Here is a 57462-nt window from a genome sequence, read left to right as displayed (position 1 = left end):
GCGGGCGTCGTCGGACAGGGCGTGGTGCTCGGCCGCGTCCAGGGTCAGCCGGGGTGCGTTGCCGGCGATCTCCAGCCCGGTGACCTTGATGTACGAGGCTCCGAGGACGTTGATGCCGTCCCAGCTGGTGACCGGGCGCAGCACCGGCTTGCTGCCGGGGTACGCCTGGTAGGTGATCGGCTGCGTGGCCGTTCCGGACCGGGTGATGAGCAGCAGGCTGCGGCCTTCGGCCGTTTCGTTGTACGTGCCGCCCATGATCGACACGGTGTCTCCGGGGAGGGTGCGGTCGGCGGCCTTCTGCAGTGTCCTCAGTGGGGAGCCCGGTGAGGTGCCCGCGTTGTCGTCCGATCCCGAGGGGCTCACGTAGTACGTGGTGGTGGCTGCCTCGGCGGGGCCGGCGGTGACGTACAGCCCCAGGGGCGTGATGAGCACGCCGAGGAATGCGGCTCTGCCGATGAGTCGGGTTCGGTTCACGGGAGGGGAGCGCCTTTCGCTACGGATGCGGTGGGAGGAATACGCCGTGCCCGGCCCTTCGGGAGCCCGGGATCGTGCGACGCGGCGTCGTCCAGGAATGCGTCGACCGTAGTGCCGTCTCGGGCCGCGTCGGCGCCGACCGGGCGGTGGGGGTGTGCTCCGTGGCCGTGCGGTGCGTCGCGATGCCGGTGCTGAACAGCATTTATATCCGTGTGTTCACAATGCGGGGAGGCCTATTCAGACCGAATCGCGATCAATGGGGTCGGTCGTGCGCGTCTGAGATGCTCCGGCCCTGCGGGCCCGCGCGGGGCCCGCCCGGCGGCGTGGCCCGTGCAGCCCTGGTCCCTCACCCCGGCCGGCGGCGGACGCGTCGGGATCTGCGGTCTGGCGCCGTCGTCCCGTCGGGCGACCGGTCGGCCGATCCCGCCCGCCCGAAGTCGATCCGGTGTCCGCCTCGAAAATGTGTTACGCCCGCGCCCCCTCCCCGGGTCTGCTCCGACGAAGCCCGGCGCAGGCCGGCCCGAAGCGAGGAGACACGATGGCCGCACCGAACCCCCGGCGTCCCGCGCCCGCACGCCACGTCCTGAGCGCGCCACGCTCCGAGCATGCGCTCGACTGGGGTGATCTGACGGCCTTTCGGGCGGTCGCCGAAGAACTCAGCTTCACGCGGGCGGCAGCGCGGCTGCGACTGTCCCAGCCCGCGCTGTCCCAGCGGGTGCGCCGGCTGGAGAAGGAGCTCGGAGCTCGGCTGCTGCAGCGCACGACCAGGACGGTGGCGCTGACTGCGGCCGGCCGGGCCCTGGTCGGCTGGGTGGTGAGCACCGAGAACGCCTGGGCCGAAGTGCGCCACGAGGTGGCCTTCCTCGCCGGCCGGCCGGGCCCTGCGCGAACGGCGGCCCCCGCTCCGACCGCCGTTCGCGCGACCGTAGGGTGAGGCCCGTCGCTGCCGGACCCCCGCACTTCCCGCCCCCCGCACCGACCGGCAAACACCTGGACCCCAGAGAGACAACGGCCGTGAAATCCCTCGACGACCCGCCCACCACGTCGGCACTGGCCCTGGCAGCCCAGCAGGGTGACCAGGCCGCACTCGACCGCCTGCTGCGGTCCTGTCTGCCCCTGGTGTACCACCTGGCGGTCCGCGCACTGGCCCCCGACGACGCGGACGACGTCGTGCAGGAGACCATGATCCGCGCGGTGGCCGGGCTGCCGGGACTGCGCAAGCCCGATCGGTTCCGGTCATGGCTGGTGTCGATCACCATCCAGGAGACCCGTCGGCGCGGCACCAGGCTGAGCGAGCAGCGCCGGCGATTCACCGAGCTCGACCCCGACCGGTGCGCCCCGGCCGTCGCGGCCTCCGAGGAGCAGGCCGTCGAGGGCATCCACCTGAGCGACGAGCGTCGCCGGTTCGTCCGCGCGGCCACCTGGCTGGACGCCAGGGACCGGGAACTGCTCGACCTGTGGTGGCTGGTGCAGGCGGGTGTGCTGGAGCGGGCCGAACTCGCTCCGGCGCTGGGAGTGTCGGCCGGACATGCCCGCGTCCGGATGCAACGGCTCAGGAGCAGGGTGGACGCGGCACGGCGGATCGAGGAGGCGATCGAGGCGGCCGGCCGCGACGGGGGCTGTCCGACGCTCGGCGGCATGGTGCGCTCGTGGGACGGCGGGCGTTCCTCGGTGTGGCGCAAGCGGTTCACCAGGCATGTGGACGACTGCGGGCAGTGCCGTTCCCACGCGGCCGGTCTCCTGCCCCCGGAACGGCTGCTGGCCGCCCTGCCGCTGCTCGTCCCGCCGGCGCACCTGACGAGCGGGCCGGGTGCCACCGCCGTCGCGGCGGCGGCGCACCTCCCTGGGCCGGGCCTGCCGCACGGCGGCCTGCGCGGCCTCCGTCACCTCCTGAGCGTCGAGTCGGGCAGGTCCGCGGCTCTCGCCGCGGTCGCGGCGGTCGTGGCCGTCGGCGTCGTCACCGTCGTGCTGACGCACCCCTCCGGGCACCCGCGCACCACCCCCTCGACCGTTCCGCGTCCCGTGGCCCCGACGACCGCCCCGGGGGTGACCAGCTCGCCGGAACCTAGCGCCTCCACGGTCCCACCGAGCCCGGCCGCCCCGTCCGCACCACCGTCCGCACCGTCGCCGGCGGGCGTGGGAGCAGGCAGCGGCGGGCCGTCATGGACGTCCGCCCAGATGCCACCGACACAGGGAGGCCGTTACCTGTACGTCTCGGCGACCGGCGACGACCGGGCCGCCGGCACCTCCCGCGCGACGGCCGTCCGCACCCTGCAGCAGGCCGCCGCTCTGACCAGGCCGGGTGACACCGTTCTCGTCGAGGGCGGCCGGTACAGCGCCCCCGGGAAGCCCAACGTGCTGAACATCGACACGTCGGGGACCCCGTCGCACTGGATCACCTACGCCGCCTACCCGGGCACCCGCCCGGTGGTGCTCGCCACCGGCTGGCAGGGCATCCACGTGCACGCCTCGTACGTCACGGTCTCCGGCTTCACCGTCCGCGGCAACTCCCCGGATCTGACGCCCGCCCAGCGTGAGGAGGCCGAGCACGGCAACACGAGCGACCCGGCCGTCAACGGAAACTGCATCGCGGTGGACGAGCAGAAGAACGCCGACCCGCCCCGGCGGCCGCACCACGTCCAGGTCTGGGGCAACACCGTCACCGACTGCCCGCTGAACGGCATCTCCGCCCATCTGGCCGACTACGTCACCGTCTCCTACAACATCGTCGCCCGCAACGCCTGGTACTCCCCCTACGGCGGCAGCGGCATCTCCTTGCACGGCAGTTGGAACTCCGACGGCGCCACCGGGGCCACCAAGATGGTCGTCGAGGGCAACGTCGTGCACGACAACAAGAACACCGTTCCCAGTGCCGTCAGCGGCTTCACCAAGATCACCGACGGCCACGGCATCATCGTCGACTCCTCCGAGAACCAGGCGTTCCGGGGAGCCCCCCTGTACCAGACGGCCTACACCGGCCGGACCCTCATCGGGAACAACGTCAGCTACGGCAACGGCGGTGCCGGAGTGGCCGTCTTCGACAGCGGCAACGTCGACATCGTCAACAACACGCTCTACCGCAACGCCCGGAGCGCCGAACTGCGTTACGAACTGGCCCTGATCCAGGCCCACGACATCACGGTGGTGAACACCGTCGCGGTCCCGGCCCCCGGTGAGGTGGCCGTGCACGTCCCGGCCTCCGCCGTGCGGGTCCGGCTCACGGCCAACCTGTTCTGCGGCCCGGCGGAGAGCGGCGGCGCGGGCGGCGGCGGGGCCCCCGACCCACGCTTCGTCGACCCGGGCGGTGCCGACTTCCACCTGTCGCCCGGCAGCCCCGCGATCGACGCCGGCTCCGCCGAAGCGGCCCCCGCGGACGACGCCGACCGCCTTCCCCGGGACGCCCGGCCGGACCTCGGCGCCTACGAGCACCGTTGACCCCGGTGTTCCGGCCTGCCCGGAGCCGCCGCGAGCGCCGGCTGCCGTCCGGGTGTCGGTGCCGCCAGGCGGCCGGCTGCCACCCGGACGCCGGCGCGGGCCGGCGGTCTGCGGGTGGCTCGACGTCGAGGCCATCGCCCGAACCGCCCCCACCGCCGAGGCGAGCTGGTGAGCCACCCCAGTGCGGTCCCCGGGACGGGGGCGCTTCACCAGAAGACCGTCACCCGTCCCCGGCGCCGCCGGCCTTCCCGGGCACTGCGACGCCTGCGTCCTGACCGGCCACCAGAGCGCCCACCCGGACCCGCCGCCAGGCCACCCGCCTCGCCCGCGCAGCCGCCGTCCTCGCCGGGCGGATACGCAGGGCCGGGGAACAGGTCCGGTCGTGCGCTTCCCCTGGCAGCGGCCAACGGCGGAGCAGACACACCCCTAAGGCCACGTGTTCGCCGCCGGTGACGGGATTCTCCTCCACCAGTTCAAGCGTCCCGCCGTTCGGTGGGAACGCCGCCTGGACCTGCACGACGCCTTCGTGTCGGTCGGGTGCTCACTCGTCTACTGGAGGATGCTCAAGAAGTCGCCGTCCTCCTGATCCGGGTCTCAAGTCTGTGGCCGGTCGGGCATTCTCACGCCGCCACCGGGCAGTGAACTGATGAAGGAGCTGTCCCGCAGACCGATGACCCATCCGAAGGCATCGGAAGAGACAGGGACGTCCACCTCGATCCGGTTCGAACCGGTGTGAAGTCGCAGGACGTTGCCGATGATCACCTCTCCGATGCTGTTCCCACGCATCGAGTGGATGTCCCAGCCGTCGCCCACACGGTTGATCCCGTTGTCCATGCCCTAAGCCTACGGACCCCGGCTGCCGCGCAACCACACAAGATCGTGTTACCAGCTCCATGGACCCACGGCCCCTCGCGCGAACCGCAGGAAACCTCGCGGGGGGTCCCGTCCCATCCGGTGTGCCCGCTTCCCGTACAGGCCCCCGTGACCAGTGGTGAGGCCGGTCAGGCCGGAGTGCTCGCGACGCCCGCGAGCTGTCTCTCCTGCCAGCCGTCGTCCCTGCGATGGCCGCCGCCTCACGGGGGAGAGGCCGGCGCGGCCGGGGCCGGGGGTACCGTAGCGCGCTGACCAGCGGTTCTCACCGGTCTTGCGCGAGTTTGTACAGTTCGGCGAACAGGCCGGCCGCATCCAGGCCCTGGAGCCGCCCGCGGACGCCGCACGCGGTTTGGGGGACGCCGGAAGCGGCTGAGTCAGGCAAGGCCAGGCGACCGGCAGGGCCGTCACCCCCTCGCCGGACGCGCGACCGACGGCGAGAGGCGCGGCAGGCGGTCGCCGTTCATCACGGTGCCCGCCTGCTTGAGGTGGCGCACGGTGACCGTGACCTCGTGCTGGCGGATCGCGGTGATCGGGGCCAGGCGCTCGGTGATGTAGCGGTACAGGTCGGCGGTGTCGCGGCAGGTGACGGCGACGACGAGGCTGGCCGGGCCGGACACGGCGCCGACGAAGCCGACCTCCGGGTGCAGGGCGATCTCGCTGCCGACCCGGTGGATGTCGGCCGGGGCGACGGTGAGCCAGAGCGTCGCGGCCGTGCGGAACCCGATCAGGGCGTAGGCGACCTCGACGTCGACGAAGAGCATCCCGCGCTCCAGGAGCGCCTCGACCCGCCGGGCGACCGCGCTCTCGTTGCGCCCGGTGGCGGCGGCCAGCGCTGCGTAGGAGATGCGACCGTCGGCGGCGAGCGGTGCTAGGAGCGCGTCGTCGTCGGGGGTGAGGCCGGGCTCGTCGGCGGTTCGGCGCACGGGGACGTGGCGGCGCGAGCGGGCGCCGAGCGCGGCGATCTCCTGGGCGTCCAGGCGCGCGTCGAAGCCCTGCCACTCTTGCAGGCCGGTCTCGGCGAAGACGTGCAGCAGCGAGGCGGTCGAGACGTCGGTGACCTGGCTCAGGCGCGGGAGGTTCTTCAGGACGAGCTCGTCGCGGTCGCGCGGGTCGTCGGCCCGCAGCGCGCACATCACCTCGGTCCCGGCCGCGGCGAGCGTGACCCACGAGACGTCGGGCCGGCGGGCGAGCGCGCTGCCGATCGGCTCCGCGGCGCCCGGGGCCGTGCGGATGCGGACGAACAGGCTCTCGCGCGACGCGCGCGGGTCGGGGAGGACGACGACGCGCAGGATGCCGGCCTCGCGCAGGCGCCGGTAGCGGCGGGCGACCGTCTGCTCCGAGGAGCCGAGCGCCTGGGCGATGCGCCGGAACGAGGCGCGCCCGTCGAACTGGAGGGCGCTCATGATCCGGCGGTCCAGCGCGTCGGGGGTGGTGGTTTCCGTCTCTGCAGGCATGATTGTGGCGGGATTCTACACGAAACGCCGATTCGCTGGGTCGCGACCGGGGGTGCGCAAGACCATCGGCGCATGACTTCTTCCGCTTCTCCCACCACTGTCGCGCCCGGGCACGGACGCTGGGCACCGCTGCTGGCGGTCTGCCTGGGCACGTTCATGCTGCTCCTGGACGTCTCGATCGTGAACGTCGCGCTGCCCGACATGGCGACCGCGCTGGACGCCTCGTTCACCGGCCTGCAGTGGGTGGTCGACGCCTACGCGCTCGCCCTCGCCGCGCTCCTGCTCCTCGTCGGCTCGATCGCCGACGCCGTCGGTCGTCGCCGCACCTACCTCGTCGGCCTCGCGGTGTTCGTCGCCGCGTCGCTGGTCTGCGGCATCGCGCCGTCCGTCGGGCTGCTGGTCGCCGCGCGGTTCGTGCAGGGCGCGGGCGCCGCGGCGATGCTCGCAACGACCATCGCCCTGCTCAACACGGCCTACCACGGCCGTGATCTCGGCACCGCCTTCGGCATCTGGGGTGCGACCTCGGGTGCCGCGGTCGCCGCCGGCCCGATCATGGGCGGCCTGCTCACCCAGGGCCTCCCCTGGCGCTGGATCTTCTTCGTCAACATCCCGATCGGTCTGGCGACGATCGTCATGGCCCGGCGCACGCTCAGCGAGTCGCGCCTGCCGCAGCGCCCGCGGATCGACTGGGCCGGCGGCGGCGCCTTCACCCTGGCCGCGGCCGCGCTGACCTTCGCTCTGGTGCGGGTCGCCGAGGAGGGCTGGGGCTCCGGGCAGACGCTCGGGGCGCTGGCCGTCTGCGTCGCCGCGCTGGGCGCGTTCGTCGCCGTCGAGCGGCGCGTGGCCGAGCCGATGCTCGACCTGGCCATGCTGCGCCGCCGCTCGTTCGTGCTGGTGCTGATCGCCGCGGCGCTGCTCTCGATCTCCGCCTTCGCCGGCCTGATCTACGTGTCGATCTGGCTGCAGACCGTGCTCGACCTCGGCGCGATCTCGGCCGGTCTCGTGACGCTGCCGCTGAGCGGGATCGCCTTCTTCGTGGCCGGCGGCCTGGGTCGCATGCTGCACGGCGCGTCGCCCCGCTGGACGGTCGGCGGCGGCCTGGCGATCATCGGCGTCGGCGATCTGCTCATGCTCGGCCTCGACGGCAGCTCCGGATGGGCCGCGGTCCTGCCCGGGCTGGCCGTGATCGGGGTCGGGGCCGGCATCGCGATCCCGACGGTCGTCGCCGCGGCGATGGCCGCGGTCCCGCGCGAGCGCGGCGGGATGGCTGCCGGCGCGGTGAACACGGGACGTCAGCTGGGGTTCGCGGCGGGCATCGGCATGCTGGGCAGCATCTTCAGCGCTCGGGTCGACGCCCTCCTGCCGGGCGGCGCGGAGATCGCGCACGCCGTGACCAGCGGCGGGTCCGCCGCGGTCCTGGCGGCCGCCCCGGCCGGCTCACGGGCGACCCTCGACGCGGCGATCCATTCGGCCGTCGGCGGCGCGCTGGGCACGACCTTCCTCGTGGCCGGTGTGCTGGGCGTGATCGGCGGGGCAGTGGTGGCGCTGCTGCTGCGCGAGCCGGCGGCGGAGCGCGCCGCGGAGCCTGTGGGAGAGGGGGTGGGCGCGCGGGCGTAGGCGGGATGGGGCGGCGGGCGGCTCGGCCGCAGGTGTGGGAGCGGCTCCAGGACGGTCCGGCAGCGCTGGTCGGCGGTGCGGAACACGGGGCGATCCGTCCGGGTCGGACGCACGATGTCACGGCAGTACGCCCGCGGGGATCGAGAAGCAGGTGTGGCTGCACCCGAACGTGAAGGCCGAAGTCGATTCCGGCTGTGCCGGCCTGGCTCGTGACCTCCCGGGCCAGGCCGGAGCCCCGCCGTGGAAGCCGGCGGCGGATGCCGGGCCGTTCGAGCGCAACTTCCACGACCATGCGCGCTGCCGCCGATCCCAACGGCGGATCGCGGTCGAGCATGCCAACGCAGAGGCCGAGGAGTGGCGGTCGCTGCAGCGCCGGACCGGCATCCCTGAGCCGGACCGCCAGGCCAGTACGTCCCAAGCCCTGTCGTGCGGCTGCTCGTAAGCTTGCGCCATGACTGGCACGCCTCACGGCCCCGCTCCCGCCGGGAAGCAGATGCTTTCCGAGCAGGTCCACGCACATCTGCGGGGCGCGATCATGCGCGGGGACTTCGCCCCTGGTGAGGCCCTCAAACCGCAGGACCTCGCCAGGGATCAGGGCGTGAGCCTGGCCGTCACGCGCGAGGCGCTCGTGCGGCTGGTCGGCGAGGGGCTCGCCGACCGGCTGCCCAACCGCGGGTTCGCGGTCCCGTCCTTCTCCGACCACCGCTGGCAGGAGATCGCGGAAGCCCGCCGGACCATCGAACCGGTCGTCCTGCGGATGTCCGTCGAGCGGGGCGACATCGACTGGGAGTCCCGGGTGCGGGCCGCCCACCACCGCCTGGCCCGCACCCCGGCGTACGCGCCCGCGGAGGGCGAGCACTACACCGCCGCCTGGGCCGAGGCCCACCGGGTCTTCCACCGCACCCTGTTGGAGGCGTGCGGCAACCGCGCACTGCTGGAGACCTTCGACCGGCTGTGGACCGCGAGCGAACTGGCCCGCCGCTGGTCGGCGCACCGCACCCCCGACCGGGACGGCGTCGAGGAACACCGCGGGCTGGAGGAGGCGGCACTGGCCCGCGACGCCGACACCGCGGCCGCGCTCCTGGTGCGGCACCTCACCCTGACCGCGGCCGCCCTGGCCGACGAGCCGGGTCAGGCCACCTGACGACCTGCTGCATGAGTGCGGTGGCGGTGCGACGGCTCGATCTCCGGCCGCGACCGGGGTGGTGGCCGTACGATCGGTCAGCCGCCGGACCTGGACTCCGGCTTGGACGCCGAACCGGGCTCGGACGCCTCCTCCGCCGCCTCCTGGAAGCTGACGACGGCACCGCCGTACGACCTCGCCCAGTCCGTCAGGACGGCGATCGGCTCGACGAGGGTCAGGCCGAGTTCGGTCAGGGTGTACTCGACCCGCGGGGGCGCTTCGGGGTAGGCGCGGCGCTCGACCAGCCCGTAGCCCTGGAGCCTGCGCAGCGTCTGGGTGAGCACCTTGCGCGAGATTCCGCCGACAAGATCGACGAGTTCGCCGTGCCGGCACGGCCCGCGGCTGAGCGCGAACAGGACGACCACCGCCCACTTGTTGGTGATGATCTCGATGGCCAGCCGGGCGGGGCAGTCGGCGAGGAAGACGCTTCCCGGTGAGTCGTCCATGCGCCGAAGGTTACCAAGAGGTTCCTGTCGGCTCACTAGCGTCATTTCCATGAGTCCACAGCGCACGAAGAACTACGTCCTCGTCCACGGAGCCTGGCACAGCGGGCGGGTCTGGGACCGGGTGGTCCCCCTGCTGACCCGGGCCGGGCACCGGGTGCTGGCCCCCTCGCTGACCGGTCACGGCGAGAAGGCGCACCTGCTCGGTCCGGACGTCGGCCTGGACACCCATGTCGCCGACGTCGTCGCCGTTCTGGTGGAGAACCATCTCACCGACGTGATACTGGTCGGGCACAGCTACGCCGGGATGGTCGTCTCCGCCGTGGCCGGCCAAGTCCCCGACCGGATCGCGGGGTTGGTCTACCTCGATGCGATGGTCCCGGCCGACGGCGAGACCGTGCTCGACGTCATGCCCCTGACCGGTCACCTGATCGAGGCAGCCGCCGCCTCCGGCACGCCCTGGCGCATCCCGCCGCTGCCGGAGCAACCGGCGCCCGTCGGCCTGTTCGGGGTGACCGACCCGGCGGACACGGAGTGGCTGCGCACGATGCTCACGGACGAGTCGGTCCGCTGCTTCCAGCAGCCGGTCCGGCTCGACAACCCGGCCACGGACGCGATTCCCCGGACGCACATCCACTGCGTCGGCAGCACGCCGCCGGGCGTCACCCGCCGCCCCGTTCCCCCGGTGCAGCCCAACGGCGAGCCGTCGCGGGTGTGGGAGTTGCCGAGCGGCCATGACTGCATGGTCACCGCGCCGAAGGAACTCACCGAGCTGCTGCTGAAGGCCGGTTGACCGCCCCGCCCGCCCCGTCCGTCACGGCGAGCCGGTCGGGGCGCGAGCCCGGTGCGGCCGGGGACGGCCGGGGTCGGTGGATCCCGGGGCGGGCCGGACCGCGGCCTGCCGCCCGGACGGGGCGGCAGGCCGGACCTCGGAGCCGGAGAGCCCGGCCGGGTGGCTACGGGACGAGGACGAGCCGCTCGGTGGAGGAGCTGGTCCAGGCCTGGGCGATCCCGGCGAGTGGCACCGCCCGAGCCTGGACGTCGAGTTCGCCCTCGGTCACCGCTGCGGCGAGCTCGGGAAGTTCGGCGATGAAGTCCCGGGGCGGGACCGAGCCGATGCCGCTGCCCAGGATGTGCAGCCGAGCCGCGCGCAGCGCGGCGGACGGGATCGGAGCGGTCTCGCCGGCGATGGATCCGATCTGGATCCAGGTCAGCGGGGCCGAGCGATCGGCGCGGGCCGTGAGGAGCGGGAGCATGGCCTCGGCCGTGGGCGTTCCCCACACGAAGTCCAGGACGACGTCGACGTCGGCGGCGGCTGTGATCTCGTCGAAGGTGATCACCTGGTCCGCGCCGAGCGCGGGCAGGGCCTTCAGGCGGGTGGTGTCGCGGCCGGCGGCGACGACCCGGGCCGCGCCGAACCGCTTGGCGATCTGGACGGCCATCCTTCCGGCACTGCCGGTGGCGCCCAGGACGAGGACGTGTTGGCCCTCCTGGAAGGCGAAGCGGCGGCGCAGCGCGACCCAGGCGGACATGCCCGGGTTCATCGCCGCCGCGATCCGGACCGGGTCGGAGCCCTCCGGCAGGAGCACGCTCCTGCGCACGTCGATCACGGTGCGGTCGGCGAAGGTGCCGAGCACCGTGTCGTCCAGGACGGCGTAGCGAAGGCGGCCCGTCGCATCGCGGACGACGCCGTCCACGCCGGGAACGAGCGGGAAGGAACCGGTGCTGGAGTAGTGCGAGCGGTTCGCCTTGGCCCGGGTCAGGTGGTGCAGGCCCGCGGCGAGGACCTGCACCACCATCTCGTGCTCGCCGGTGGCAACCGGATCGGGGTGCTCGGCGTAGACCGGCGGGGTGTCGTGCGACATGAGGACGGCAGCATGCATGGGGGCTCCTTGGGCATTTGGTTTGCATCACCAATTAATTCCAGGGTTGTTGGTGATGCAAACAATGTCAAGTAGGGTTGCCTGCATGACCCCCGAGGATTCCGAAGACGTCCTGTTGGACGGACTCGTCCGCAGCGCCTTCCAGATCATGGGCGTGCTCACCCGCATCGGTGCCGAGCACGACCTCTCGCTCACCCAGCTGCGGGTGCTCGGGATCCTCCGCGACCGGCGTCCCCGCATGAGCGACCTGGCGGCGTTCCTGGGGCTCGACAAGTCGACCCTGTCCGGCCTCATCGGCCGCGCTGAACGGCGGGGGCTCCTGGCTCGCGCCGCCAATCCGGAGGACAGGCGCGTGGTTGACGTCCTGATCACGGACGCCGGCCGCGAGCTCACCGGGAAGCTGTATCAGGAGGTCCGGAGCGCCCTGGCGCCGGCGACCGGCCGGCTCGACGACCAACAGCGCCGGCTGCTGGCCGAGTTGCTCGAACCCGTCCTCACCCCGCCGTTGGCCTTCACGCCACGCCCCGACGTCCAGCGCTGAGTTGGCGTCCGGCGCCGGGTTCAGGTCGGGCGCGGAGACGCCTCCGCGCGGCGCCTTGGCCTGTTGCCGGATCGCGGGCAGGGCACGCGAAGCGCCGGCGGGCCGGGGCGATCGGGCGTGTTCCAGTCCTCCCGCCGCCTGCCCCGGCGCGAGCCTCGGGTGCGACGGTACGGATGCCTGCGCGGGAGGTGCGGGCCCTGCTGCCAGGCCTGGCGTTTCGGTGGGGGAGCACTAACATGAGCAGTCCTCGTGTTTTGTGCTCTCATCGATCGCCATCGTGAGCAGGGAGTCAGACCCATGCCGAACCGACTCGACCTCCCGTCCGACTTCCGCTGGGGCGTGTCCACCGCCTCCTACCAGATCGAGGGGGCCGTCGAGGAGGACGGCCGCGGCCCCTCGATCTGGGACACGTTCGCCGCCCGCGCCGGCGCCGTCCGTGGCGGCCACACGGGTGCCGTGGCCTGCGACCACTACCACCGGTACCCGGAGGACGTCGCCCTGATGAAGGGCCTCGGACTGGACGGCTACCGGTTCTCGATCGCCTGGCCCCGGATCCGGCCCACCGGCTCCGGCCCGGCCAACCCCGCCGGCCTCGCCTTCTACGACCGCCTGGTGGACGGGCTGCTGGAGGCCGGGATCACCCCGTTGCCCACCCTGTTCCACTGGGACCTCCCGCAGGCCCTGGAGGACACCGACGGCTGGCTGAACCGCGACACCGCCTACCGCTTCGCCGAGTACACGGCCCTGGTCGCCGACCGGCTCGGCGACCGCGTCCCCGCCTGGATCACCCTCAACGAGCCCTTCGTGCACATGGTCTACGGCTACGCCATGGGTATCCACGCCCCCGGCCGCGCCCTGATGCTCGACGCCCTGCCCGCCGCCCATCACCAGCTGCTGGGCCACGGACTGGCGGCGGCCGTGCTGCGCGAGCGCGGGCTCGACGTGATGATCGCGAACAACCTCACCCCGGTCCGCCCGGTGAGCTCCTCGGAAGCCGACCAGGCTGCCGCCACCGCCTACGACGCCCTGCACAACCGCCTGTTCACCGACCCGATCCTGCTCGGGCACTACCCCGACCTGTCGGCCTTCGGCGTCGGACCCGACCTCGGCGGCAGCGTCCGCGACGGTGACCTCAAGCTCATCGCCGGCCCGGGCCTGGACGCCCTCGGCGTCAACTACTACAACCCCACCCGCATCGCCGCCCCCACCGACCCCGGCCTCCCCTTCGCCGAAGCCCCGATCGAGGGCGTCCCCCGCACCGCCTTCGACTGGCCCGTCGTTCCCGACGGCCTGCGCGAACTCCTCACCGGCCTCCGTGACCGCTACGGCGCCGCCCTCCCACCCGTCACCATCACCGAGAACGGCTGCTCCGTCGCCGACGAACCCGTCGCCGACGGCACCGTCTCCGACCCGGACCGGATCGCCTACCTCGCCGGCCACCTCGACGCCCTGGCCGCCGCCGTAGCCGAAGGCGTCGACGTCCGCGGCTACTTCACCTGGTCACTGCTGGACAACTTCGAGTGGGCGCAGGGGTTCAGTCAGCGTTTCGGCCTGGTCCATGTTGACTTCGAGACGCAGCGGCGCACGCCGAAGGCGTCGTATGAGTGGTATCGCGATCTGATTGCGGCGCACCGGGGTCGGTCCGATGGTAGGAGGCGTTCCGGATCGGTCAACTCAGGCCTCTGAGTGGCAGATTGGCGGCAATATCGGATGGCTCTGGAGGCTCCGCCTATAATGACAGGGTGTTCGACGGGCCGAGGGCTACCACCAGCGCTTCGGCCTCGTGCACGTCGATTTCGGGACGCAGCGGCGCACGCCGAAGGCGTCGTACGCTTGGTACCGGGACATGATCGCGGCGCATCGGGCGCGGCGAGCGGGGTAGACCGTCGAGGTAGGACCGGGTGCGAGGGGGTCCCGCCCCCGTGGGTGTCGGGAGCGGGACGCGGTGCGGGCTCAGGGCTCACGGGGGTGGCGGGCCGTGTCACCTCACGGCCGGCGGCTCAGTACCAGAGGTCGGGGCTGAGCTGGTAGTCGTAGCCGCTGCCGGGCTGCCAGTAGAAGCGGGCCTCGGCCTTGTAGTCGTGGCCCGGGGTCGGGTTGGTGAGGGTGTAGGTGTAGGAGTACTGGCCGGAGCGGCAGGGGAACGAGGTGGCGAGCGCCTGGCCGCCGGTGGTGTAGTCCCAGATGATGATCTGCTCGGTACAGTTGTTGCTGGCGAAGTTGGTGGTCACCTGCGCCGACACCTGGCCGCCGCCGGCGCTGATGCAGGTCTGCTTCCAGCCCGGGCCGCCGCAGCCGCCGCCAATCGCTGCCGAAGCCGCCCCGGCGCCGGTCAGGGCGATCCCGCCGGCGAGCGCGGTGGTGGCCAGGCCGAGGACGGTCCGGACATGATTGCGGCGCATCGGGTCCAGCACGAGAGCCGGGGGCCGGTGCCTGGATGAGCAGTACCCTTTTACCTCGCAGTCGAGTTCGCCATCGGCATCGGAGCGACCGGCACGGGCGTCGACCGCTTGGAGAAGCAGGGATGGGCCGTCCGGCAGCCCGGACCTGGCCGAACCGCCGGTCCTCACGGCCGGCCCTGACCGACGACGGCACGCTGCTCGTCGACGCGGCGGAGGGAACATTCGCCGCGGGACTGGCCGAACTGATCGTGGCACGAACGACAGTGACTCGGCGTCGGCCGCCGCCCTCGCCTTTGTGGAGTCGCTCGGCACTCGAACGCAACCAGATGGGCACGCCCACAGGCCGTGCCGGACGCCGAACCAGGGCGCGGCGGTGGACGTGGTCTCCGAGGGCGTCTCGATCATGCTTCTCCTGTTCACCGGACACTTCACTCCGTCGAGGTCACCATCTCGTTCCGTGCCAGGGCTCGTCGGACAGTTCCCGCCGGGCGCGCGACGTCGGGAGTGCGGCTGCCGTGCAGGCCGGGGCGGGGAGACGGCTCACCTGCTCGGCGGAACGGCTTCGCCCAGGTCGTCGAGGCGGACTTCCCGGAGGAGGCCCCAGCTGAACTCCGCGGTGCACGGGCGCGGCCGCCCGGTCGCGTCGGGAGCGGTGAAATCGAGTTCCCATCGGGTCGGCGCACTGCCTTCATGTGGCATGGCCGGCGGGAAGGCCGCTGCGACGTCCGCGACGACGCAGCTCCACGGGGTCAAGTCTGCGAGGAGCCGCGGCGTCGGCGTCGATAACCCGGGCGCGCGGACCAGCCACTCGTTCAGCGGCGCGGTCGGTCCGCCGGCCGGTCCGAGCAGGATCTCGAAGCGCAGACCGGTGCGGAGCGGGAGTGCCCAGTGCTGGGCCGCGCAGTCGAGGTCGCCGAGGCGGCGGGGGATGACCGCCTCGGGCGGACCGAGGGCCGCCGCGTAGCGGCGGGCGCCGTGCGGGAGGCGGCTCGAACGGATCAGCGCTTGCCGGCGCTTGTTCGCCTCCCGCAGGTCGGAGCGGGTGGCTCCCAGCCGGCGTACGGCCTGCCCCACCAGATCCGGGTGGAAGTCGGCCATCCGGCGGAGCAGCACCAGCTGGAACTCGGTGGTCGCGAAGTCATTGGTCGCCATGACTGCGGGTCAGGGCTCGGCGATCGACGAATACTCGGTGTCGGGCAGCTGGCACGCCGGGCACAGTTCGTGGCGGCCGTCCGGGGTGATCACGGTTCCCCAACTGCGGCAGTCCGCGCAGTCGCGGGCCTGATCGATGTTCGCACGAGGTGCCGGAGTATTCGGGTGGGCTCCGTGAGTCATGGGTGATGTTCCTCGGTAGAGCGGTATCACGTGGGCCGATCGTGTCGTGATGTGGAGGGCGATCGGCGTGCGATGGGTTGCACCGGGTGGCGCCGATCCGGCTTCCCGCGGTCGGCCGGCGACGGCGGGGGTGTCCTGGGCCCGGCCGGTGCTGGCAGGCGACGGGGGACTCCTCCCGGGCCGGCACCGAACACACTGTGCCTCGCGCGGTTGCCGGGCGGAGCCAGCCGGGTCGGTCGCCCGGATCCGGTTCCGCCGGAGGGGTGGGACGTCGGCGTCCCGAATCCCAGTGTGCACGAAATCCGCAGCGATTCCCCCTCACCCATCGCGTAGCGAGAGCTCAACGGCTGCCCCGAATGCCATCTGACCTGGTCAAATGGAAAGTTCTCGGAAAACTCGGAATCCGTCGCGACAGTGCCGGCCGGACGGCCGTGAACGCCGAACGGACCGCCCGGGCGTCGTGCTCAGGCGGTCCGTTCAGGGCCGGGTGCGGGTGCGGGTGCTGGCCGGCCGCGGTTGGCCGGCGGACGGCGGGGGTGCCTGGGCCCGGCCGGTGAGGGCCTGGAGGATCGCGTCCACGCTCTGCTTGGCGTCCCCGAAGAGCATGCTGCTGTTCTCGCGGAAGAACAGCGGGTTCTGCACCCCGGCGTAGCCGGACGCCATCGAGCGCTTGAAGACGATCATCTGCTCTGCCTCCCACACCCGCAGCACCGGCATCCCGGCGACGGGGCTGGACGGATCGTCCATGGCGGCCGGGTGGACGGTGTCGTCGGCGCCGATGACCAGGACGACGGAGGTCTCGGTGAAGTCGTCGTTGATCTCGTCACCGGCCGCACCGCCGGCACGGGGTACCGCCACACGGTCGCCGCCATCGACGCCGTGGGGAAGGCGGGCACCCGGTCCGCTGCGGTCACCGTGACCACCGTCACCGGAGGCGGTGGCGGTGGCGGCACCGACTGCCCGGCCGCCCGGAGCTCCGGCAGGTCCTACGTGCCCGGCGACACGGTCGCACACGCGGGGAACGAGTACACCGCCACCTGCTACTCCACCGGCGTCGTGCCGAACGCCCGTGCTCCTGGGCCGTCTGGCGCGACGGCGGCACCTGCTGAAGGGGTGCCTCGCCGCGGGGCCGCCGCTCGGGGCGAGATGGTCCAGGGCGACAGGGGGGTGAACCTGAGCGCGTCGCCGGATCGGGCGGCCTTTGGGCGGTGGGAGCCGGGCGGCGGGTGACTCCATGGAGGCGGCGATCAGGTTGTCGGTGGTGACGAGGGCGGCGGATAGGGTCGGACACGGACGGGGTGCGCTGCCCCGTCGGCCAGAACGATCGAAGGGAGCTCCGCCATGGCGACCGCAGCCGCCTCCGCCCCCGCCGTCGGACCGTCGCTCGGCCGCTTCGGCCTCGGCACCGCCGCCGTCGGCCGGCCCGGCTACATCACGCTCGGTCGTGACCTCGACCTGCCGTCCGAGCGGAGCGTCGAGGCGCTGCGAGCGCGCACGCGCGCGCTGCTCGACGCCGCCTATGCCGCCGGGGTTCGGTACTTCGACACGGCTCGGTCGTACGGCCGGGCCGAGGAGTTCGTCGGCAGCTGGTTGGCCGCCCGGCCTGAGGCGGCGGCCGACGTGGTGGTGGGGAGCAAGTGGGGTTACACCTACACCGCCGACTGGCAGGCCTCGGGCGTGCCCGTGCACGAGGTCAAGGAGCATTCGACGGCGGTGTTCGACCGGCAGATCCGGGAGAGCCGAGCCTTGCTGGGTCCGCGGCTGGACGTCTACCTGGTGCACTCCGTCACACCGGACAGCCCGGTCTTGACCGACCGCTCGCTGCACGCGCGGCTGGCCGAGCTGGCCGCAGAGGGCGTCCGAGTGGGCCTGTCCACCAGCGGCCCGGCGCAGGGCGAGACCGTCCGGGCGGCGCTGGATGTGCAGGTGGCGGGCCGTCCGCTGTTCGAAGCCGTCCAGTCGACCTGGAACCTGCTGGAGCCGTCCGCCGGACCGGCGCTGGCCGAGGCCCGTGAGGCCGGCATGCTGGTGGTGGTGAAGGAGGGCATGGCCAACGGCCGCCTCGCTGACCGCAACGCCACCGGCCCCGACACGACAGTACTGCGCGCTCTCGCCGCCAGGACCGGCGAGTCCTGTGACGCCATCGCGTTGGCCGCGGTCGCGGCCCAGCCCTGGGCGGACATCGTGCTCTCCGGCGCGGCCACCCCGGCACAGTTGGCTTCGAACCTCACCGCTGCACGGCTCGACCTCGCGCCAGGTGAGCTCGCCCGCCTGGCGGCGCTCGCCGAGCCCGCCGAGCTCTACTGGAGGAACCGCGCCTCGCTGCCGTGGGCGTGAGGTGATCGTGCGTCGAAGGAGCCCGGGGTCGCCGCCACGCGAAGGTGGCGGCCCGGCGGCGGTTCCACGGCCCGGGCCCTGTTTGCCGCCCTGGTCGTTGCTGCGAGGTTCCTGCCGGCCAGGGCCGGTACCGCCGGCGCGAACTGTCCTGATTGAAGGGCACCCTGTACCGGGACACCGCCGCCCGAGCGGCTTGCCGTGGCTTTGCGCCGCCTCGGTGCATAGGGGCGGACCGTACTCCTGATCACCGCCTGCTGTCTGCGGCGCGCCTGGCCGGGCTCACCATCGTCCGTCTGCCCGGCCGCGCTCGGCTGTACGACCGCCGGCCGGGCCGGCGCCCGATGTCCGGCGGGGTCCTGGAATTCGGGATCTCCTCGACGGGGGTAGAGCCCACCGGCTTTGCGGCACTTCGGCTGCCCCCGGCCGGAGTTGGTGTGCCGGTCGGCTCCGGCGCCTACAGCCGGCGGAACACGGAGCTCAGGGTCTCGATCTCCTGCGCGGAGAGCTGGTCGGTGAGGTGGCGGCGTACCGCGGCGTCCAGGCCGGGCTGTACGTCGGTGATGGCCGCGCGTCCGGTGTCGGTGAGGGTGACGGTGACGCCGCCGGCGCGTTCGCGGGCGACGAGTCCGCGGTTGCCCATGCGGGTGAGCTGGTGGGAGATGCGGGTGCGGTCCCAGCCGAGGGACGCGGCGAGCTCGCTCTGGCGCAGGCTGCCGCCCGCCTTGTTGAGGTTGGCGAGGATCGCCAGGTCCGGTTCGGACAGGCCCGCCGCCTCGGCGGTGTCCGCGATCACGCGGGCCCGGACGACCTCGTGGGCGCGCTTGAAGGCGCTCCAGAAGTCGACCGGTTCGTACGCGGCGTCGGTCTTGGCCCCGTCCGGCGCGGCGGCCCCTCCGTCGGATGTTGACATATCAACGCGCCTCTTCTTAGTGTTGAGATGTCAACGCTAACAGGTGGCCGCGCCCTCGGCAGCCCCCTGTCGGCGGCGTTCACCCTTCTCGCCCCGCAGGAGAAACCGTGCAAACCCGACCCCTGGGAACCGGTGGCCCGCAGGTCCTCCCCCTCGCACTGGGCTGCGCCGGCATGTCCGACCACACCGCGCCCGCCGACGAGGCCGACGCCATCGCCACGATCCGCACGGCCCTCGACGCCGGCGTCACTCTCCTCGACACCGCCGACTTCTACGGCATGGGCCACAACGAGGACCTCGTCCGCCGCGCCCTGCGCGCCGGCGATCGCGAGAAGGCACTGCTGAGCGTCAAGTTCGGCGGTCTGCGCGGCCCCGACGGATCCTTCGTCGGCATCGAGGGCCGTCCCGCCCACGTGAAGAACGCGCTCGCCTACTCGCTGCGCCGCCTGGACACCGACCACATCGACATCTACCGCCCCGCCCGGCTCGCCCCCGACACCCCGGTCGAGGACACGATCGGCGCGATCTCCGAGCTGGTCCGGGCCGGGTACGTGCGGCACGTCGGGCTCTCCGAGGTGGGGCCCGAGACCATCCGCCGTGCCCACGCCGTGCACCCGATCTGCGATGTGCAGATCGAATACTCCCTGTTCAGCCGTGACCCCGAGGCCAACGGCATCCTGGACACCTGCCGCGAGCTGGGGATCGGCGTCACCGCCTACGGGATCCTCGCGCACGGCCTGCTCACCGGCACCTACCGACACCCCGCCGGAGACGACCCGCGCGCCCACTGGCTGCCCCGGTTCCACCCCGACAACCTCGCCACGAACCTCGCCCTCGTCGAACGGCTGCGGCCGCTGGCCGACGCGCGCGGCATCAGCGTCGCGCAACTCGCCACCGCCTGGGTCATCGCGCAGAGCCCTGAACGCGGCACCGTCGTGGCCGTCCTGGGCACCCGCCGACCCCACCGCATCGAGGAGGCCCTGTCCGCGGCCGACGTCGCCCTGTCGGACGCGGACCTCCGCACGATCGACGAGGCCGTCCCGGCCGATGCGGTGGCCGGCACCCGCTACGCCGCACCCCTCATGGCTCTGCTGGACAGCGAGCGCGGCCCGAGCCCGGCCGTCGGCGCACGGAACTGACCGCCGGCGGCCGGCCGGACTTCGCGGCCTCCAGCGGCCTGGTCCGCGCCGGCACGCACCGTGAAGCCTGGCCGGCGGTCACGGCACCTGCGACACCACCGTGTGCTTCACACCCGTCCGCGGCATCACCCGCCGACCCGCACGCACCGATCCCGCCCACCGGGTGCGGATCTCCTGGGCCCGTCCACACACAGAGAACAGGCTGCGCATCGTGAACACATCTGAGTCACCGCTGGCCGAGCTGGTCCGGTCCGAGAAGCCGATCGGAGTGGGGATCATCGGACTCGGGGCGCACGGCAGCTGGGCCGAGCGCTCTCACCTGCCGGCCCTGCGCGCCGTCCCGGGTTACGAGTTGAAGGCCTTGAGCACGAGTTCGAAACAGTCGGCGGAGCGCTCCGGGCAGCGGCACGGTGTCTCTCGAACCTTCGGGACGGCGGCCGAACTGGCCGCCTGCGAAGAGGTGGACCTCGTGGTCGTGGCGGTGAAGGTGCCGCACCACCGGGAGCTGGTCCGGACGGCGCTGAGCGCCGGCAAGAGCGTGCTGTGCGAGTGGCCGCTGGGCAACGGGCTCGCGGAGGCCGAGGACATGGCGCGGCAGGCGTGCGGCCGCGCCGTGCCGACCGTCGTCGGACTGCAGGCGCGGTCGCATCCGGCCCTCGCCCACGTGCGGGATCTCGTGGCCGACGGCTACGTGGGGGAGGTGCTGTCCACGACGGTCGTCGGCTCCGGCGGTGCCTGGGGCGCTACCGTCCGGCCCGGCGATCACTACGTGCTCGACGCCGCCAACGGTGCGACACTGCTGACGATTCCCTTCAGCCACACCCTCGACGGACTCGCGTCCGTCCTGGGCGAGCCCGAGGGCCTGCGGATCCACCTCGCGTCGCGGCGTACGTCGGCCGTGGACACCGGGAGCGGACTGCCCGTGCCGATGACCGCAGCGGACCAGGTGGTGGCCTCCGGGCGGCTGCCGGGCGGCGGGGTGGTCACCTTCCACTACCGCGGAGGCATGTCCCGGGGCACCAACTTCCGCTGGGAGATCAACGGCACCGAGGGCGACCTCGTCCTCACCGCCCCGACCGGCCATCTCCAGCTCAGCCCGGTCACCCTCGAAGGCGGCCGCGGAACGTCCCCCGGACTCGCTCCCCTGGCTGTGCCGGAATCCTACGTTCGCGTCCCGCACCTGGACCCCCGCGCCGACGCGCCGTTCTACGCGGTCGCCCACGCCTACCAGCAGTTCCTGGACGACCTGCGCGAGGGCACCACGGCGGTACCCGATTTCGCGCACGGGGCCGCCCGGCACCGCAGCATCGAATCCGCCCTGGCGACAGCCTGACCGGACGTGCCGCCCCGGCCCGCCCTCCGGTGGACTGCCGCAGGAAGCCGAAGCATCGCGCGGTCGGCGGACTTCATCGGTGCCTTTCGGTCGAGGGGGCTGGTGAACCGGGCGGCCCCGGTGGTCCGCAACTGACGCTTCCCAAGGAGCGAGAGGAGTGCCGTCGTGGTGCCTCGGTCCGTACCGCGAGGAAGTCCACGAAGACGGGGAACCCCGGCCGGCGTGGGCCGGGGTTCCCCGAAGCGGTGAGTGTCGGTCAGCGGGCCGAGCCGTCCGCGCCGTGAACCGCTCGTTCAGGCGCGGGCGGGCCGCACCCGGTCCGGGTCACCGTTGAGCGGGCGGGTCAGTGCTGCAGGGTGAGGACGCCCGGCCGGTAGGGCAGTTGGTCGTAGGGGCCGCTCGCGGTGGGGGACTTGCCCTGGTAGAGGAACTGCAGGTTGCAGGGGTCGATGGTCATGGTCTGGTCGGGATTGTTGCGGACGAGGTCGCCGTGGCTGATGTCGTTGGTCCAGCCGGCACCGCTGTTGGCCTTGCCCGCGAAGGGGTTGCTCTCGCCGGCGGCCTGCGGGGTCCAGGAACCGCTCAGGCTGGAGGCCGTGAACGAGCGGAAGTAGCGCCCGTTCGCACCCTGGGCCTCAACGATCATGAGGTACTGGTTCTGGTCCTTGACCTTGTAGACCTGCGGAGCCTCGAAGAGGTTGGCCACCGAGTCGCTCATGACCGTCGTGTACGACGAGCCGAAGCTGCCCGGGAAGTTCCCGATCGGCATGCTCGCCCGGTAGATGTTGCCGTTGTCGCCGGCGAAGAACAGGTACATGTTCTGGCCGTCGGCGATCAGGGTCTGGTCGATCGGACCGGTACCGGAGTTGGGGATGCTTCCGGTGAACAGCGGTTGCGGCGAGGACCAGCCGTTGGGGTTGGTCGGGTCGCTCGACGTGCGGTAGATGAAGGGCCACGCACCCCACTGGTACGCCAGTACCCAGATGTTCTTGGGTGCGAAGTAGAACAGCGTGGGCGCCACCGCGGCCTGGCTCATCCCGGTCTGGCCGGCCGACGCCATGTCCGACCAGTTCGTGAAGGGACTGAACATCATCGAGCCGTACGACGATCCCGACACGTTCGACGCGTAGACCAGGTGCTTGCCGTTGTACACCACGTCGGTGAAGTCCTTCACCGACGCCCACCCGTTCGCCGGCTGCGCCAACGCACCCGTCGACGTCCACCGGTACGTCGACGGAAGGGCGCAGGTGCCGCCCGTCGGCGGGGCTGTTGTCGGTGCCGGGGTCCCGGACAGGCCGGTCCACTTCTGGTTGCCGGCGCCGTTGCATGTCCAGATCCCCACCGCTGTGCCGTTGGCGGTGCCGGCGCCCGTGACGTCCAGACAGAGTCCGGACTCCACACCGACGATCGTGCCGTCGGAGTTGACCCGCCACTGCTGGTTCGAACCGCCGCTGCACGTCCAGATCTGCACCCGGGTGCCGGCCGTGGTGGCGTGGCCCGGAACATCCAGGCACTTGTTGCCGTACACGGTCAGCTGGTTGCCGGACGTCAACGTCCACAGCTGGTTGGCGCCGTTCGAGCAGTCGTAGATCTGCAGGTACGTGCCGTCGGCCTGGCCGGCGTTCTGCACATCGAGGCACCGGCCGGAGCCCGCACCGCGCAAGGCACCGCTGGTGGCTGCCTGGGCCGGGTCGGCGACGAGCATCGCCGCCAACGCCGCCACGAAGGCAACCGCGGCGGTGAGCACCACGGACAGTTGCCTGCGGCTGGAACGTCGTCTGCGCATCAAGGCCTCCTTGGTGAACGGATGGCACTGCCACCCGTTCTGTTAGCGTTAACAATTTTGGCCGCCGTGGCGGCACGTCCGGAATTGCCGATCGGCCGGCGTGAGGGTCCCCGCCTTGCCGGCAGGACTTCAAGAGCCCCGGACCCGTGCCGGCCCGCGGGCTGTCCGGGCCGCCGTGGTCTTCGTCGGGCCGCGTCGCGGTACGGGGCGTGTCACGGTCCCAGGTGGCTCGCGGCGGCCTTCCCGACGGGGCGGAGGGGGCGGCGGAAGTACCCGCCCCGGCTCGGCTCAGCTCACCTGAAGGTCCAGTGCTGGTTGGCGGCGCCGTTGGAGTCCCAGATCTGGACGGGAGTGCCGTTGGCGGTCCGACCGCCGGGGATCTCCAGCGCCCGGCCGCTGGCGACGTTGGTCAAGGTGTAGGAGCCGTCGCTGTTCCGGCCCGCCCGCCAGTGCTGGTTGGTGCCGCCGTTGGAGTCCCAGACCTGCATCCTCGTCCCGTTGCCGGTCTGGTTGCCCGGCTCGTCCAGCGCCCGGCCGCTGGCGACGTTGGTCAGCGTGTAGCTGCCGTCGCTGTTCAGGCCGGCCCGCCACTGCTGGTTGGCGGCGCCGCCGGCGTCCCACACCTGGAGCTGGGTGCCGTTGCCGTTCTGTCCCGCGGGCTCGTCGAGAACGCGTCCGGCGGCCACGTCGGAGAGCGTGTAGATGGTGCCGGAGATGATGCCCCCGCCCGGCGTGCCGCCGCTGTTGTCCCCGTCCATGGCGGTGAGTGCTGCGCTGTAGGCGGGCTTCTTGTTGCCGCTGTTGTCGAACAGCAGCGGGTTCTCGCCGGTGCGCCAGGAGTCGCTGTCGCGGATGCCCCATGCCGTGATGCCCGTGCAACGAGCCACGTTGAGGCAGGCCTTGACGGTGTTGGCGTACGCGGTGGCGGACGCCTGGGCGATGTCGAGTTCGGTGATCTGGACGTCCACGCCGAGCGCGGCGAAGTTGGACAGGGTGGTCTGGAAGCCGGCCGGCGGGCCGCCGGCGCCGAAGTGGCTCTGGAGGCCGACGCAGTCGATGGGCACGCCGCGGGACCTGAAGTCCTTGACCATGCTGTAGACGCCCTGGGTCTTGGCGTCGGACCAGTTCTCGATGTTGTAGTCGTTGTAGCAGAGCTTGGCCGAGGGGTCGACGGTCCGGGCGGTGCGGAAGGCCTCCTCGATGAAGCCGTTGCCCAGCACGTTCTGGAACACCGAGCTGCGGTGCTGGGTGCTCCCGTCGGCGAAGGCCTCGTTGACCACGTCCCAGGCGTAGATCTTGCCCTTGTAGTGGGTCATCTCCTGGGTGATGTGGTTGTTCATCACGCTGCGCAGGGTGGTCGCGTCAGTGATCGAACCGACCCAGTTGGGCAGTTGGGAGTGCCAGACCAGGGTGTGGCCGCGCATCTTCTGGCCGTGGGCGGACGCATGGTTGACGATCGAGTCGCCGGCGGCGAAGTTGAACGACCCGCGGGAGGGTTCCACGGCGTCCCACTTCATCTCGTTCTCCGGGGTGACCATGGTGAATTCCCGGTCGAGAATGGTGGAGTACGTGGAGTCCCCGAGCCTGCCCGAGGCCACTGCCGTGCCAAAGTAGCGGCCGCTGCCGGCCGCTGCCGCACCCAGCGTGGTTGCCCCGGCGGCATGGGCCGCGGGGCTCGCGGTGACTGCCGTGGCCGAGCTGACGACCATGCAAGCGGCCGCCGTCAGGGCCTTGCGGAGCAGGGGTTTCTTGTCGAGCCATGGCATGACGGATCGTTCTCCTCGGGTGGGGGATGTCTGCGCGCCGGTGGCGGACCGGCGCCACGTCCTGACGGGTGTGATGCGCGCACCCGGCCGGGCCGTTTCCTGCCGGCCGGAGCGGTCGGTGTGCGTGCGGGAGGCGGCGCCCGGCCCGCCCGTGAACGGGGCGACCCGGTTGACGCGCCGCGCACACCGTGGCGGGGCCGGCCGACGGGAGTGCGCGGACCAGCTGTGCGGCACTGTCTGTTAGCGCTAACAATTTCTGCTGAGCACTCCCGCCGTGTGCAGGCAAATCTCTGACAGGCGAGGCGCGTTGTCAATGCTTTGCGCGGCGGCGGACGGCCGTCAGCTCAGGCTGCAGGAGGCCGTCGGCCAGGTGGTGCTGCCGTTTTTCATGAGGTCATGCCCCAGGTGTTGCCCGCGCCGTCGGGGGTGGCGACGAGGACATCGAGGCCGCGCCGGTGCCCTCGCTCCAGAACGAGTGGAAGTATCCGCCGTCGGTGCCGGTCCGGTTCGTGGTGACGGTCGCGGCGTCGGCGGTGCCGGGCAGGATCGCCACGGACGCGAGGGCCGGTACGAGGAGACGCGAGGCCTTGCCGGCCGTTCGTCGAGGGCGGCGGTTCCTGCGGTTCTTGGGGTGGGGAAGTTCACAAGAGTGATCCGTCCTGCCGATGAGTGGGGTGGGGGTGGGCCAAGCCCTGCGCCGCCGACGACGGCCGGGGGCGGGTCGGCCGGACGGCGCCGCATGGTGGTGCGGGTGGCCGACTCATCACCAACGTCCTTGTCTCTGAGGCTGATTGGTGGTGCGCCCTGAATCCGAGCCCGTTCGGACTTGTCGACGGCGACCAGGTTGGCCCGCGCCCGACAGACTGTCAATACTTTCGGTCGAAACGCCGAAAGTATCGCCACGACTGTGTTCGAGGAGCCGCTGGTCAGGTGATCAACGGTCGTTGCTGGTTCATGAACTTAGCCGTCATCTGGTCCATTTCCCGCGATCTTCCTGCCTCGCGGATGAAAACTGGAGCAGCGGATGGTCGAAAGTTTCGAGTTTCGCAGCGATCGACACGGCATCGCACTGGGGGCGTCGCTCCGGCGAAGTGTCCGCCTTGATGCCGCATTCGGCCTCGGCCGCTGTGCAGGGGAAGGCCTCTCGGCACCGGCCGAGAGGCCTTCCGGACGGCACCGGCCCTCGCCGTCGCTCTCCGGACGCTGCGCGCGAAGGCCGGGGCGTTCGGCTGGTCCACGGCCGGTCGCCGACCGTCGGCCTGTTCTGCGGGTGGGCTCGCTTCCGCCCCCGCCTTCCGAAGGCCCGATGACCGGGCGACCCTCAGCGGTGCCGGCCGGGCAGGTGGGCGAGCAGGAGGTTCGGGTCCTTGCCCGTGGTGTAGGCGGCGTTGAGGACGTACACCTCCGATCCGCGCAGAGCGACGGAGGTGGGGTTCTGGAGTCCGTCGGCGGCGGTCAGCACGGTGGTGCTGGTGCCGTCGGGCCGGATCAGCACGACCTGGTTGGGGGCGTTGAGGGTGGCGAGCGCCTCGTCGCCGGGGCCGGTGAAGGTGAAGTCGTCGATACCGGCCAGTCCGGTCGCCCGCACCTGCGGCACTCCCGCCCGGTTGCCGGGCCGGATCGGGATGCGGACGAGCGTGCCCTGGTCGAGGTTGGTGACCCAGAGTGCGCCGTTGTGGACCTTCGCGCCGTTGGCCCCGAGGAAGCCGGCCGGGGCGAGCTCCGGCGCGGCCGACCAGGCGGTGGGCCGGCCGCCGGAGAGGGGGACGGTCCAGACGGTGCCTAGTACCGAGTCGGTGATGTAGAGCCGCTCGTTGTGCGGGTCCAGTGCCAGGCCGTTGGGCAGACCGTCCGGGGGCAGTGCGGCGATCCGCTCGGGTGCCTTGCCGGGGGTCAGACGCCACAGGCCCGTCAGGTCGGCGGTGCCGGTCGCGTACAGCGCGTACGTGCTTCCGTCCGCGGCCCGGACGATGCCGGTGGCCAGGGCGAAGCCGAGGACGGGGGTGCTGGTGCCGCCGTCGGCGGGCGCGGGCAGGGTCGCCAGGACGCGGGTGCTGCCGCCCGGCGTGATCCGGGCGATCTGGCGGCTGCCGGCGAAGGTCACGTCGGCCGTGCCGTCGGGCAACAGGGCGATGTTCTCCGGCATTTGGCCCGCGACCAGGTCGAAGTGATTGGTGATCCGGACGTGGCTCAGGGGCTTCCGCGCCACCGGGGTGGCGTCGGCCGGGAGGGCCGTGGCGACGGCTGTTGCGGCAGTCACCGCGGCGGTGGCGATCAGGCTGATGCGCTTGAGCATGGGGTCCTTCCCTGTGGTCCGGCGTGCGGGCAGGCCGCAGCCAGGGGTGTGCCGAGCTGCTCGGCCTCGGTGTTCGGGGTCTCCCGGGTCAGGAGGGGCGGGAGCCGGCGCCCCTGCGGGGCCGGACCGCCTCGCTCGCCCCGCCGGCCTGGGCCAGGAGGCTGAGGGCCGCCGCCGACGGGGACCCGGGGGCGGCCGTGGCGACCACCACGGCCGGTCCGGTTCCCTGCGGGCTCTGGAGCGTCTGCTGGGTGACGGTCAGGGGCCCGACCGTGGGGTGGTGCATCGCGTAGTCGGCGACATCGCAGGCCAGGATCCGGTGGTCGGCCCACAAGGTGGCGAACTCCGGGCTGCGCATGGTCAGTTCACCGACGAGACCGGCCAGCAGCGGATCCTCCGGATGCCGGCCGGCGGTGAGGCGCAGGTTGCCGACCACCGCCCTGGCCTTGCTGGGCCAATCCGTGTAGAGCTCCCGGGTGTGGGCGTCGAGGAACACCAGCCTCGCCATGTTCGGCCGGCGGCCCGGTTCGGCGGGGCTGCCCCGGTCGACGTGGCCGGCGAACAGCGCGTGGCCCTGTGCGTTCCAGGCCAGCACGTCGCCACGGCGGCCCAGGACGACGGCGGGTGTGCCTTCGAGGGCCGCCAGCAAGGCGCTGGTGGCCGGGGTGACGTGCTCGGGCCGGGGACGGGGTGCGGCGTTGCCCCGCTTCGGGGTACGGGCGAGTTCGTGCAGATGGGCCCGCTCGGACTCGCCCAGGCGCAGGGCGGTCGCGATGGCGTCCAGCACTTCGGGCGAGGCGTTGCGCGACTGGCCCTGCTCAAGCCGGGCGTAGTAGGGCGCGCTGATGCCCGCGAGCATCGCCAGCTCCTCCCGCCGCAGTCCCGGCACCCGGCGCCGCTCGCCGTAGGTCCGCAGCCCGACATCCCCGGGGAGCAGCAGGCCCCGGCGTGCCTGGAGGAAGTCGGCGAGCTGCCCGTGCTTGTTCATGGCACCGAGTATGCGCAGCGCCACCGGGCCGTGCCGCACCCTGCGGGGGTACGGATCCGCAGGGTCTGGCTGCTCCCCGTGCCGGCCCCCACGCTGAGTCGTGTCACCCCCGCCCCACCACCCCTGTGCCGTCCTCACCTTCGGGAGAAGCCATGAGCATCACCACGTCCGGCAACACCGCGGCCGGCCCGCGACGTCCGCCGGCCGGCCTCGATCTGACCCCCTTCACCTTCACCCGGTGCTGTTGGGTAGACGCGCCGCCGGAGTCCGTGTATCCCCTGGTCAGCGACGTTTCGCTGATCGAGAGGTGGAGTCCGAGCGCCCACGCCGTCAGGTACGGCCCGGGAGGCGGCCCATGGGTCGGCGCATGGTTCAGCGGCCGCAACCGGCGTGACGGGCGGGAGTGGGTCACCCGGTCCGAGGTGGTGCGGGCCGATCCGGGTTCCGCGTTCGCCTTCGTCGTCGGCGGGGCCGAGCAGGGCATCGTCCGCTGGGACTGGGCGTTCTGCGAGCAGGGCGCCGGCAGCATCGTCCGGCAGACCTGGCGGCTGCTGCGCGCCGATCCGGTCCTCGGTGACACCCCCGAGGATCTGCACGCCCTGCGGGACCACATGGCGGGCAGCGTCGAGGCCACCCTGCTCTCCCTGGCGGAGTGGATCGGGGGCCGCCGCTCCCGGTGACCGTCCGGGCCGGCGAAGGACTGCCCGCCGCTGTCCCCGCGCCGCCCCGGTGCACCGGTCCGGGCGCCGGGGCCGGTTCAGGGTATGGGTGACAACAGTTGATGCTTCGTCAGAGCAGTGCGGATGCGGCGGGGAACGGCGCGCCGTGACCGGGAACGATGACGTCCGCGCCGGCCAGCACCCGCAGCCGGGAGGCGCGGAGCCGGGCGGCGTCGGGCGCGACCGGGTCGACCACCGGGCCGTTCGGCCGCCACCACAGGTCGCCGACGAACGCGACCACGCCCTCGGCCGTCCCGGCGAGCAGGGTGATGTCCTCGGCGCTGTGCCCGGGGGTCCGGATGAGCTTCAACGACGGGCTCAGCAGGAGGCCCTCGGCGTCCCGGTCGAGCCACTGGTCGTCCAGGTACTCGGCCTTGTGGTCGTGCACCCGGGCCCGCTGGAACAGGCCGACGTTCATGGTGTTGTCCGGATGGTGGTGACTGAGCACGACGTCGGTGATGTCGTCGGCGGAGAGCCCCAGTTCGGCGAGCGGACCGAGGATCCGGTCGCGCCCGGCCACCATGCCCGGGTCGACGATCACCCGCCGGTCGCCGTCGGTCACGTAGGACACGGTGGCGGCCACACCGGGGCCGGTCGAGAGCGTGTAGCCGGTGGTCAGGACGTGGTACCGGGCGGTGCGGCCGGCCGGTGCGTCGGTGGTGGCACCGGTGCCGGGCACGGTCGCTCCGTCGGTGATCGTCGCGGTCACGCCGGCCCCGGTCGTGCCGGCCTGGTTCACGGTCGCCTGGTTCACGGTCGCCTGGTTCATCGTCGCCTCGTTCATGCTCGCCTCGTTCGTGGTCGTCGTGCTGCTCACAGGGACGATCCTGCCGGGATCCCGAAGGGCCGACGAGTGGCAGACATGCCACTGATCGCAGGTTCTGTGCCAAACTCCGGGGATGCCGAAGTTCGCCACCGTCGCCGCCTACGCCCCGCCCGGGGTGGGCATGCTCGCCGTCGGCGTGGTCGCCGAGGTGTTCGCCCGGCGAGGCGGTGACCTGCCGCGTTTCGAGTTCACGCTGTGCGGCGACCGCCCGGGGCCGGTCCCCACCGACGTCGGCGTCCCCGTCGCCGTCGAGCACGGCCCGGAGCGGCTGGCCGAGGCCGACCTGGTGCTCGTCCTGCCGTGGGCGGGCTTCCGCGACCCCGTGCCCGGGCCGGTGCTGGACGCCCTGACGACCGCTCACGCGCGCGGTGCCGTGCTGGGCGCGCACTGCGTCGGCGTCTTCGCGCTGGCCCGGACCGGACTGCTGGCCGGCCGCCGGGCGACGACCCACTGGCGGTTCGCCGAACTGCTGGCCGGCCGCCACCCGGACGTCACGGTCCAGGCGGAGGCCCTCTACGTCGACGAGGGCGACATCGTCACCGGCGCCGGGGCCGCGGCCGGCTTCGACCTCTGCCTCCACCTGCTGCGACGCGAGTTCGGCGCGGCGGTCGCCAACGCGATCGCCCGCGATCTGGTGCTGCCGCCGCACCGGGACGGCGGGCAGGCCCAGTACCTGGTGGCGCCGGTCGCCGAGGACTGCCAGGACGAACGGCTCGCCGACGTCCTGGCGTGGGCGCGCGAGCACCTCGACCGCCCGCTGCCGGTGGCCGAACTCGCCGGGCGCGCGTTGATGAGCCGGCGTTCCTTCGCCCGGCGCTTCACCGCGGCCACCGGCAGCACCCCGCACGCCTGGCTGCTGAACCAGCGCCTCAGCCGCGCCGAGGAACTGCTGGAGACCACCGATCTGCCGATCGAGGAGGTGGCCCGCCGGGTCGGCTACGGCAGTGCGGCGGTGCTGCGCGAGCAGTTCGTCCGGCGCCGCGGCGTCCCGCCGAGGGCCTACCGCAGCGCCTTCAGCCGGACCGTACGGTCCGGCTGACCCCCGCCGGCCCTGATCCCCGCCCCCCGACTCCGCCCCCGCCCCGCCCACCGCGGTCGAACCGGGCACCGCCCGGCCCGCAGGCACCGACGGGCCACCCGAAGTCGGCTGCGAGGAGCGGCCGTTCGGCTGCGGACCGGGCCAACGGGCCCGGGGAACGGCCGCGTTCGTCAACGCGGCACCGGTGCGGCCGCCCGGCCCGGCGCACCCGAGCGGGCGTAGAGTGCCTGGACCGAACGGAGAGGTGTGCCATGCCGGAACGTCACGCTGTGGTCGTCGGGGCCGGTATCGGCGGCCTCACGGCCGCCGTCGCACTGCGCCGCCGCGGCTGGCGCGTCACCGTCTGCGAACGCGCCCCCGAACCCCCCGCCACCGGTGCCGGCATCGGCCTCGCCCCCAACGCCCTGCGCGCCCTCGCGGCCGTCGGCATCGACGTCGCCCGCACCGCCGGCGGCCGCGTACCCGTGACCATGGGCGTGCGCCGCTCCGACGGCCGCTGGCTCACCCGGGCCGGCACCGCCGACATGGCGGCCCGCTACGGGACGGCTCCGATCGCCGTCCCGCGCCCGGCCCTCGCCGCCGCCCTGGCCGCCGCCCTGCCCCCGGACGCGCTCCGCCACGGCACCGCCGTGACCGCCGTCGACGACGCGGCGGACCGCCCGACCGTCCGTACGGCCGCCGGCCCGGACCTTCCCGCCGATCTGGTCGTCGCCGCCGACGGCATCCACAGCCCGCTGCGCCGCGCGTACTTCCCCGACCACCCCGGCCTGCACTACATCGGCGAGACCGCCTGGCGAGCCGTCGTGGACGCCCCGGACCTCCGGATCCCGGCCATGAGCGAGACCTGGGGGCGGGGCGAGCGCTTCGGCGTGACCCCGCTCTCAGACGGCCGGTTCTACCTCTACGCCACCACCACGGCCCCGGCCGGGACACGGTCGGCGGACCCCCGAGCCGAACTCCGCCGGCGCTTCGGCTCCTGGCACGACCCGATCCCGGCCCTGCTGGACCGGGTCGGCCGCCTCGAACCCGCCGACGTCCTGCAGAACGACCTCTACGATCTGGCCGCCCCGCTCCCGCGCCTGCACCACGGCCGGATCGCCTGGCTCGGCGACGCCGCCCACGCCATGGCACCCAACCTCGGCCAGGGCGGCTGCCAGGCCATCGAGGACGCGGTGATCCTCGCCCACCTGCTGCCCGCGGGGGACTCCGGCGAGGGCCGGGACGGCGTCCCGGCGGTCCTGGCCGGCTACACCGCCGCCCGCCGGGACCGCACCGACGCCGTCCGCGTCCGCGCCCGCCGGGCCGGCCGCCTGGGAGCCCTCCGCAACCCGCTCGCGGTGGCGGCCCGCGACCTGGTGCTCCGTGCCACCCCCGCCCGCCTGGCGCTGCGTGGCATGGACGACCTCTTCAACGGCTTCCGGCTGCCCGGGCAGCGGCCCCCGACGGCGGCCTGAGCCGGGGAACGCCCGGGGACGCCGGGGGGACGCCCGGGGACGCCGGGGGGACGCCCGGGGACGCCGGGGGACGCCCCTGCGGGACCGGGGGCGCACCCCGAAGCCGGGGACGTGACAGGAGTGTTGCCCCGGATGGCGATTCGGTGAAGCGCTTGAGTGCCGCTGATCGGTGTGTGAGTGTGGGGCGGACGTCCGGTGATCCGCATCCGGACCATGCCCATCGAAACCGTGCAGGTCGAACCGCGTCGCCCGGTGCGGGGCCTGCCGCGGAGGACGGAGGAACCGGTGCCGGCGCCCTCGCAGCCCCTTCGGAGGCTGGGATTCCTGACCATCGGGCTGTTCGACCCGGCCGACCCCGGCCAGGGTCACGAGTCGACGCTCCGGATCATCGAACTCGGCGAGCAGCTGGGGTTCGACAGTGCCTGGGTGCGCCACCGGCACCTGCAGTACGGGATCTCCTCGCCCGTCGCGGTACTGGCGGCGGCCACCCAGCGCACCAGCCGCATCCAGCTGGGCACCGCGGTCATCCCGCTGGGGTGGGAGAACCCGCTGCGGCTGGCCGAGGACCTGGCGACCGTCGACCTGCTCTCCGGCGGCAGGCTCAATCCCGGCATCAGCGTCGGACGCCCCGGGCAGTACGACCGGATCGCCTCCGCGCTCTACCCCGACACCGCCGAGGCCGAGGACTTCGGCTACGAGCGGGTGCGGCGACTGCTGGACTTCGTCCGCGGCAAGCCGGCCACCGACTTCAGCGGGGTCGAGGGCATCGAGGTGTTCTCCGACCGGGTCCAGCCGATCGCGCCCGGCCTGGCGGACCGCGTCTGGTACGGCGGCGGCAGCCTGCGCTCGGCCCGGTGGGCGGGTGAGCAGGGCCTGAGCCTGCTGACCAGCAACGTGCTGCGGGCGGAGGAGTCGGAGGACTTCGCCGAGACCCAGCGCTCGCAGATCGCCGCCTTCCGGGCCCGCCACCCCGAGGGTGCGCGCGCCCGGGTCTCCCAGGGCCTGGTGGTCATCCCCACCGACGGCGCCTCGGCGCAGCAGCGGGCCAAGTACCAGGAGTACGTGCGCAGCCGGACCGCGCGCACCGCCGCCCCGCAGGGGCCGGCCCGGACGATGTTCGCGCCGGACCTGATCGGGACGTCCGCCGAGATCGCCGAACAGCTCTACGCGCACGCCGGGTTCCGGGAGGTCGACGAGGTCGTCTTCGCACTGCCGTTCTCCTTCGACCACGAGGACTACGTGCAGATCCTGACCGACATCGCCACCGGTCTCGGGCCCGCGCTCGGGTGGCAGCCGGCGCTCTGAGGCGCCGCCCTCCACGGTCAGGGGCGCCCCGGCGGTGTCCGGGGCGCCCCTGACGTTCGTCCCGGCCCGGCACCACGGACCGGTGCCCGGCAGACCGCTCGGGATCACGGACACTCCGTCAACCTTCCTTCCCGCCTTCGGAACCCCGTCCTGCCATCGCCGCCGGCGCCCCCACGGGCGGACCGGGGCCGGTCGCCCGTCCCACCATGCGGGACGCTTCGGTCTCCCTGGGCGAGACCCTTGACGTGGCGTGGATGCGGGTCGAAACTCCGAAGCAGGAATCGTCGAACGTAGGCGGGAGAGCCGTGAGGCGTGCGGAGCCGGTCATCGATGGTGTGGCTCACGCTGTCCGGTTGCTCCCGATGCTGACGTGCCGTCGACACATCGACCTGCAGCGGGTGTGCAGCAGCATGGCAGGGGTGTCCGCCCCCCACGGCCCGGCAGCCGTTCTCGTCTGATACCCCTGGTCCCACAGCGGGCAGTCGCATGTCCTGAGCTGCGCCCTTCTCCCCCCCACCCTCATTTCGCGGTACGCGCGTCCGCGTGCCGCCGACTCCTGGGAGACCCATGTCCGCCCCGTCCCCCTTCGCCGCGCCCTCCCTCCGCGGCCGCATCGGCCACGACGCCCGCAGCGGCTACTACCCCGTAGCGCACCGCTACCGGCTCCACCTTTCCCTCTCCTGTCCGCACTGTCTGCAGATCGCCGTCACCCACAGCCTGCTCGGCCTTGAGGACACCCTGCCGGTCACGCTGCTGCCGGCCCTGCCGGACGCGGGCGACGACGGTTACCTGGCGCTCCGTCCGCTGTACGAGGCCACCTCGCACCAGCACCGGCCGGCCGCGGCACCGGTGCTCAGCGACGACTGGAGCGGACGGATCGTCAGCACCGACCCGGCCGAGATCCTCACCGACCTGGCCCGGCGGTTCCCCGGCCCCGACCTCCACCCGTGCGGTGCCGAGGCGGCGATCGCGGCGGTCAGGCAGTTGTGCGAGCTGAGCATCAACGCCCCGGCCCAGCGCGCGGGCCGGTCCGACGCCACCCCGGACGAGCGGGCGAGTGCGCTGGGCGTCCTGCTGGACGGGCTGGCCACCGTCGAGCGCCGGCTGGAGGCCGGGCCGTACCTGCTGGGCGAGGACCTGACCCTCGCGGACGTGGAACTCTGGGTGACCCTGGTCCGGCTGGACACCGTGCACCGCTGGCACCTGGACGCCGCCGCCGTGCAGGGCATCGCCGGGCACTCCAGGGTGTGGGCGTACGCCGGCCGGCTGGCCGGTCACCCGGCCTTCGGCCGCCACCTCGACCTGGACGGCATCGCGCGCCGCCACCACACCCGCTGCCTGGGCAAGGAGGCGGCCGGGGCGGCGATCCAGATCGTGGACTGGGCGGAGCACGCGCAGGTACGGGTGGCCACCGGCTGAGCGTGGCGTTCCCGGCCGGCCGGCCCGGGGGGCCCGCCGGCCGGGGACGCCCGGACGGCGGGCCCTCCGATCCGTACTGCCCTCACCGGCTCTACCGGCTCTACCGGCTCTACCGGCTCTACCGGCCCTACCGGCCCTCGGTGAAGGCCTCGCGCAGGCGGGCCTCCTCCTCCGTCGAGAGGCTGGTCCGGATGAGTTCGGCGTGCCGGCCCTCGAACTCGGGACGGATCCGGTCCAGGACGGCGTCCGTGGTGAGCACGAGAACGGCGGAGCTGCCGGGGGTGACCTTCTCCCGCACCTGCTGGACGAAGGAATCGTCGATGCCGAGGTTGGCGAGGTGCCCGCCCAGGGCTCCCGAGGCGGCGCCCGCCGCCATGCCGAGAACGGGCACGAAGAAGATCGCGCCGAGCAGGAAGCCCCAGAACACCCCGCCGAGGGCGCCCATGCCGGTCATGTCGCTCAGGTGGCGGGTCCGCGGCTTGCGGGCGCCCGCCGGCCAGCTGACGACGGCGCCGTCCTCGACCTTGATCACTTCCTGGCGCTGGAGCCTCTTCAGGGTTTCGAGGGCTTCGTCGGCACCGGTCGCGGTGGGGAAGCGCCACACCGTCAGGGTCGCCGTCATGACCTCCGGTCTCGACGGTACGCACGACACGGCTCCATCCTCGGCCAAGGCCCAGGCCGTCGCCACACGCGCCGAGCACCCGGGAGGGACGACGCCCGGGCATCAGCACCAGCCGAACGGGCGAGAGCAGCCGACCCGGCCGGAACCTGGACCAGGCCCGTTGCCCTGGCCTGGGTCGACGGCACCCTGTTCGCCGGGCTGAGGAGCGCGCTTCGGCGTGCGGCAAGGTGTGGCGACGTCAACGTGCACTGCGTTGACGGTCGCGCCATGAACTGATGAGCAGTCAAAAAACCATCTGGGGACACCAGTTTTAGGTCCCTGGCGACGCCATCGTTTGGCGGGCCCTGCCCTGTTCGGGTGGGCTCCGGGAGAAGTGGGCCCCTGGCTGCGTGCAGAGCCGAAGGAGATGTTCGGAGTTGTACGTCCTTCGGCGCTGCCCGGAGCTGCGTGATCGGCCTTCGACGAAGTGTCAGCTGCTGTCGGTGACTTAAGGAACAGGTCTGCCGCGACGGCCGGCGGACGGTGGTCCGGGATTTCCCGCGGCGGAGACTCCCGACAACCGGTCGGGCGGAACGCCCGGTCGGAGGCGGCCGGTTCGGATTCAGCTGACGGCGATTCCGCTGATGGCGGATGGGGGTGGACCGATCGGCAGAACGGTGTGGACAGTGGTCGGCATGCGACTTCTCATGCTCGGTGGATCCGGTTTCGTCGGACGCGCCATCGTCAACGAGGCCCTGTCCCGCGACTGGGACGTGACCCTCCTCCATCGCGGCAACCGCCGCCCGCCGTCCGGTGCCACCGTCCTCCAGGGCGACCGGACCGCCCCGGACGGGCTGGCCGCGCTCGGTGCCGGCGAGTGGGACCTGGTGGTCGACACCTGGTCCGCGCGGCCGTCGGCCGTCCGTGACGCGGCGGACGCGCTCGCGAAGCGGGCCGGCCGGTACGTGTACGTCTCCAGTGCCTCGGTGTACGCCGACCCGGTCGACCACAGTGCTGCCGAGAACGGCGTCCTGCTGGACGGCTCGCCCGACGACGGCGAGGTGCCCTATCCGCAGGCCAAGCGGGGCGGGGAGCTCGCCGTCACGGGCGCGTTCGGCGAGGACCGGTCGCTGCTGCTGCGGGCCGGCCTCATCCTCGGCCCGGGCGAGGACGTCGGCCGCCTGACCTGGTGGCTGGACCGGATCGCCCGGGGCGGCCCGGTCCTCGCCCCCGGTCCGCGCGGGCTGCCGCTCCAGTACATCGACACGCGGGACCTGGCGGTCTGGGCCCTGGACGCCGCCGTGCGCGGCCTGTCCGGCCCGTACAACCTGGTGAGCAGGCCCGGTCACGCCACCATGGGCGAGCTGCTGGAGTCCTGCGTGGCCGCGACCGGATCGGATGCGGAGCTGCGCTGGACCGACCCCGGGCGGATCGCCGCCGCCGGCATCGCGCCGTGGACCGAGCTGCCGATCTGGGCGCCCCCGGGCGAGTTGCACGAGTTCCTGTACGGCGTCGAGACGTCCAAGGCGTTCGCGGACGGACTGCGCTGCCGGCCGGTGGCCGAGACCGTCGCCGACACCTGGGCGTGGCTGCGGGAGCTTGGCGGGGTCTCGCCGCAGCGTCCCGACCGTCCGGTGCTGGGGCTGACCCCCGAGGCCGAGGCCGCCGCACTGCGCGGCTGACGGACGCTGCTCCCGGCGGGCGGGCCGTCCGGCGCTCCGCACCGCTTCAACTCCACGACGACACCGCACACCTGCCGGGAACGCGGGAACGCGGGAACGCGGGAACGTCGGACACCGGGTCACCGGGTCACCGGGTCACCAGGAACGCGGGAAACACGGGAAACACGGGGAAGACGGGAAAAACGGGGGAACACCACCATGCCTGTACTCAAGGCGCCTGACGGCACCCAGCTCGCCTACCGTGTCCTCGGGGAGGGCACCGGAGCCCCCGTGGTCTGCCTGCCGGGCGGACCGATGCGGGACTCCGTCTACCTCGGCGACCTCGGCGGCCTCCCCGCGCACCGGCGGCTGGTCGTGGCCGACCAGCGGGGCGCCGGGCGGTCCGCGACACCGGACGACCCCGCCTCCTACCGCTGCGACCGCCTGGTCGGGGACGTCGAGGCGCTGCGCGACCACCTCGGCCTGGGCCGGATGGACCTGCTCGCGCACTCGGCCGCCGCCAACCTCGCCGTGCGGTACGCGGAGCGGTACCCGCACCGGGTGGGCCGGCTCGTCCTCGTCACGCCCGGCACCGACGCCGCCGGCCTGGGGGCCGGCGCTGACGACCGGCGCGAGGTGGCGCGGCTCCGCAGTGACCAGCCCTGGTACCCGGCGGCGTCGGCGGCCTTCGAGGCCATCGACGCCGGCGCCGCCGCGGCCGCCGACTGGGTGACCGTCGCACCGTTCCTCTACGGCCGGTGGGACGAGGCGGCGCAGGCCCACCGGGCGGCCGAGGAGAAGCAGTGGAACGAGGCGGCGGCGGAGGTCTTCGGATCGGAGGGGGCCTTCGACCCGGATGCCACCCGGGCGGCGCTCGCCGCGCTCGGCACGCCCGTGCTGGTCCTGGCCGGGGAGTTCGACCTGGCCTCGCCCCCGCGGGTGGTGGCCCGCCTCGCCGCACTGTTCCCGCGCGCCGAGTTCGTCGTGCAGTCGGGCGCTGGCCACTACCCGTGGCTGGACGACGCCGACCGGTTCGTGTCGGTCACCGCGCGGTTCCTGGCCTGACACCGGCCGGACCCACGCGACGGACGTCCCGCGCGCGCCGGCCGCGCGGGACGTCGGCCCACGTCGGGTGCCCTGTCGGGCGGCCCACGTCGGGTTCCCCTGTCGGGCGCCCGCGTCGGGCAGCCGACGCCGGGTCGGCCTACGCGGGTCGGCCTACGCGGGTCGGCCTGCGGGCCGGCCCAGGTCGGGTCCGCCCGTGCGTCCGCCGTGCCGGACGGTGTCGTGGGCGGCCAGTGCGGCGCGCAGGGTCAGCTGGTCGGCGCCCCGGGCGGCGTCCAGGCCGGTGAGTTCCGAGGCTCTGCGCAGACGGTAGTCGACCGTGTTGGGGTGCACCTGGAGCAGGGCGGCCGCCTGCCGCCGGACGAGGCCGCAGGCGAGGAAGGTGCGCAGCGTGTCGAGCAGTTCGGGGCGCCCGGCCAGCGGGGCGAGCAGCGCGGCGAGTCTGTCCCGGGCCGGGCCCGGGCGGCTCAGCTGGTACTCCAGCAGGACGTCGTCGAGGAGGTACAGCCCCGGTCCGCGGCCGGATGCCTGTGCCACCTCCCGCAGTTCGCCCACCAGCCGGGCGGCGTCCGCGACGGCGTCCGGTGCGGCGGGGGCCGCTGCCACCAGCAGCTCGGCGCCGCAGGCCCGGCCGAGCTGCCCGACCAGCCGGGCGAGCCGGTCCCGGTCCGTGCCGGCGAAGTCGGCCGGCGGCGTGCCGGACGGGAGCAGCACCAGCCCGCCGGTCCCGGACAGCGAGGACAGCGGGACTCCCTCGGTGCGGCGCTGGAGTTCGTTGCGCAGCCGGCGGAGTTTGCGGCGGGCGGCGACGGCGTGGTTCACACCCGGTAGCAGCTCGTCGGGGTGCGGTCCCATGGTGATGCCCAGGACGAGGTAGCAGGGCGGCAGCGGGAGACCGGCGCGGTCGGCCGCGGTCTGCGGGTCCCCGCCCTCCAGCAGTTCGGACAGCAGCGACTGCCGGGCGACCTGCTCGTCGCCCAGCGCCGTCTGCCGCTCCTGGACGTACCCGGCCGCGACCGCGCAGCTCACCAGCCGGAGGTAGCCGAGCAGCCGCTGCTGGACCAGCAGCACGTCCGGCAGATCCTCCGGCCCGGCCGCCGGGAGGACCTGGGCCGCGCACTCCTGCGCGCCCAGGTGGTACGCCCCGACCACGGCCTCCAGCGGTACGCCTTCGTCCGCGCGCCGGGCCGACGATTCGCTGATCCTCGCCAACTCGGCCTCGCCGGGCAGTTCGCCGGTGCGCAGCACCTCGGTGAAGGCCCGGATGCCGCGGTCCACCTCGCGGGCGATCTCGTCGCGGAGCTGTTCGGAGGGGAGCGCCCGGTACGCGGGGAGCAGCGTGACGAGCTGGGCCATCACCGCGGGTGCCAGGGCTGCCGCGGAGAGCCTGAGCCGCTCGTGGACGGGTACGCCGCCGAGCCGTGGTGCCGGGCCGGGCTCCACCGCGTTGGATGCGGTCACAATCCACCTCGCGAATCTCTGTTGTCCGACCCGGCGACACGGCGCCGTACCGCAGCCATGATGTTTTCCGGGACGTTACTTACCAGTCAGTAATGCGCTCATCGGTTGTACCACCAGAGGTGCGCAGAACCCGACCGCACCGTTCACCCCACCCCCACCGGCCCGCCCCCACCATGCCCCCCCACCCCCACCCCCACCCCCACCCCCACCCCCACCCGTACCGGAGGCCCGCCCGCCACCACCCGCCGCCCGGGCGCACCCCGCGCAGCCCGGAACGCGCCTCGGTCCGGCCGCCGCCGTGCCGGTCCCGTGCCGCTGACGTCCACGCACCCGGCGCCGCATCCCTCGGGCCTCCCGGGGCCTGACCGGACGGCCGCCACCGTCGCGGCCCCGGGCCGGCCTCGCCCGGACGCCCGCCGGGCCGGCGCGTCCGGACTCCCGACCGCCTGGCCGGCCACGCCCGGACCGTCCCGCCTGCCCGGCCGCCACGGCCCGCTCGCGAAGACGGCCCGGCCGAGGCCGGCCCGGCGAGCCCGGCCCGGACCGCCGCGTCACCCGCTCCTGCCCGCGCTCGGCAGTGCGCCGGACACCGCCACCCGCCCTTTGGCCGGATCTCCTTGATCCCGAGCCGCCAACAGCCGATCCCACGTCACGAACCGTTGTTCCCGACCCACGAACCGGGGGAGTCATGCCCAAGAACACGTCCAGGCTGCTTGCCGTCGCCGCCGTCACCGCCGCGACGGCCCTGGCCGCCACCGCGGTCCCGGCGGCGGCCGCCGCGCCGCCGGCCGCCACGGTGAGCGTCCCGTTCCACACCTACGACGGCAGCGCGCCGCTGGCCTCCCTCGCGCCGGGCACCGTGCTGAAGACGCGAACCCTGCAGTACCACCTGCTGGGCCTGCCCACCCCGGTGAAGGCGGTCCAGCTGCTCTACCGCACCACCGACGCCCAGGGCCGCCCGAGCGCCAACGTCACCACCGTGGTGCCCAGCCCGACGGGCGACGGCAGCAAGGCCGTCTCCTACCAGTCGTTCTACGACTCCCTCGACCCGCAGGACAGCCCGTCCCGGGCCATCGCCGGCGGCCTCTCCCTCGGCGGGCTGATCCCGAACGCCGAGACCCTCCTGCTGGCGCCGCTCCTGCTGCAGGGATACAACCTCGTCATCCCGGACACCGAGGGGCAGAGCGCCGACTTCGCGGCCGGCCCGGAGTACGCGACCAACACCCTGGACTCGATCCGCGCCGCGACCAGGTCCGCGGCCACCGGGCTGGACTCCGCCACCACCTTCGGCCTGCTGGGCTACTCCGGCGGCGCCATCGCGACCGATTGGGCGGCCGCCCTCGCGCCGGGCTACGCGCCGGACGTCAACAGCAGGCTGGTCGGCTTCGCCGAGGGCGGCCTGCTCGTGGACCCGGCCCACAACCTCAAGTACGTCGACGGCTCCCTGGTGTGGAGCGGCGTCATCCCGATGGCGGTCATCGGGGTCTCCCGCTCCTTCGGCATCGACCTCAAGCCCTACCTCAGCGACTACGGCCTGTCGGTGTACCAGCAGGTGGAGTACGGCTCGATCGTCGACGCCCTCGGCCGATTCCCGGGGCTCACCTGGAAGAAGATGGCCAAGCCGCAGTACGCCGACCCGAACTCGGTGCCGGCCTTCCTGGCGGCGGTGAACCGGATCAACCTCGGCTCGGCCCCGGCGCCGACCGTTCCCGGCTACATCGCCCAGGGTGACGGCGGCGTCCTGGAAGGGACCTTCGGCAACCCCCCGGGCATCGGGACCGGTGACGGGGTGATGGTCGCCGGGGACGTCCGGGCCCTGGCCCGGCAGTACTGCGCCGCCGGCAACGCCCCGGTGAAGTTCCAGCAGTTCGACCTGCTCAGCCATGTGGGCGTACCCGTCGTCTGGGCGCCCGTCGCGCTGGGCTGGCTGAAGGACCGCTTCGCCGGCCGGACCGCCCCTTCGGACTGCGGGCACATCCCCGCGGGGAACTCCCTGGCCCCGGAGCAGCCGGCGCCGGCCTCCTGACGGGACCCGGTCCGGCAGCCCGCACCGGGCACGGCCCGCCGCACCGCCACACCGCGCCGCCCGCCACATCCGCTCCGCCGCGTCCCTCTCCGAGGCGACGAGGTGGCGGTGCGGGCGGTGTGGTGCGGCGCGGCGGTGCGGCGAGCCGGCGGCGCGGGGCCAGGAGCCCGGCAGGCCGTGGGCGCCAGGCCTGTCCGCACAGTGGATTGAAGGTGCGTCACCTTTTGCCGACCCGCCCTCGCCACGGGCCGGCTGCTGGAAGAATCACCCGGGCAGACCATCGGTTTCTCGTGATTCGGCAGGACCATTGCTCATGGAACCCCTCAAGGCCGGCGATCCGCGCCAGGTGGGCCCGTACCACCTGCTGGGGCGGCTCGGCCGCGGCGGGATGGGCCAGGTCTTCGTGGGCCGCTCGCGCGGCGGCCGGGCGGTCGCGGTGAAGGTGGTCCACCCGGAATTCGCCGGCGACCCGGAGTTCCGCCGCCGGTTCGCCCACGAGGTCGCCGCTGCGCGTAGCGTCGGCGGCTTCTACACCGCCCAGGTGGTCGACGCGGATCCCGATGCCGACCCGCCGTGGCTGGTCACCGCCTACGTCGCCGGGCCGTCCTTGCAGCAGGCGATCGACGCGTACGGGCCGTTGCCGGTCGAGGCGGTCACCGCCCTGGGGGCCGGGCTGGCCGAGGCGCTGACCGCGATCCACGGCGCGGGCCTGGTGCACCGCGACCTCAAGCCCGGCAACATCATCCTGGCCGGCGACGGCCCCCGGGTGATCGACTTCGGGATCTCCCGCGTCCTGGACGCGACGCACATCTCGACCACCATCGTCGGAACACCCGGATTCATGTCCCCGGAGCAGGCGAAGGGGCTGGCCGTCGGGCCGCCCGCCGACGTGTTCGCCCTGGGGGCGGTGCTGGTGTTCGCCGCGGCCGGGCGCGGCCCCTTCGGCGCGGGCCCGGTCGAATCGATCGTGTACCGGATCGTGCACGCCGACCCGGACCTGGCCGGGCTGCCGGCCCCGCTCACCGAGCTGGTCACCGCGTGCCTGGCCAAGGACCCGGAACAACGGCCCGGCCTGGCCCGCGTCCTGAACCAGCTGGCGGAGCCCCCGGGCAGGGCCGGGGCGTGGGTCCCGTCCGCCGTCACCACGATGATCACCGAGCGCGAGAGCGAGCTGTCGGACCAGCTGGGCACGCTGTCGGCGACGGTCACCGCCCCCGACCCGTCAGCCGCCCCCACCTTCCCGCTGGGGCATGTCCCCCGTACCGTCCCGCCGGGCGCGCCGCCCGGCGGGCCGCGACCGCCCCGCCGTACGGCCCTGCGCGCCCTGACCGCGGTGTGCGCCGTCGTGCTCGCGGCCGGCGGCGTGCTGGGCATCAGGACCGCACTGGCTCACTACGACGACCAGGCGGTGGGCATCGTCCCCTCGCAGCGGCAACAGAGCCCCACGTCGCTGCCGGCCGCGCCCACGGGCGGTGGTGACCCGCCGTCGGCATCCGCTCCGCACAGCCCTGCCTCGCCCTCGCTGCCGGTGCTGCCGGTGAAGAGCCCCGTCGTACCGTCGGCGTCCGCTCCGGGCCGGATCACCAACACCTCCAGCGGGCTGTGCCTCGACACCGAAGGCCCGCAGCGGGCCGATGTCACCACCCGGATCAGCGAATGCGGGTACTTCAGCGGCCAGATCTGGGGCTACAGCGAGACCGGGCACTACCTCGTCAACCCGCCCAGCGGGCTGTGCCTCGATACCGCGGGGCCTCAGGTGGTCGGACTCGACGTGGTGCTCCGGGCGTGCGGGAACTACACCGGCCAGCAATGGGTGTACGACGCCGTCACCCACCGGTTGACGAATCCGCCGAGTGGCCTCTGCCTGGACACGGCGGGCCCGCCGGCCGGCTTCGTCCGGCTGGTGCTCAACACCTGCGGCGACCACACCGGCCAGAGCTGGAGCCTGTGATTGCTGACGGGCCCGGCCGCAGGTACCGTGCGCCCGCTGCGCCGGGGGCCTGCGGGCGGACCGCCGGTGCGGAGCCGGGGCGGTCCGCCCGCAGGGAGGTGCCGGGTCAGCCGGCCGTCGTCCGCTGCCGGACGGGCTGGGCGGGCGCCTCCCGGGCCTGCCCGGGGAGGGCCTGGAGGATCGCGTCCACGCTCTGCTTGGCGTCCCCGAAGAGCATGCTGCTGTTCTCACGGAAGAACAGCGGGTTCTGCACCCCCGCGTAGCCGGACGCCATCGAGCGCTTGAAGACGATCACCTGGTCGGCCTCCCACACCCGCAGCACCGGCATGCCGGCGATGGGGCTGGACGGATCGTCCATGGCGGCCGGGTTGACGGTGTCGTTGGCGCCGATGACGAGGACCACCGAGGTGCCGGCGAAGTCGTCGTTGATCTCGTCCATCTCCAGGACGATGTCGTACGGCACCTTCGCCTCGGCCAGCAGCACGTTCATGTGCCCCGGCAGGCGCCCGGCCACCGGGTGCACCCCGAAGCGGACCTCGACGCCGCGCTCGCGGAGCCGGCGGGTCAGCTCCGCCACCGGGTGCTGGGCCTGGGCCACCGCCATCCCGTAGCCGGGCGTGATGACCACGGACCTGGCCCCGGCGAGCAGCGCCGCGGTCTCCTCGGCGCGGATCTCGCGGTGCTCCCCCTGTTCCTCGTCCCCGCCGGACGGCGCCTCGACGCCGAAGCCGCCGGCGATGACCGAGAGGAAGGAGCGGTTCATCGCCCGGCACATGATGTACGACAGGTAGGCACCGGAGGAGCCGACCAGTGCCCCGGTGACGATCAGCAGGTTGTTGTCGAGCAGGAATCCCGCCGCCGCGGCGGCCCAGCCCGAATAGCTGTTCAGCATGGAGACCACGACGGGCATGTCGCCGCCGCCGATCGAGGCGACCAGGTGCCAGCCGAGCGCCAGCGCCACCAGGGTGACCGCGATCATCAGGCCCAGGTTCGGGCGCACGGTGAACCAGACGGTCAGCCCCGCGAAGGCGGCCAGCGCCCCCAGGTTGAGGGCGTTCTTGCCGGGCAGGGTCAGCGGGCGGGAGGCGATCCGGCCGGACAGCTTGAGGAAGGCCACGACGGAGCCGGTGAAGGTGACCCCGCCGATGAAGATGCCGATGAAGACCTCGGCGTGGTGGATGCCCAGCAGGTCGCCGGCGACCAGCGTCTGGGCCGAGCCGTGGGCCTCGACCTCCAGGTAGCCGTTCCAGCCGACCAGGACGGCGGCGAGACCCACGAAACTGTGCAGGACGGCGATGAGTTCGGGCATCTGCGTCATCTCGACCCGCCGCGCCCGCCAGAGGCCGGCCGCACCGCCGAGCAGCATCGCGAGGACGATCAGGAGGACCGCGCCGGCGGTGATGCTCTGCGCCGCCAGCACGACGGTGGCGACCAGCGCCAGCGCCATGCCGGCGATGCCGTAGACCACGCCGGCGCGCGAGGTCCGGTGCTGGGACAGTCCGGCCAGGCTGAGGATGAACAGCAGGGCGGCGACCAGGTCCGCGGCGTGGGACGCCGTGGTGGAAGTCATCGGGCTCAGCGCCTTTCGGGGGCAGTCGAGAACATGCTCAGCATGCGGCGGGTGACGGCGAAGCCTCCGAAGATGTTCACGCTCGTCAGCAGCACCGCCACGGACGACAGCGTGGTCACCACCCAGCTCTCGTGCCCGATCTGCACCAGGGCGCCGATCACCACGATCCCGGAGATGGCGTTGGTCACCGACATCAGCGGGGTGTGCAACGCGTGGTGGACCTTGCCGATGACGTAGTAGCCGATGACCACCGCCAGGGCGAAGACCGTGAAGTTCTCGGCGAGTTGGGCCGGCGCGAAGGCGATCAGCAGGAAGACCGCGAGCATCCCCAGGCCGAGCAGGCCGAACCGGACCGCGGGGGTGAGCCGGGACGGCTTCGGCTCCGCCGGCGCGGCGGGGGCCACCGGTGCCGGCTCCGGAGCGGCGGCCGACACCGCCACCGGCGGCGGCGGCCAGGTGACCTCGCCGGCCCGGACCACCGTCACGGCCCGCTGGACCACGTCCTCGAAGTCGACGACCAGCCGGCCGTCCTTGCCGGGGGTCAGCAGCTTCACCAGGTTCACCAGGTTGGTGCCGAACAACTGCGAGGCCTGGGTGGCCAGCCGGCCCGCCAGGTCGGTGTAGCCGATGATGGTGACACCGTTGCCGGTGACCACGGCCCGGCCCGGTACGGTGCCCTCGACGTTGCCGCCCTGTGCGGCGGCCATGTCGACGATGACGCTGCCCGGCCTCATCGCCGCCACGTCCTCGGCCGTGACCAGCCGCGGGGCGGGCCGGCCGGGGATCAGCGCGGTCGTGACGATGATGTCCACGTCCTGGGCCTGCTCGTGGTAGAGCGCGGCGGCGGCGCGGTCGTAGTCGGCCGAGGTGGCCTTGGCGTAGCCGTCGGTGCCGGCCTCCTGCGCGACGTCCACCGGCAGGTACTCGCCGCCCAGCGACCGGACCTGGTCCGCGACCTCGGGCCGGGGATCGGTGGCGCGGACGATCGCGCCCATGCTGGACGCGGCGCCGATCGCCGCGAGCCCGGCCACGCCGACGCCCGCCACCAGGACCTTGGCCGGCGGCACCTTGCCCGCGGCGGTGACCTGGCCGGTGAAGAAGCGCCCGAACACGTGGGCCGCCTCGATCACCGCCCGGTACCCGGCGATGTTCGCCATCGAGCTGAGCACGTCCATCGACTGTGCCCGGGAGATCCGCGGGACGGCGTCCAGCGCCAGCGCCGTGACGCCGCGCGCGGCCAGCGCCTGGACCAGCTCCGGGCGCTGCGCCGGGGCGAGCAGGCCGACGAGGGTGGTCCCGGCGCGCAGCCGGGCGGTCTCGTCGTCCGACGGCGCGTTGACCTTGAGGATCACCTCGGCGGCCCAGGCGTCGCCGATGCCCGCGCCGGCCTCGGTGTACGCCTCGTCGGTGAACCCGGAGGCGGCGCCGGCCTGCGAGTCGACGACGACCTGGTAGCCGAGGTCGAGCAGCTGCCGTACCGTCGCGGGCGTCGCCGCGACGCGGGTCTCCCCGGGGGTCGACTCGGCGACCACGCCGATGCGCTGGGGTGGGTGGTGGGTCGGGACCTGTGCAGACATGTCTGGTGTCTCTCTCGTCGGAGGCGCTGCTGACCGGGCATCTGCGACAGCGGGGGACTGATTGGCCCGCTGGCGCAGGAACGTACACCCACCCGGGGCCCGGACCGATACCGAGAGCCCGTGATTAGCCTCACTGCGTGAACGAAGGCCGCGGACGGGCGGTCCCCGCCCAGGTCAGCGGCCCGGGCCGGGCCGGCTCGCCGGGCGGTTCGTCCGGCGTCGGGTGAACTCGACCGGAGACCGCGTGAGTTGCGCGGCGGGCACGCCAGGGCCCGGGTGGTGCCACCGGGCCTACCGCCGCCCGCCGCCCGCCGTGTCCGCCTCGCCGCCGTCTCCGTCTCCCTCTCCGTGCGCGGCGAGGCGCAGCACCGTGCGCTCCAGCCTGGTCCGCCGCACCTCGGGCGTGGGTGCCTGGAGGAGGGGGAGGACGGCGAGGTACCGGCCGGTCCGGTCGAGGGCGCGGAAGGCGCGGCCGGCGGCGGGGTCGGCCGCGAGCGCGGCTGCGAGGTCCTCGGGGACGGTGGCGGTGCGCTGGGACCGGTAGGCGCGGGCCCACCGGCCGTCGGCCTGGGCGCGGCGGACCTCGGCGAGGCCCGGCTCGCGCATCCGGCCCTCGGCGGTGAGGACCGCCACCTTCTCGACGTTGACCTGCGACCAGAGGCTGCCCGGCCGCCGCGGGACGTACTTCTGCAGGTAGTGCCGTTCGTCGAGGCCGCGTCGCAGGCCGGAGATCCAGCCGTAGCACAGGCCCACGTCGACCGCCTGGTCGCTGGTGAGCGACGGGATCCCGGAGCCCTTCCTGGCCAGCTTCAACCAGACGCCCTCGTGACGGGTGTGATGGATGCTCAGCCAGCTCGCGAACGCCTCCTCGTCGGCGAAGGGCAGGACCTCGACCCCGTCGAGCTTCTCCGTGTTCTCCATCCGGTCAGGCTAGGGCCTGTCCGGCGGGGTGCCGGCCCGGCGCCCCGGCCGGCCTCCCGGGCCGGGGCGGCCCGGGAGAGGGGTGGACGCGAAGGCGACGGGACGGAGGGCGACGGGCTGCCGCTACCGCCCGGCGGGGTGGGGCGCGCCGGCCGGCCGGGCGTGCAGCACGCTGCCGTCCAGGGGCAGCGGCGTACGGCCGACCAGGGTGAGCCCCGCGTCGGCGAGGAGTCGGGCGTAGTGGTCGGCGCGGCGTTCGCGGCCGCCGACGTTGCACCGCATGTGGAGGTCCCAGGCGGTGGCCAGCGAGGCCGAGTCGTCGGTGGGCAGCACGCGTTCGACGATGAGCAGGTCGGCCTGGGCGGGCATGGCGCGGGCGCAGTGGCGCAGGATCTCCCGGCACCGCTCGTCGTCCCAGTCGTGCAGGATGCGGGACAGGATGTAGACGTCGCCGTCCGGCGGCACGTCCGCGAAGTCGCCCTCCCGGTAGGCGCAGCGCCCGCCGACGCCGGCCGCTTCCAGGGCGCGGCGCGCGGCCTCGAGGACGTGCGGGCGTTCGAGCAGGACGCCGTCCAGGCGCGGGTGGGCGGCGAGGACGCGGCCGAGCAGGGCCCCGTTCCCGCCCGCGATGTCGACCACCGTCCGGGGGCCGGGTGCCTCGCCGGCCGCCGTGACGACGGGGTGCTCGACGAGCGGACCGAACATGCGTGAGCCGGCCGCCATGGACCGGTCGAAGAGTTCGGCGAGCTCGGGGTCGCGGGCGAAGTGGTCGAAGTGGTTCTCGCCGAAGAGGTGGTCGAAGGCGACCTCCCCGGTCCGTACCGTGTGGCCGAGCGCGCCGAAGGACCGGTAGAACGGGCCGCCGTACATCAGGGCCAGCGGCCGCATGGAGTCCGGCGCGTCCGTGCGGAGCAGCGCGCCGAGCCCGGTCAGCCGGAAGCCGTCCCGGCCGGTCGTCACCAGGCCCAGCATGGCGAGGTAGCGCAGCAGCGTCGCCATGCTCTCCGGGTCGGCGCCGACCGCCCGCGCCAGCGCCTCGGCGCCGGTTCCCTCCTCGGTGTGCATGGCGTCGGGGACCCGCAGTTCGGCGAAGACCGCCAGGGCCTGGGTCGTCCACGCTCCGGTCATCAGGCGCAGGAGCGTTTCGGCGGACTGCCGTGCCCGGTACTCGTCCAGGTGGGCGGCGAGGACGTCCCGGTGGTCGCCGGGCGCGTACAGCTCCACCCGCCGGTACCCGGCCTTGGTGTCGGTGGGCGCGGTGAAGTAGAACACCGTGCCGTCCTCGTGCGGGTTGTACCCGCCGCCGTCGGCCGTCGCGCCGTGCCGCCCGAAGATCGCGCACATGCCGCGCAGGACCAGCGGATCCGGCTGCTCGATCTCGAAGGCCAGGTGCGCCTCGTGCTCCCGGTCGCGTTCCCGCTCGGCGATCCCGGCGAGGCCGGAGCCGGGCGGCACGGTCAGGGTGAACACCTCGACCGTCCGGCCCGTCCCGTCCGGGCCGGTCACGGCCGGGCGCAGGATCCGCACGTTGAGCTCGGCCGCGTCGCGCCCGTGCCGCGCGGCGAGCCGGTCCCGGACGACCACGCTGGGCTGCGCGGCCACGTCGGGGGAGAGCGCGCAGCCGGCCAGCAGGGTGCGCAGTGCCTCCTGGTCCGGCGGGAAGACCAGGAGTGCGGCGTGCGAGAAGCGGCAGCGGTCCACCAGCGCCCGCAGTTCCAGGGCGTCCAGGCCGGGCAGGAGCAGCGGTAGCAGGGTGGCGGCGTCCTGCTGCCGGACAAAGCCGGCCGTCTCGGCCAGACGGTCGGTGTCGGTCGCGAACGACGTGGGCATGGCGAAGCCTCCTCATGTGGGTGCGGGGTGAAGGTCGGTTCTCGGGTGAAGGCCGGTCCGTGTCCGGGGTCCGGCGCCGGGACGCGGTCGGGCGTCGGAAGGCCGGTCCGTGTTGGTCCGGCGCCGGGACGCGCTCCGGCGTCCGGGTGAGGGGTGCTCAGACGCCGACGTAGTGCTCGGCGAACCAGTCCTGGCAGCTGCGCGAGCTGCTCAGGGACGCGAGGCGGGAGCGGCGGAGGGAGTCGTGGAAACCGGGCTCGCCGTCCGGTCCGGGGGCGCCGTGCAGCAGCCGGACCATCCACCCCGAGAATTCCTGCGCCCGCCAGATGTGCTCCAGGCACTGCGCCGAGTAGCGGGCGAGCCCCTCGGGATCGCCGTGGCCGAGGTCGGCGATCAGGGCGCGGGCGAGGATCTCGGCCTCCAGCACCGCGAGGTTCGCGCCCTTGGCCGCGGACGGGCTGAGCAGGCTCGCGGCGTCGCCGGCGAGGAAGAGGGCGCCGTGCCGCAGGGGTTCGAGCACGTCGGACTCCAGGTCGACCACGGCCCGGTGGACGATCCGGCCGCGGTGCAGCGGTCCGTAGTCGGCCGCGCGCATCCGGAGCGACAGTTCGTCCCAGATCCGGTCCTCGGACCACGCGTCGGGCGAGGCGCCCCGCTCGTACTGCAGGTAGTAGCGCGTGACCTCGGGCGTGCGGGCCATGTGCCCGGCGAAGCCACGGTGGTGCACCGCGTAGCCCACCGCGTCCAGGCTCGGGGGCGCCTCGGCGAGCAGGCCGAGCCAGGAGACGCCGTGGTCGAGGTGATGGCGGCGGACCGCGCCGGGTGGGAGCGAGCGCCGGGCGGCGCCGTGCCGGCCGTCGCAGCCGGCCACGTACCTGCCCTGCCAGCTGCCGGTGCGGCCGTCGGCCTCCCGCACGGTGACGGTCGGGCGCGCACCGTCCGTGTCCCGCACGGTGAGCGCCTCGGTGCCGAAGCGCACCCGGCCGCCGGTGTCGAGGTACCGCGTCAGCAGATCCGTCACCAGTTCGTGCTGCGGGTAGACGGTGTGCCGCTCGCCCCGGCCCAGCCCGCCGTAGTCGAGGCGGAACCGGCCGTCCTCGGTGCGGAACTCGCAGGTGGCGTGCTCCCGGCCGCGCCGGCGGAGCCCTTCGGCCAGGCCGTGCCGGTCCAGGATCCGCACGGTGTTCGCGGCGAGGAAGCCGGCCCGCGAGCGGGCCTGGACCTGTGCCCGGGTGGCGCGCTCCAGGACGACGCAGTCGACCCCGCTCGCGTGCAGCAGGTTCCCGAGCACCAGCCCGGCGGGCCCGGCGCCGAGGATGACCACGTCGGCGTTGTCACGTAATGCTGTGGTGCTCTGACTGTCCGTCACAGAAATGGATCATAGAGAGTGGAGATGGCCCCGGTGGGGCCCGTTCACCCGTACGGACGCAGCGCGGCCGCGACCGCCGGTCGCCGCTCCCGGCGCCGTCACCCCGGGTCGTCGCCGGTCGGCCGGGCCCGGTCGGCCGACGCCGGGGGAGGGGCCGGTGACGTTCGTACCGGGACGATGGACCGCGGGCGAGCGGTCACGGGGGGAGCGGGGCCGCCGCGGGGTTCGCGTCGGCCCCGCCGCGTTCACCCGTACGCGTTGAACTCGGTGACGGACCACCAGGAGGTGGCGGTGCCGGTCTGTACGACCTTCACGTACCGGGCGTTCTGTGCGGGGAAGTCCGCCGTCACCAGCGGGCCGGTGCCGTTGCCGGTCGCCACCGCGGAGCCCCAGGTGGTGCCGTCGGTGGAGAGGAAGACCTGGTAGCTCCGGGCGTAGTCGTTGGTGCTGCCGCCGGAGTCCATGGTGATCCGGGCCAGCGACCGGACGGCGCCGGTGTCGACCGTCAGGGACTGGCCGGAGGCCATCGGTACGCCCGAGGACCACCGCGAGGCCGCGTTCCCGTCCAGCATGTTCGCCGGCACGTCACCACCGCCGGTGGAGGAGGCCGAGGCCGACCACCCCGTGCGCGGCAGCACGGTCGGCCCACCGCTGCCCGAACCGCCGCCGGTGGTGTACGCGTTGAACTCGGTGACGGACCACCAGGAGGTGGCGGTGCCGGTCTGTACGACCTTCACGTACCGGGCGTTCTGTGCGGGGAAGTCCGCCGTCACCAGCGGGCCGGTGCCGTTGCCGGTCGCCACCGCGGAGCCCCAGGTGGTGCCGTCGGTGGAGAGGAGGACCTGGTAGCTCCGGGCGTAGTCGTTGGTGCTGCCGCCGGAGTCCATGGTGATCCGGGCCAGCGACCGGACGGCGCCGGTGTCGACCGTCAGGCTCTGGCCGGAGGCCATCGGTACGCCCGAGGACCACCGCGAGGCCGCGTTCCCGTCCAGCATGTTCGCCGGCACGTCACCACCGGCCGTCGACGAGGCCGTTGCGGACCACCCCGTGCGCGGCAGCAGCGTCAGGCCGCCGCCCGTACCGCCGCCGGTGACGGTGGTCTGGCCGCTGAGGCGGAGGTCACGGGAGGAGGAGCCGACCGAGACGGTGTGGGTGCCGGCGGCCGTCGTCCAGGAGCCCGACCAGTACTGGAAGCTGCGGGCGTCGAGGGTGAGCGAGACGTGCTTGGTCTGCCCGGGGTCGAGGGCGACCTTCTGGAAGCCCCGCAGGTTCTTCGGCGGCTCGCCGCTGGAGGCCGGCTGGCCGACGTAGACCTGGGCCACCTCGGCACCGGCCCGGGTGCCGGTGTTGGTGACGTCGAAGCCGACCGCCACGTTGCCGGCGGCGTCGGGGGCGGAGACGGTCAGGCCGGAGTAGCCGAAGGTGGTGTAGGAGAGGCCGTACCCGAAGGGGTAGAGCGGCTCCTTGTTCTTCGCGTCGTACCAGCGGTACCCGACGTTCACGCCCTCCGAGTACTGCACGGTGCCGTTCTGGCCGGGCCACTGGGCGGTGGTCGAGGCCGGCACGTCGGCGAGCGACTTCGGGAAGGTGACGGGCAGCTTGCCGGAGAAGTTGACGTCGCCGTAGAGCAGCGCGGCGATCGCGCCGCCGGCCTCCTGCCCCGGGTACCAGTTGGCGACGATGCCCTGGACCGCGCCCGCCCACGGCATGGTGACGGCGGAGCCGCTGTTGACCACCACGACGGTGTGCGGGTTGGCGGCGGCCACGTCGGCGACGAGCTGGTTCTGCTCCGCCGACAGGTCGATGTCGCGCAGGTCGGAGCCCTCGGACTGGAAGTCGCTGACGAAGACCACGGCCAGTTCGGAGGCACGGGCGGCCGTCACGGCCTGGTCGTGGGCGCTCTGCCCGGGGACCTGCCAGCCGAGCGAGGCGCTGCTGCCGCCGCCCGCCTGGTAGTAGTCGACCTCGATGCTGACCGGCTGCCCGGCCGTCAGGGTGACGCTGCCGGTGCGGGTGGTCGGGCCCTGGTTGTACCAGTTGTTGATGACCTGCTGGCCGCCCACGATCAGCCGGCTGCCGTCGTCGCTGTTGAGCGAGAACTGGTAGCTGCCGGTGGTCGGCGGGGTCAGCGTGCCGGTCCACTTCACCGACCAGTTGGTGGTGTTGACGCCGGCGGCGGGCGACTGCCCGCCCCAGACCGTGTCGACGGCCGGGTCGACCCGGCTCGCCACCACGGCGCCGGACAGGTCGGTGCTGTTGTGGTACTCGCCGTACAGGCCGGTGCCGGTGCCCGTGGACGGCTTGAGCGCGCCGGTCGGCACCGGCGGCAGCGAGCCGTCGGCGGACGGCACGCCCTGCGCGAAGGTGACCGTCGTACCGGCGCCCGCACGGGACTTGATGCCCTGGTAGGGCGTCACTACGTGCGGGGCGTTGACTGCCGCGCTGCCGCCGCCCTGGGTCATCACGCCGGCTCCGGCGTCGTCGCCGATCACGGCGATCGAGCGGACGGAGGACGCCACCGGCAGCACCGAGGCGCTGTTCTTCAGCAGGACGCTGCCCTCCTGCGCGACCTTCTGGGAGACGGCGGCGTTCGCGGCGGAGGTGACGACGGCGTCCCGGTTGCCGGTCTGGGCGCGGTCGAAGAGCCCGCGGCGGAACATCGACGCCAGCACCCGGCGGGTGTGGTCGTCGACCGTCGCCTGCGACACCTGGCCGGAGTTGACGGCGTTGGTCAGCGCGGTGCCGTAGTAGTCGTTGCCCGGCATCTCCACGTCCAGGCCGTTGTTGGCCGAGGCGACGGTGGAGTGGGTGGCTCCCCAGTCCGCGGTGACGAAGCCCTTGAAGCCGAGGTCGCCCTTGAGGACGCCGTTCTGCAGCGGTCCGTTCTCGCAGGCGAAGGCGCCGTTGACCGCCGAGTACGAGCACATCGCGGAGTCGACGCCCTGCTTGACCGCGGCCTCGAAGGCCGGCAGGTAGATCTCCCGTTCGGCCCGGTCGGAGACCACCGCGTTGTCCGCGATGCTGTTGCGGTTGGTCTCCTGGTTGTAGACCGCGAAGTGCTTCACCTGCGCCATCGGGCCCTGGCTCTGGATGCCCGCGATGTCGGCCGCGCCGATCTGGCCGGCCAGGTACGGGTCCTCGCCGAAGGACTCGAAGGCCCGGCCCCAGCGGGGGTCGCGGACGATGTTGACCGTCGGTGCGAGCACGACGTTGGTGCCCTTGCCCCACTGCTCCGCGCCGAGCACCTGCCCGTACTCGCGCATCAGGGCCGGGTCCCAGCTGGCCGCGCCGGCCACCGGCGCCGCCAGCTGCGTCACACCCGTCAGGCCGTCGCCGGCGCCCACCGGGCCGTCCTGGAAGTGCAGCGCGGGGATGCCGAGCCGGGTGTTGGCCGGGATGCAGCCCGCGTAGCCGCAGGACGGGCCGCCGTGCAGCATCGTCAGCTTCTCGGCCTGGGTCATCGCGGCGAGCAGCTCGTCGGCGCGCTGCTCGGGGGTCTGGGCCGCGTTGGTCCACGGCTGGTCGGCGGCCTGGGCCGGCTGGCCGCCGAAGGCGGCGAGGGTACCGGCCACCAGCAGGGCGGCGAGTGGCCCGGCGAGGGCGGATCGCGGTTTGGGACGGCGCACGACGGCTCCTGACGGCGGAGGGGGCGGAGGCCCGCGGCTCGGGTGGGGAGCGTGCGACGGGCCCCCGGGGGGTGGGGGCGTGCGAGTGCCCCGCGGGGGGTGTCGGGGCGTGCGGCTGCCGGAGCCGGTCGCGCGGTGGGGCGAGTGCTGACGGGCGTCCGTCGTACGGCGGGCCGGCGGTGCGTGAGCGCGGCAAGGCGTGCCGACCGGTCGTCGCGGGGTGGCCGAGGCTGCGGCGGGTACATGAGAGAGCGCTCTCCCGAAGTCTCGGGGGCCCTCCCTGGACCTGTCAAGGCATCATGTCGCCCTGTCTGCCGGTGCTGTGCCGGTGCCGGGCCGGTGCCGCCGCCGTGCGGTACCGGCCCGGCGGCGGCACCGGTCGGGGAGCGTCTTCACGGCCGGCCGAACGTGCCTGCGTCGCGGGGCTCCGTCGCTCGTTGGCCCGGCCGCCCGTTCGCCCGGTGCGTCAGCACGCACCGAGGGGGCGGCCGGGAGCGGGAGGTTCCGGGCCGTGCGCCACCGCCGCCTCCTGCCGCCGCGTACTGCGGTCGGGGCGTGCGGGCGGCCGGCCTGCCCCGGCCGCGCCACGACCGGCGGGGACCCTTCGCCGTCCGGCCGGACGGCGAAGGGTCCCCGGGGGAGCTCCCCGGGGACCCTTCGTCCGCCGTACGGGCCGTGGTCGTGGCCCCGGCCGACCGGCCGTTTTCGGCCGCCGGACCGCCCGGTCGGCAGCCCGTCAGGCGCAGGACGGGCAGAGCCCCCGGTAGGTGACCTCGGCGCGGGAGACGGTGAAGCCGAAACGCTCCTCCGCCGGGAGGTCGGCCAGCGGGTCGCGGGCCGGGTGGACGTCGCGGACGGTGCCGCAGCCCGAGCACACCAGGTGCTGGTGGGGGTGGTGGGCGTTGGGGTCGTAGCGCTTCGCGCGGCCGTCGGTGGCGACCTCTATGACCTCGCCGAGGGCGACAAGTTCGCCGAGGGTGTTGTAGACGGTCGCCCGGGAGATCTCGGGCAGCCGCTGGGCCGCGCGGGTGTGCACCTCGTCGGCGGTGAAGTGCACGTGGTCACCGTCGAGGACCTCCGCAACGACACGCCGCTGGGAAGTCATCCGCCAGCCGCGTCCTCGCAGTCGCTCCAGCAGGTCGCTCATATTGGTCCGCCTATTCGGGCTCATGGGATGGCTGGATTTTATCAGTGGGCTTTCGGTGCGGATCAGTGGGCTTTCGGCACGGATCGGACAGTGAGCTGATGTTCTTCTTGACTTAGAACCTGTCCATCGTAGGATCGGTTCTGGTGACAGCCAAGAGGTGGGAAGACCCCGGTACGGCAGGAGGCAGGGTGTGACGGCCACCGCCGGGAAGCCATGCGGTTCCGGCCTCCGGAGGACGGGCACCCGCGTCCGGCCGCGTGACGCCGTGCGGAGCGGCGACCGCCCCGGTCCCGCGGGGCGCGGCCGCGCAGCCACGGCCCGCCGCCGTACCCGACGCGAGGCCCGCCGGCTCACCACCGGCCGGCTCACCACCGGCCCGTTCCCCGTACCGGCCCGGCCGGCGCCGGGGCCCGGTCCGGGAGGCGCGGCGGGCACGGTCACCGGGGCGGCTGCCCCGGGTCCTCCGCCGCCCGCCGTCCCCGGTTCAGTCCTCAGCTCAGTCCCCAGCACCCTCATTCAGTCCCCCTGCACCGTCATTTGCCAGCTCCGGAGGAATTCCCATGTCCGAGAACCATGACGCGATCGTCACAGATGCGAAGTCGGAGGCGGAGGGCGGCTGCCCGGTCGCGCACGGGCGCGCCCCGCACCCGACCCAGGGCGGTGGCAACCGCCAGTGGTGGCCGGAGCGGCTCAACCTGAAGATCCTTGCGAAGAACCCGGCGGTGGCCAACCCGCTCGGGGAGGAGTTCGACTACGCCGAGGCGTTCAAGGGCCTCGACCTCCCCGCCGTGAAGCGGGACATCGCCGAGGTGCTCACCACCTCGCAGGACTGGTGGCCGGCCGACTTCGGCCACTACGGCCCGTTCATGATCCGGATGGCCTGGCACAGCGCCGGCACCTACCGGATCAGCGACGGCCGTGGCGGCGCCGGCGCCGGTCAGCAGCGCTTCGCCCCGCTCAACAGCTGGCCGGACAACGGGAACCTGGACAAGGCCCGCCGGCTGCTCTGGCCGGTGAAGAAGAAGTACGGCCGGAGCCTCTCCTGGGCCGACCTGATGATCCTCGCCGGCAACGTCGCCCTGGAGTCGATGGGCTTCGACACCTTCGGCTTCGGCGGCGGCCGCGCGGACGTCTGGGAGCCCGACGAGGACGTCTACTGGGGCCCCGAGACCACCTGGCTCGCCGACGAGCGCTACACCGGCGACCGGGAGCTGGAGAGCCCCCTCGGCGCCGTCCAGATGGGTCTGATCTACGTCAACCCCGAGGGCCCCAACGGCACGCCGGACCCGCTGGCCGCGGCCCGCGACATCCGGGAGACGTTCCGCCGGATGGCGATGAACGACGAGGAGACCGTCGCCCTGATCGCGGGCGGCCACACCTTCGGCAAGACCCACGGCGCGGGCCCGGCGGAGAGCGTCGGCGACGACCCCGAGGCCGCCCCGATCGAGCAGCAGGGCCTGGGCTGGAAGAACTCCTTCGGCACCGGCAAGGGCGGCGACACGATCACCAGCGGCCTTGAGGGCGTCTGGACGAACACCCCGACCGCCTGGGACAACACCTTCTTCGACATCCTGTTCGGCTACGAGTGGGAGCTCTTCCAGAGCCCCGCCGGTGCCAACCAGTGGCGGCCGAAGGACGGCGCCGGCGCCGGCACCGTGCCGGACGCCCACGACGCGTCGAAGAGCCACGCGCCGACGATG

43 protein-coding genes and 3 pseudogenes (2 of these 46 cut by a window edge) are annotated in these 57462 nt (G+C 73.3%); 22 read left to right on the top strand and 24 right to left on the bottom strand.

What is annotated here, in order from left to right:
* On the bottom strand, positions 1 to 432 hold the 5' end (the start) of the coding sequence (locus tag IE329_RS14015; protein ID WP_190211178.1) for a right-handed parallel beta-helix repeat-containing protein. Its footprint begins 1152 nt before the window's first position; only the first 432 of its 1584 coding nucleotides appear in the window; the start codon lies at positions 430 to 432; its stop codon lies off the left edge, out of view.
* 580 nt (positions 433 to 1012) lie between these two features.
* On the opposite strand from IE329_RS14015, the gene IE329_RS14010 reads away from it, so the two are divergent.
* Both IE329_RS14010 and IE329_RS14005 read left to right on the top strand, forming a co-directional pair.
* The gene (locus IE329_RS14010; protein WP_190211177.1) at positions 1013 to 1408 is read left to right on the top strand and encodes a LysR family transcriptional regulator; all 396 of its coding nucleotides are present in this window, start codon (positions 1013 to 1015) and stop codon (positions 1406 to 1408) included.
* 80 nt (positions 1409 to 1488) lie between these two features.
* Positions 1489 to 3909, top strand: coding sequence for a sigma-70 family RNA polymerase sigma factor (locus IE329_RS14005; RefSeq protein ID WP_190211176.1), 2421 nt, complete (start codon positions 1489 to 1491; stop codon positions 3907 to 3909).
* Positions 3910 to 4503: 594 nt separating this feature from the next.
* On the opposite strand, the gene IE329_RS14000 is transcribed toward IE329_RS14005, so the two are convergent.
* Positions 4504 to 4743, bottom strand: a complete 240-nt coding sequence (locus IE329_RS14000; protein ID WP_190211175.1) for a hypothetical protein — start codon at positions 4741 to 4743, stop codon at positions 4504 to 4506.
* Between the two features lie 443 nt (positions 4744 to 5186).
* The gene (locus IE329_RS13995) at positions 5187 to 6236 is read right to left on the bottom strand and encodes an Lrp/AsnC family transcriptional regulator (RefSeq protein WP_190211174.1); all 1050 of its coding nucleotides are present in this window, start codon (positions 6234 to 6236) and stop codon (positions 5187 to 5189) included.
* 72 nt (positions 6237 to 6308) lie between these two features.
* Here IE329_RS13995 and IE329_RS13990 point away from each other — a divergent pair, with 72 nt between their 5' ends.
* Both IE329_RS13990 and IE329_RS13985 read left to right on the top strand, forming a co-directional pair.
* Positions 6309 to 7853, top strand: coding sequence for an MFS transporter (locus tag IE329_RS13990; RefSeq protein WP_190211173.1), 1545 nt, complete (start codon positions 6309 to 6311; stop codon positions 7851 to 7853).
* A 451-nt stretch (positions 7854 to 8304) separates the two neighbouring features.
* Entirely contained in the window at positions 8305 to 8997 is a 693-nt protein-coding gene (locus IE329_RS13985; RefSeq protein ID WP_190211172.1) for a GntR family transcriptional regulator, read from the top strand.
* A 77-nt stretch (positions 8998 to 9074) separates the two neighbouring features.
* On the opposite strand, the gene IE329_RS13980 is transcribed toward IE329_RS13985, so the two are convergent.
* On the bottom strand, positions 9075 to 9482 hold the full coding sequence (locus IE329_RS13980; RefSeq protein ID WP_190211171.1) for a winged helix-turn-helix transcriptional regulator: 408 nt from the start codon (positions 9480 to 9482) through the stop codon (positions 9075 to 9077).
* Positions 9483 to 9531: 49 nt separating this feature from the next.
* Between IE329_RS13980 and IE329_RS13975 the strand changes: the two genes are divergently transcribed.
* Positions 9532 to 10272 (top strand): alpha/beta fold hydrolase, encoded by a 741-nt coding sequence (locus IE329_RS13975; RefSeq protein WP_190211170.1) that lies wholly within the window; start codon positions 9532 to 9534, stop codon positions 10270 to 10272.
* A 163-nt stretch (positions 10273 to 10435) separates the two neighbouring features.
* On the opposite strand, the gene IE329_RS13970 is transcribed toward IE329_RS13975, so the two are convergent.
* Positions 10436 to 11362: a quinone oxidoreductase family protein gene (locus IE329_RS13970; RefSeq protein WP_190211169.1), complete on the bottom strand. Its 927-nt coding sequence runs from the start codon at positions 11360 to 11362 to the stop codon at positions 10436 to 10438.
* A gap of 85 nt (positions 11363 to 11447) precedes the next feature.
* On the opposite strand from IE329_RS13970, the gene IE329_RS13965 reads away from it, so the two are divergent.
* The 3 genes and pseudogenes from IE329_RS13965 to IE329_RS42025 form a co-directional block, all read left to right on the top strand.
* The gene (locus tag IE329_RS13965) at positions 11448 to 11903 is read left to right on the top strand and encodes a MarR family winged helix-turn-helix transcriptional regulator (RefSeq protein ID WP_190211168.1); all 456 of its coding nucleotides are present in this window, start codon (positions 11448 to 11450) and stop codon (positions 11901 to 11903) included.
* Positions 11904 to 12200: 297 nt separating this feature from the next.
* Positions 12201 to 13589: a GH1 family beta-glucosidase gene (locus IE329_RS13960; protein ID WP_190211167.1), complete on the top strand. Its 1389-nt coding sequence runs from the start codon at positions 12201 to 12203 to the stop codon at positions 13587 to 13589.
* A 76-nt stretch (positions 13590 to 13665) separates the two neighbouring features.
* A pseudogene (locus tag IE329_RS42025) lies at positions 13666 to 13785 on the top strand (family 1 glycosylhydrolase); the annotation flags it as partial.
* Positions 13786 to 13903: 118 nt separating this feature from the next.
* On the opposite strand, the gene IE329_RS13950 reads toward IE329_RS42025, so the two are convergent.
* Entirely contained in the window at positions 13904 to 14305 is a 402-nt protein-coding gene (locus IE329_RS13950) for a hypothetical protein (protein WP_190211165.1), read from the bottom strand.
* Between the two features lie 540 nt (positions 14306 to 14845).
* The gene (locus IE329_RS13945; RefSeq protein WP_190211164.1) at positions 14846 to 15457 is read right to left on the bottom strand and encodes a hypothetical protein; all 612 of its coding nucleotides are present in this window, start codon (positions 15455 to 15457) and stop codon (positions 14846 to 14848) included.
* On the opposite strand from IE329_RS13945, the gene IE329_RS41495 reads away from it, so the two are divergent.
* Positions 15456 to 15590 carry a hypothetical protein gene (locus tag IE329_RS41495; protein WP_268255695.1) on the top strand — a complete coding sequence of 45 codons (135 nt, stop codon included), beginning with the start codon at positions 15456 to 15458 and terminating at the stop codon, positions 15588 to 15590. The genes IE329_RS13945 and IE329_RS41495 overlap by 2 nt on opposite strands.
* 527 nt (positions 15591 to 16117) lie before the next feature.
* Here IE329_RS41495 and IE329_RS13940 read toward each other — a convergent pair.
* Positions 16118 to 16465: pseudogene (locus IE329_RS13940) on the bottom strand (NAD(P)(+) transhydrogenase (Re/Si-specific) subunit beta); the annotation flags it as partial.
* A 516-nt stretch (positions 16466 to 16981) separates the two neighbouring features.
* Between IE329_RS13940 and IE329_RS13935 the strand changes: the two are divergent.
* Positions 16982 to 17977: an aldo/keto reductase gene (locus tag IE329_RS13935; protein ID WP_190211163.1), complete on the top strand. Its 996-nt coding sequence runs from the start codon at positions 16982 to 16984 to the stop codon at positions 17975 to 17977.
* A gap of 454 nt (positions 17978 to 18431) precedes the next feature.
* Here IE329_RS13935 and IE329_RS13930 read toward each other — a convergent pair whose 3' ends face one another.
* Entirely contained in the window at positions 18432 to 18887 is a 456-nt protein-coding gene (locus tag IE329_RS13930) for a MarR family winged helix-turn-helix transcriptional regulator (RefSeq protein ID WP_190211162.1), read from the bottom strand.
* 107 nt (positions 18888 to 18994) lie between these two features.
* Between IE329_RS13930 and IE329_RS13925 the strand changes: the two genes are divergently transcribed.
* Positions 18995 to 20026 carry an aldo/keto reductase gene (locus IE329_RS13925; RefSeq protein WP_190211161.1) on the top strand — a complete coding sequence of 344 codons (1032 nt, stop codon included), beginning with the start codon at positions 18995 to 18997 and terminating at the stop codon, positions 20024 to 20026.
* Positions 20027 to 20237: 211 nt separating this feature from the next.
* Positions 20238 to 21359, top strand: a complete 1122-nt coding sequence (locus tag IE329_RS13920; protein ID WP_190211160.1) for a Gfo/Idh/MocA family protein — start codon at positions 20238 to 20240, stop codon at positions 21357 to 21359.
* Positions 21360 to 21702: 343 nt separating this feature from the next.
* On the opposite strand, the gene IE329_RS13915 is transcribed toward IE329_RS13920, so the two are convergent.
* The 5 genes and pseudogenes from IE329_RS13915 to IE329_RS13895 form a co-directional block, all read right to left on the bottom strand.
* Entirely contained in the window at positions 21703 to 23145 is a 1443-nt protein-coding gene (locus IE329_RS13915; RefSeq protein ID WP_190211159.1) for a non-reducing end alpha-L-arabinofuranosidase family hydrolase, read from the bottom strand.
* A gap of 296 nt (positions 23146 to 23441) precedes the next feature.
* Positions 23442 to 24911, bottom strand: a pseudogene (locus IE329_RS13910) (endo-1,4-beta-xylanase); the annotation flags it as partial.
* 394 nt (positions 24912 to 25305) lie between these two features.
* Positions 25306 to 25464, bottom strand: a complete 159-nt coding sequence (locus IE329_RS13905; protein WP_190211157.1) for a hypothetical protein — start codon at positions 25462 to 25464, stop codon at positions 25306 to 25308.
* A gap of 768 nt (positions 25465 to 26232) precedes the next feature.
* On the bottom strand, positions 26233 to 27207 hold the full coding sequence (locus IE329_RS13900; RefSeq protein ID WP_190211156.1) for a hypothetical protein: 975 nt from the start codon (positions 27205 to 27207) through the stop codon (positions 26233 to 26235).
* Positions 27208 to 27295: 88 nt separating this feature from the next.
* A complete protein-coding gene (locus tag IE329_RS13895; protein WP_190211155.1) occupies positions 27296 to 28195 on the bottom strand; it encodes a helix-turn-helix domain-containing protein in 900 nt (299 codons plus the stop codon).
* 152 nt (positions 28196 to 28347) lie between these two features.
* Here IE329_RS13895 and IE329_RS13890 point away from each other — a divergent pair, with 152 nt between their 5' ends.
* Entirely contained in the window at positions 28348 to 28875 is a 528-nt protein-coding gene (locus tag IE329_RS13890) for an SRPBCC family protein (protein WP_190211154.1), read from the top strand.
* Positions 28876 to 28984: 109 nt separating this feature from the next.
* On the opposite strand, the gene IE329_RS13885 is transcribed toward IE329_RS13890, so the two are convergent.
* The gene (locus IE329_RS13885) at positions 28985 to 29593 is read right to left on the bottom strand and encodes an MBL fold metallo-hydrolase (protein WP_229927427.1); all 609 of its coding nucleotides are present in this window, start codon (positions 29591 to 29593) and stop codon (positions 28985 to 28987) included.
* A 220-nt stretch (positions 29594 to 29813) separates the two neighbouring features.
* Between IE329_RS13885 and IE329_RS13880 the strand changes: the two genes are divergently transcribed.
* The 4 genes from IE329_RS13880 to IE329_RS13865 all read left to right on the top strand — a co-directional run bounded on the left by IE329_RS13880 (position 29814) and on the right by IE329_RS13865 (position 34957).
* On the top strand, positions 29814 to 30779 hold the full coding sequence (locus IE329_RS13880) for a GlxA family transcriptional regulator (protein ID WP_229927420.1): 966 nt from the start codon (positions 29814 to 29816) through the stop codon (positions 30777 to 30779).
* Between the two features lie 251 nt (positions 30780 to 31030).
* The gene (locus IE329_RS13875; protein WP_190211153.1) at positions 31031 to 32233 is read left to right on the top strand and encodes an FAD-dependent oxidoreductase; all 1203 of its coding nucleotides are present in this window, start codon (positions 31031 to 31033) and stop codon (positions 32231 to 32233) included.
* 285 nt (positions 32234 to 32518) lie between these two features.
* Positions 32519 to 33538: an LLM class flavin-dependent oxidoreductase gene (locus tag IE329_RS13870; protein WP_190211194.1), complete on the top strand. Its 1020-nt coding sequence runs from the start codon at positions 32519 to 32521 to the stop codon at positions 33536 to 33538.
* 567 nt (positions 33539 to 34105) lie between these two features.
* Positions 34106 to 34957, top strand: a complete 852-nt coding sequence (locus IE329_RS13865) for a glutathione S-transferase C-terminal domain-containing protein (protein ID WP_190211152.1) — start codon at positions 34106 to 34108, stop codon at positions 34955 to 34957.
* A gap of 127 nt (positions 34958 to 35084) precedes the next feature.
* On the opposite strand, the gene IE329_RS13860 is transcribed toward IE329_RS13865, so the two are convergent.
* Complete coding sequence (locus IE329_RS13860) at positions 35085 to 35579, bottom strand: DUF1269 domain-containing protein (protein WP_190211151.1); 495 nt, start codon at positions 35577 to 35579, stop codon at positions 35085 to 35087.
* Between the two features lie 674 nt (positions 35580 to 36253).
* Between IE329_RS13860 and IE329_RS13855 the strand changes: the two genes are divergently transcribed.
* Positions 36254 to 37240 (top strand): NAD-dependent epimerase/dehydratase family protein, encoded by a 987-nt coding sequence (locus tag IE329_RS13855; RefSeq protein ID WP_190211150.1) that lies wholly within the window; start codon positions 36254 to 36256, stop codon positions 37238 to 37240.
* A gap of 198 nt (positions 37241 to 37438) precedes the next feature.
* On the top strand, positions 37439 to 38284 hold the full coding sequence (locus IE329_RS13850; protein ID WP_190211149.1) for an alpha/beta fold hydrolase: 846 nt from the start codon (positions 37439 to 37441) through the stop codon (positions 38282 to 38284).
* Between the two features lie 153 nt (positions 38285 to 38437).
* On the opposite strand, the gene IE329_RS13845 is transcribed toward IE329_RS13850, so the two are convergent.
* On the bottom strand, positions 38438 to 39745 hold the full coding sequence (locus IE329_RS13845) for a PucR family transcriptional regulator (protein WP_229927419.1): 1308 nt from the start codon (positions 39743 to 39745) through the stop codon (positions 38438 to 38440).
* A gap of 688 nt (positions 39746 to 40433) precedes the next feature.
* On the opposite strand from IE329_RS13845, the gene IE329_RS13840 reads away from it, so the two are divergent.
* Both IE329_RS13840 and IE329_RS13835 read left to right on the top strand, forming a co-directional pair.
* On the top strand, positions 40434 to 41771 hold the full coding sequence (locus IE329_RS13840) for a lipase family protein (protein WP_190211148.1): 1338 nt from the start codon (positions 40434 to 40436) through the stop codon (positions 41769 to 41771).
* A 313-nt stretch (positions 41772 to 42084) separates the two neighbouring features.
* Positions 42085 to 43722, top strand: a complete 1638-nt coding sequence (locus IE329_RS13835; protein WP_190211147.1) for a serine/threonine protein kinase — start codon at positions 42085 to 42087, stop codon at positions 43720 to 43722.
* A 106-nt stretch (positions 43723 to 43828) separates the two neighbouring features.
* On the opposite strand, the gene pntB is transcribed toward IE329_RS13835, so the two are convergent.
* From pntB to IE329_RS13800, 7 genes are all read right to left on the bottom strand, one after another.
* A complete protein-coding gene (gene pntB, locus IE329_RS13830; RefSeq protein WP_190211146.1) occupies positions 43829 to 45292 on the bottom strand; it encodes a Re/Si-specific NAD(P)(+) transhydrogenase subunit beta in 1464 nt (487 codons plus the stop codon).
* Between the two features lie 5 nt (positions 45293 to 45297).
* Entirely contained in the window at positions 45298 to 46869 is a 1572-nt protein-coding gene (locus tag IE329_RS13825; RefSeq protein WP_190211145.1) for a Re/Si-specific NAD(P)(+) transhydrogenase subunit alpha, read from the bottom strand.
* Positions 46870 to 47160: 291 nt separating this feature from the next.
* On the bottom strand, positions 47161 to 47790 hold the full coding sequence (locus IE329_RS13820; protein WP_190211144.1) for a YdeI/OmpD-associated family protein: 630 nt from the start codon (positions 47788 to 47790) through the stop codon (positions 47161 to 47163).
* Between the two features lie 123 nt (positions 47791 to 47913).
* Complete coding sequence (locus IE329_RS13815; protein ID WP_190211143.1) at positions 47914 to 49620, bottom strand: methyltransferase; 1707 nt, start codon at positions 49618 to 49620, stop codon at positions 47914 to 47916.
* A 157-nt stretch (positions 49621 to 49777) separates the two neighbouring features.
* On the bottom strand, positions 49778 to 50989 hold the full coding sequence (locus IE329_RS13810) for a 4-hydroxybenzoate 3-monooxygenase (protein WP_229927418.1): 1212 nt from the start codon (positions 50987 to 50989) through the stop codon (positions 49778 to 49780).
* Positions 50990 to 51234: 245 nt separating this feature from the next.
* Positions 51235 to 54615, bottom strand: a complete 3381-nt coding sequence (locus IE329_RS13805) for a beta-glucosidase (protein WP_190211142.1) — start codon at positions 54613 to 54615, stop codon at positions 51235 to 51237.
* Between the two features lie 736 nt (positions 54616 to 55351).
* The gene (locus IE329_RS13800; RefSeq protein ID WP_190211141.1) at positions 55352 to 55762 is read right to left on the bottom strand and encodes a Fur family transcriptional regulator; all 411 of its coding nucleotides are present in this window, start codon (positions 55760 to 55762) and stop codon (positions 55352 to 55354) included.
* A gap of 560 nt (positions 55763 to 56322) precedes the next feature.
* On the opposite strand from IE329_RS13800, the gene katG reads away from it, so the two are divergent.
* Positions 56323 to 57462: the 5' portion of a catalase/peroxidase HPI gene (katG, locus tag IE329_RS13795; protein ID WP_190211140.1), read on the top strand. Its footprint extends 1092 nt past the window's final position; 1140 of the gene's 2232 nt are visible here — the first part of the coding sequence; its start codon is at positions 56323 to 56325; its stop codon lies beyond the right edge, outside the window.

Source organism: Kitasatospora indigofera, from assembly GCF_014655955.1.
GTDB lineage: Bacteria > Actinomycetota > Actinomycetes > Streptomycetales > Streptomycetaceae > Kitasatospora > Kitasatospora indigofera.
Note: the sequence above shows the minus strand (reverse complement) of the source record. Positions and strands in the feature narration are given on the sequence as shown.

What these genes read in the sequence shown, in the direction of transcription:
- IE329_RS41495 (WP_268255695.1), top strand. Translation starts at nt 15,456, where the DNA reads ATGACTGCGGGTCAGGGCTCGGCGATCGACGAATACTCGGTGTCGGGC.
- IE329_RS13990 (WP_190211173.1), top strand. Translation starts at nt 6,309, where the DNA reads ATGACTTCTTCCGCTTCTCCCACCACTGTCGCGCCCGGGCACGGACGC.
- IE329_RS13825 (WP_190211145.1), bottom strand. Translation starts at nt 46,869, where the DNA reads ATGTCTGCACAGGTCCCGACCCACCACCCACCCCAGCGCATCGGCGTG.
- IE329_RS13835 (WP_190211147.1), top strand. Translation starts at nt 42,085, where the DNA reads ATGGAACCCCTCAAGGCCGGCGATCCGCGCCAGGTGGGCCCGTACCAC.
- IE329_RS13965 (WP_190211168.1), top strand. Translation starts at nt 11,448, where the DNA reads ATGACCCCCGAGGATTCCGAAGACGTCCTGTTGGACGGACTCGTCCGC.
- IE329_RS13820 (WP_190211144.1), bottom strand. Translation starts at nt 47,790, where the DNA reads ATGGAGAACACGGAGAAGCTCGACGGGGTCGAGGTCCTGCCCTTCGCC.
- IE329_RS13945 (WP_190211164.1), bottom strand. Translation starts at nt 15,457, where the DNA reads ATGGCGACCAATGACTTCGCGACCACCGAGTTCCAGCTGGTGCTGCTC.
- IE329_RS13935 (WP_190211163.1), top strand. Translation starts at nt 16,982, where the DNA reads ATGGCGACCGCAGCCGCCTCCGCCCCCGCCGTCGGACCGTCGCTCGGC.
- IE329_RS13930 (WP_190211162.1), bottom strand. Translation starts at nt 18,887, where the DNA reads ATGTCAACATCCGACGGAGGGGCCGCCGCGCCGGACGGGGCCAAGACC.
- pntB (WP_190211146.1), bottom strand. Translation starts at nt 45,292, where the DNA reads ATGACTTCCACCACGGCGTCCCACGCCGCGGACCTGGTCGCCGCCCTG.
- IE329_RS13855 (WP_190211150.1), top strand. Translation starts at nt 36,254, where the DNA reads ATGCGACTTCTCATGCTCGGTGGATCCGGTTTCGTCGGACGCGCCATC.
- IE329_RS14000 (WP_190211175.1), bottom strand. Translation starts at nt 4,743, where the DNA reads ATGGACAACGGGATCAACCGTGTGGGCGACGGCTGGGACATCCACTCG.
- IE329_RS13980 (WP_190211171.1), bottom strand. Translation starts at nt 9,482, where the DNA reads ATGGACGACTCACCGGGAAGCGTCTTCCTCGCCGACTGCCCCGCCCGG.
- IE329_RS13900 (WP_190211156.1), bottom strand. Translation starts at nt 27,207, where the DNA reads ATGCTCAAGCGCATCAGCCTGATCGCCACCGCCGCGGTGACTGCCGCA.
- IE329_RS13975 (WP_190211170.1), top strand. Translation starts at nt 9,532, where the DNA reads ATGAGTCCACAGCGCACGAAGAACTACGTCCTCGTCCACGGAGCCTGG.
- IE329_RS13860 (WP_190211151.1), bottom strand. Translation starts at nt 35,579, where the DNA reads ATGACGGCGACCCTGACGGTGTGGCGCTTCCCCACCGCGACCGGTGCC.
- IE329_RS14010 (WP_190211177.1), top strand. Translation starts at nt 1,013, where the DNA reads ATGGCCGCACCGAACCCCCGGCGTCCCGCGCCCGCACGCCACGTCCTG.
- IE329_RS13995 (WP_190211174.1), bottom strand. Translation starts at nt 6,236, where the DNA reads ATGCCTGCAGAGACGGAAACCACCACCCCCGACGCGCTGGACCGCCGG.
- IE329_RS13950 (WP_190211165.1), bottom strand. Translation starts at nt 14,305, where the DNA reads ATGCGCCGCAATCATGTCCGGACCGTCCTCGGCCTGGCCACCACCGCG.
- IE329_RS13865 (WP_190211152.1), top strand. Translation starts at nt 34,106, where the DNA reads ATGTCCGCCCCGTCCCCCTTCGCCGCGCCCTCCCTCCGCGGCCGCATC.
- IE329_RS13915 (WP_190211159.1), bottom strand. Translation starts at nt 23,145, where the DNA reads ATGCGCAGACGACGTTCCAGCCGCAGGCAACTGTCCGTGGTGCTCACC.
- IE329_RS13970 (WP_190211169.1), bottom strand. Translation starts at nt 11,362, where the DNA reads ATGCATGCTGCCGTCCTCATGTCGCACGACACCCCGCCGGTCTACGCC.
- IE329_RS13880 (WP_229927420.1), top strand. Translation starts at nt 29,814, where the DNA reads ATGCCGAAGTTCGCCACCGTCGCCGCCTACGCCCCGCCCGGGGTGGGC.
- IE329_RS13890 (WP_190211154.1), top strand. Translation starts at nt 28,348, where the DNA reads ATGAGCATCACCACGTCCGGCAACACCGCGGCCGGCCCGCGACGTCCG.
- IE329_RS13800 (WP_190211141.1), bottom strand. Translation starts at nt 55,762, where the DNA reads ATGAGCGACCTGCTGGAGCGACTGCGAGGACGCGGCTGGCGGATGACT.
- IE329_RS13850 (WP_190211149.1), top strand. Translation starts at nt 37,439, where the DNA reads ATGCCTGTACTCAAGGCGCCTGACGGCACCCAGCTCGCCTACCGTGTC.
- IE329_RS13960 (WP_190211167.1), top strand. Translation starts at nt 12,201, where the DNA reads ATGCCGAACCGACTCGACCTCCCGTCCGACTTCCGCTGGGGCGTGTCC.
- IE329_RS13815 (WP_190211143.1), bottom strand. Translation starts at nt 49,620, where the DNA reads ATGCCCACGTCGTTCGCGACCGACACCGACCGTCTGGCCGAGACGGCC.
- IE329_RS13895 (WP_190211155.1), bottom strand. Translation starts at nt 28,195, where the DNA reads ATGAACAAGCACGGGCAGCTCGCCGACTTCCTCCAGGCACGCCGGGGC.
- IE329_RS13985 (WP_190211172.1), top strand. Translation starts at nt 8,305, where the DNA reads ATGACTGGCACGCCTCACGGCCCCGCTCCCGCCGGGAAGCAGATGCTT.
- IE329_RS13875 (WP_190211153.1), top strand. Translation starts at nt 31,031, where the DNA reads ATGCCGGAACGTCACGCTGTGGTCGTCGGGGCCGGTATCGGCGGCCTC.
- IE329_RS13840 (WP_190211148.1), top strand. Translation starts at nt 40,434, where the DNA reads ATGCCCAAGAACACGTCCAGGCTGCTTGCCGTCGCCGCCGTCACCGCC.